Origin of the sequence: Brevibacillus sp., assembly GCF_003521185.1 — a bacterium.
GTDB classification, from domain to species: Bacteria; Bacillota; Bacilli; order Brevibacillales; family Brevibacillaceae; genus Brevibacillus; species Brevibacillus parabrevis.
The window spans coordinates 1-57,671 of sequence record NZ_DOTK01000065.1 but is presented as its reverse complement, the minus strand read 5'-3'; the positions used below and the strand labels follow the sequence as shown (position 1 = coordinate 57,671).

Here is a 57,671-nt window from a genome sequence, read left to right as displayed (position 1 = left end):
TGGCGCTCGATGTTCCGCTGCCGAAACAAATTTTCGGTCATGGCTGGCTGTTGATGCCGGATGGAAAAATGTCCAAGTCGAAAGGAAATGTTATCGATCCCAAGCTGCTGATTGACCGTTACGGCTCCGATGGCGTTCGCTACTTCCTGTTGCGTGAAATCAACTTCGGGCAGGACGGCATTTTCACACCGGAATCGTTCGTACAGCGCCTGAACTACGATCTGGCAAACGATATCGGCAACTTGCTCAGCCGCACCGCTACCATGATCGAGAAATACTTCGAAGGCGTAGTTCCAGCTCCGCAAGATGCTGGCGAACCGGATGACAGCCTGATCAGCCTCGCGATGAAAACGAAGGCGCTGGTCGAGGAGCATATGGAAGAAATGCGTTTCTCCAATGCGCTTGCCCACATCTGGGAACTGGTGGGCCGCACGAACAAATACATCGACGAAACCATGCCGTGGAACCTGGCAAAATCGGAAGAAACCAAAGGACGTCTGGCGACAGTCATGTACAACCTCGCGGAAAGCATTCGCATCAGTTCCGTGCTGATTCAACCGTTCATGACCAAGGCGCCTGCGAAAATTTGGGACCAACTCGGCATTTTGGGCAACGAACAGGCGACAAGCTGGGAATCGGCTGGCGTATGGGGCGGATTGCCTGCCGGCAGCATCGTGAGCCGCAAAGAGCTTTTGTTCCCGCGTCTGGACGTGCAGGCTGAGCTGGCTTTCATTGACGATTCGACAGCAGAAGCACGCCGCCAAGCAGAGGAAAACAAGAAAAAACAAGACGCTTTGAAAGGGGAAGCACCTGTGAACGAAACAACGGCAAACCAGGCGGAAGCGACAGAAAAACCAGCGGATGCCAAAGAAGAAATCGGTATCGACGATTTTGGCAAAGTAGAACTGCGTGTTGCGCAAGTAGTGGAATGTGCGAAGCACCCGAACGCCGACAAACTGCTGATTTTGCAACTGGATCTCGGCTATGAAAAGCGCCAAGTCGTTTCCGGTATCGCGAAATACTACACGCCGGAAGACATGGTCGGCAAAAAAGTAATCCTCGTAGCCAATCTGAAGCCTGTGAAACTGCGCGGAGAGCTGTCGCAGGGCATGATTTTGGCAGCGTCCGCAGGCGATCAGCTGACGCTTGCGACAGTAGATCCGAGCATGCCGAACGGAGCGATTGTGAAGTAACGAGGGGCAGGAAAGGAAGAACCTATTTTGCTATTTGAGACACATGCGCACCTGAATGCAAAAGAATTTGATGAGGATCGCGAGGAAGTCATCGCCCGCGCGCGGGAAAACGGCGTCAGCACGATCGTGAACATCGGATTCAACGCAGAAACCATCCCGACTTGCATGGATCTGGCGAAAAACCACGATTTCATATACGCAGTCATCGGCTGGCATCCCCAGGACGCCAAAGACATGACCGACGAGCATTTGGAGTGGATCGAGGAGTTGAGCCGCGATCCGAAGGTAGTGGGGCTGGGCGAAATGGGCCTGGACTATTACTGGGATACGTCGCCAAAAGACGTGCAGGCAGAAGTATTCCGCAAGCAAATTCGTTTGGCGCGGAAGCTCGACATGCCGATCATCATCCACAATCGCGACGCGCACCAGGATGTTTTGACGATCCTGAAAGAAGAAAAGGCAGCAGAGGTCGGAGGGATCATGCACTGCTTCTCCGGCAGCTGGGAGACGGCGAAGCTGGCGCTGGACATGAACTTTTACATTTCATTCGGCGGCCCGCTGACCTTTAAAAATGCGAAGCAGCCAAAAGAAGTAGCAGCCCAAGTACCGCTCGACAAGCTGTTGATAGAAACAGACTGCCCGTACCTGACCCCTCATCCGTTCCGCGGTAAGCGAAATGAGAGTGGATACGTGCGTTACGTCTGCGAGGAAATGGCGAACATTCGCGGCTTGTCTTACGAAGAAATGGCCCAAATCACCACAGAAAATGCAAGACGACTGTTTCGCCTCCAGCCGTAAAAAACAGCAAGCCAAAACGGGAGATCACGCCATATCACGTGATTTCCCGTTTTTTTGTGCTGCGATCTGTTGTTCTACTCGTTTTTTGCGGCGCATACCTTGAACAATGTGTCGAACGATTATTGTCCATCCGACAAAGCTTCTCGACAGAAATCTGCTACCATTCGCCATCTGATTTTGCTAGTCTGTTAGCATTATCGCTTCGGCCAGGGGAGGGTAAATTTGACAAAGGGAAAAAAGTAACTTACAATCAAAGCCGACCTTGTTAAGTACAGACCACTTCCAGAATATTGGTGCAATTACATCGACCCTTACCTGGCTAGACAGGAGAAGCCTCGTGCTTTTCTAGGAAAAGGAGTGTGGGAAATGGAGTTACGCGCGATATGGGAAAAGTATAAGCATTCGGGGCTTGTCGTTTTCGGCATCCTTGCTCTTGTGCTCGTTCCCATGGTTGGCTATTTCTCTGCCCAGGCTACCCAGCCAAAACAGGTCACTTTTTCGTTGGACGGAGAAAGCCAGACGGTAGCTACCAAAGCTAGTACCGTACAGCAGTTCTTGACCGAGCGAAACATTACGGTAACGGAAAAGGATTCCCTTCAACCAACACCTGAGACGAAGCTATCAGACGGAGCATTGATCACTTTACATACAGCCTGGTCCATTCCGGTCCAGGTTGACGGGCAGACTAAAACGATACAGACACTTAGTCGGGATGTTGCTGGCGTGTTGAAGGACAGCGGCATTGCGCTGGGTGAAAAGGACCGGGTAGAGCCGGCCCTGACCGCCTCGCTGACGAAGGACGCTTCGATTACAATCAAGCGCGTAGTCGAGCAGACAGTCAAAGTCGAGGAACGGGTTGCTTTTCAGGAAATACGCAAGAACGATCCGGCATTAACCAAGGGTAAGTCCCGTGTACTGCAAAACGGGCAAGAGGGTAAGGCAATTGCACACTACAAGCTGGTCATGGAAGACGGAAAGGAGGTCTCCCGTGAACTGGTGACAAGAGATGTGCTTGTGCCAAAGAAGGACCAAGTGGTGGCCGTCGGAACAGCAGCTCCTTCGCTGCAAAACAACGATCCATCGCAAAGGGTCTTGGTCGCTTCAGCGGGAATGATCTCGCGTGGTGGGAAAGTATTCAGGCCGAAAAAAGTGCTGAACGGGGTTACTTTGACTGCCTATTCTCCTTCAGGGGGAGGCAAGCATCCTAGCTCGCCAGGCTATGGACGTACGGCGACAGGCGTCAAAGCAAAGGCAGGCCACACGATCGCAGTAGACCCAAAAGTCATTCCATATGGCTGGTGGGTGTATATTGAGGGCGTAGGGTATCGCCGGGCAGAAGACACAGGCGGCGCCATGCGCGGCGGAAAAATTGACGTGTTTGTGAGCACAGAGCCAGAAGCCGTTCAATTTGGTCGCAAGCGCAACAAAACCGTCTATATAATCGGGCCGCAGAAACCATAGGACAGGAGCAGACCGCTCCTGTCTTTGTCTTTGGCGTTTTGCGAATAGACATGATAAGCTGTTTGATAGTTAGACGGTTTCAGGCGAGGATTCGTTTCGGCATTTCCAGGCTTTTTGCCTGATTTTTTTGGAACACTACTAGCAAAAGCGACATTGTACGAAAGTAGGAGTACGTCATGAAAATAAAAGAGGTCATCGTCGTGGAGGGGAGAGACGACACCGCTGCCATCAAGCGTGCAGTGAACGCTGACACGATTGAAACGGGTGGTTCCGCCATCCATGCCAGAACGATAGAAAAAATCCGGCTGGCGCAGCAGAAGCGCGGCGTCATTATTTTTACAGACCCCGATTACCAGGGGGAGCGCATTCGCAAGATCATCAGTCGTTCCGTACCGGGCTGCAAGCACGCCTTCATTACGCAGGAGGACGGTATGAAAAAAGGCGACATCGGGGTGGAGAACGCCACGCCGGAAGTGATTGTTCGCGCGCTGTCGGAAGTCCGGACAGAGATGGCGGAAACAGCCGGAGAGATTACCTCCGATGATTTGCTGGAAAATGGACTCACGTCGGGAAGCGATGCCAAGGAGCGGAGAATCAAGCTTGGGGAAGCTTTGGGGATCGGTTACGCCAACGCCAAGCAAATGCTGCAACGGCTGAATGCTTTTCAAATCACTCGCGCGGAATTTAAAGCGGCTGTAGAAGCCATCGATAAAGAGAGGGAGTAAGCAATGACGCAAGCAGCAGGCAAGGATATTGCCACACCTACGCGAACAAAAGAAATCCTGGAGAAGTACGGCTTCTCCTTCAAGAAGAGTTTGGGCCAAAATTTCCTCGTAGACACCAACATTTTGCACAATATCGTGGACGAAGCTGATCTGACGAAGGAAAAAGGCGCGATTGAAATCGGCCCGGGGATTGGCGCTTTGACCGAACAATTGGGACGAGCAGCAGGGAAGGTCATGGCGATTGAAATCGACCAGCGGCTTTTGCCCATTTTGCAGGACACGCTGTCGCCCTACGACAATATCGAGGTCGTGCATGGCGACGTGCTGGAGCTTGATTTGCGTTCCCTCATTACAGAGAAGCTGGCTGGGGTCGAGAAGCTGAGCGTCGTAGCCAATCTGCCTTACTATGTGACGACGCCGATTTTGATGAAGCTGCTGGAAGAGAGACTGCCTCTGGAGAACATCGTGGTCATGATTCAAAAAGAAGTGGCTGAGAGAATTGCTGCCAAGCCAGGCACGAAAGACTACGGCTCTCTTTCTGTCGCGGCGCAGTTTTATGCGGAAACAGAAGTCGCGATGATCGTTCCAGCCAGCGTGTTTATTCCTCGTCCTAACGTCGATTCTGCCGTCATCAGGCTCAAAGTCAGGGAGCGTCCGCCAGTTGAAGTGGACGACCAGGATGTGTTTTTCCGGGTGGTGCGCTGCTCGTTCGCCCAACGGCGCAAGACCTTGTTGAACAACCTGATGAACGGTCTGTTTCTAAAAACACAGAAGGATGAAGTAATACAGATGCTTTCTGACATCGGGATTGAACCGACCCGCCGCGGCGAAACCCTCAGTATCGAGGAGTTCGCCCGCCTAGCCAACGAAGGCTTGCGGCGCGGCCTTATTGGGCAATAAGACAAACTTTTACCCTCGTTTTTGGACGGAAAAAGCCAAAGACGGGGGTTTTTTGTCGATGAATGCAAGAAAAATGCGGGAAATAAAGGCCGGGCTATTATCGGCAAGCCTTGCTACAGCAAGGTTTTTGCGCATTGTGGACATACTGTTGGAGAGCAGGTGACAAATATCTGATAATTTGCTGAAAAAAACCCCGTTGACAAAATATCTACAGGGTTGCTATAATTTTTTATTTCTTTGACAAAATATAATTGAGCTGTTATAATAGATGTAAGCGAGGTGGATGGAACAATGGCAAGAAACGCGTTACTTGACATTAAACGCAGTTTAGACGGGCACATTGGTGAACGCATCCTTCTGAAGGCCAATGGAGGTCGCCGTAAAACCGTCGAACGAAGTGGCATCCTCGAAGAAACATACCCATCTGTGTTTGTGGTAAAGCTTGACGACGATCAACTCTTTGAGCGGGTCTCCTACAGCTATGCCGACATCTTGACGGAAACAGTAGAGTTGACGGTGTGCCGCGATAACGAGCACATCCGCATCACATTTGTACAACAGTAGAGCCCTTCTGGGTTCTACTGTTTTATTTTTGCTATCAAAAGGTTGTAAATATTTGGGCGCGAAGATGAAAAAGCTGGACTTGGAGCACACTATACCTGTCAACGGGAAGGGAGGATGCTATGGGTCGCAGACGAGGAATGATGTCAGAGCAGTTCAAGATGGAACTCGCCAAGGAGCTTGGCTTTTACGATACGGTAAAGGCGGAGGGCTGGGGAGGCATCACGACGCGTGACGCGGGAAACATGGTGAAGCGAGCTGTACAGCTTGCCGAGGAAGCACTGGCTGCCAGACGGTCATAAGCGCTGGCAGGACGCGAGCGGACACATCCCATCTCAGGAATACAATCATACAAACTCGTTGACAAGGCCGGGACCTCCCGGCTTTTCTCATGCCGAAAAACACTGCTGAATTTTCGAAATAACCGCAATGATCTCGATCCTATTCTTTTTGGGGTATCAACTGGCAGGGGAGAGATTGGCTATGCTACAATAAGAGACTAGGAAATTTAGTATAGTAGGCAGAGGTGAACAACGTGCGTATCTCGGTCAAAGCTCCGGCCAAAATCAATCTGACTCTCGATGTGCTTGCCAAACGGCCGGACGGTTATCACGAAGTGGAAATGGTGATGACTACCGTCGACTTGGCAGATCGTGTAGACTTGACTCTGCGCGAAGATGGTGAGATTACGCTGGACTGCTCTGCCAGCTTCGTACCGGATGATATCCGCAATCATGCTTATAAAGCGGCAGTGCTCTTAAAAGAACGCTATCAGGTGCGCCAGGGCGTACGGTTGTATATAGACAAACAAATCCCGGTTGCGGCCGGACTTGCTGGCGGCAGCAGTGATGCCGCGGCGACGTTGCGCGGTTTGAACCAGCTGTGGAATCTCGGATTGAGCTTGGATGAACTGGCGGAGATTGGCGCAGAAATCGGTTCTGACGTCCCTTTTTGCGTCTATGGCGGAACTGCGCTGGCAAAAGGGCGCGGGGAGCAAATCACGCATTTGGGAACGCCGGCCCCTTGCTGGGTGATTTTGGCCAAGCCGCCGATCGGTGTGTCCACTCCTGATGTGTACGGGAACTTGCGTGTCGACAAAATCGACAATCATCCTGACACCAGGCAGATGCTTCAAGCTATCTCAGAGCAAGACTTTTCATTAATGTGCCAGTCGCTCGGAAATGTGTTGGAAAACGTCACGCTCTCCCTTTATCCGCAAGTGCGGCAAATCAAGGAGCTGATGATCGCGTCCGGAGCGGACGGTGTCTTGATGTCCGGCAGCGGTCCTACGGTGTTTGCCCTCGTGCAAAAGGAAGCGAAAGTACATAGGATTTACAATGCACTCAGAGGTTTTGTCAAAGATGTGTTTGTTGTCCGAATGTTAGGCTCCCAAGATGGGGAAATACTTGCATGAACACGTATAAAAATGATACATTAGCAGCATAATATTCGGTTTTGGAGGAAGAGCCATGAAGAAATTGCGCAGAAGTGCGCGTCTGGTTGACATGACGCAGCACTTGCTTGCCCATCCCCATACGCTGACTCCTCTCACTCTGTTTGCGGAACAATACGGCGCAGCGAAATCATCCATCAGTGAAGACTTGTCGATCATCAAGGAAGCGTTTGAGGTCCAGGGTGTAGGGCAGCTCAAGACGGTGGCGGGTGCGGCAGGCGGAGTGAAGTATATTCCCCAGGTAAAAACGGAAGAGGCCCTTCACTTCATGCGCGAACTGATCGAGCAATTGGCCAATCCGGAAAGACTTTTGCCAGGTGGATACCTGTACATGTCCGACATTCTCGGCAACCCGGCGACTATGGCGAAGATCGGCAAGCTTTTTGCCACTGCTTACGCTGACAAAAACGTCGATGTGGTCATGACAGTGGAGACAAAAGGAATCCCTCTCGCATACGCGACGGCCATGTTTTTGAATGTGCCTGTCGTCATTGTGCGTCGCGACAACAAGGTGACGGAAGGTTCTGTGGTAAGCATCAATTACGTATCCGGTTCCAGTAAGCGGATTCAGACGATGTCTCTCGCTCGCCGCGGCTTGGCCGAGCAGTCCCGCGTCCTGATCGTGGACGACTTCATGAAGGCTGGCGGCACGCTGCGCGGCATGATCGATCTGCTTCAAGAGTTCCGCGCGACTGTTGTTGGTTGCGGCGTGCTGGTCGAAACGACAGCAGATGTGTCCGAGCGATTGGTTGATGAGTATGTGTCTCTTGCCAAACTGCAAGATGTCGACTTCAAGGGCAAGCAGATTGAAATTGAGCTAGGCAGTTTTTTTGAAAATAGAGGGGAGTAGATCAAAATGGCAATCTCTTTTGTTTCAACTGACAAGGCTCCAGCAGCTATCGGCCCGTACAGCCAGGCTGCAAAAGTAGGTCCGTTTCTGTTTGCATCCGGCCAAATCGCGCTGCGTGCGGACGGCACACTGGTAGAAGGCGACGTTGTGGAGCAAACCCATCAGGTGTTCTCCAACATCAAAGCTGTTCTGGCAGAAGCAGGAGGAAACCTCTCGCATGTAGTGAAGGCGACCGTATTCATCAAGGACATGAATGACTTTGCGCAATTGAATGAAGTGTATGGCCAATATTTTGGCGATCACAAGCCTGCTCGCTCTACCGTTGAAGTGGCACGCCTGCCGCGCGATGTAAAAGTAGAGATCGAGATCGTTGCCTATATCGAAGCGTAAGAATAGAATAATTGGAAATTCGACACAGCCTGATGCTCGTTGCGTTAGGCTGTTTTTGCGTTGTTTATAACATGGATAGTAAAAATGTGCCGTGTAAAGAGTTGATGTTATGAACATATTTATATATTTTTTTAAAAATTGCATAACATCAGCAGGAATATTTACCCAGAGGGTGGAAATACTCCTAAACGCGTTTCATAGATAAAGGGAGTGAACTAGATGGAAGTTACAGACGTAAGACTGCGCCGAGTGAATACGGATGGTAGGATGAAAGCGATTGCATCCATTACAATTGACCATGAATTTGTGGTTCATGATATCCGTGTCATTGACGGAAACAACGGCATGTTCGTTGCAATGCCGAGCAAGCGCACACCAGACGGAGAATTTCGCGATATCGCCCATCCGATTTCTTCGACTACCCGTGAAAAGATCCAAGCTGCTGTTTTGACCGAGTATGAACGCGTAGGTCAAGAAGAAGAAAGCACGATCGAAGCGGGTGCGTAAAATAGCACCCAATACAAAAGCACCCTGTCATTTCTGGCAGGGTGCTTCGGCGTCTGATTACCCGTAACATTTGGATAATTTTCTTGTAATTTCCTGTTGATCCATTCCTTCCCCGATAAAAACAGCGACCAGTTTCGGTCCGAAGTTCTCGAATGGAAAGAACAGCACTTGATTGTCCGTGTGCTGGAACGAAATCAGTTCTTTTTTTCCATGAAAGAGCACATACCCCTTTGCCCGATACACGTTTTTGGGCAGATCATACAAAAAATCCTCGAATTTTTTCTCGTCTACCGGCCCAGTAAAAGTGTAGGAAAACGTATCGATGCTGTTGTAAAGCGAAGGTGTGCTCGTTTTCAGGCCGAGCGATTGTTTCAGCCTGTCCATTGTGGACATGCGGCCGATCGTTGTTTGGACGGGAGCAGGGGAGGCAGAATCGGGTTCTCTTACATGCTCGACTCGTTTCACAGCCTGAAGCCAGGAGAGGTCGATGTTCGCCTGCACCGCTTGGTGAATCGGCGCTTTCGGGTTTAGCTCCGCGAGCTTCTGCTTGACGCGCTCCACCAGTTCTGCGCTCGCCATATCTGTTTTGTTGAGCAGGATGAGATCGGCGTATTTGACCTGATTGCGGACGGTCTTCACGAGAGCCGCTGTGGAGGCGAAGCGCGAATTGAGATCCAAAAAGCGGGAAGCATCCACGACGCTGATCGTCCCTTTCAGCTCGATGCGATCGTAAAGCTCGGGATGGGTAAGCGTATCGATGACATCGATCGGGTCGGCGACTCCTGTTGTTTCTATCAAAATGCGATCGGGTTGCAGGGAGTTCAAAATATCCCGCAAGCCTTCTGTCAGTTCCCCTTTGATCGAGCAGCAAATGCAACCGTCCAGCAGCTTTTTTACGGGGAAGCCAAAGCCTTGCAGCTGTTCGCCGTCAATATCTTCCTCGCCCATTTCATTCATCAGGACGACTACGTTTTCGTTCTGGACGCGTAGATGAGTCAGCCATTTTTGCAATAAGGTCGTTTTTCCGCTGCCCAAGTATCCGGTCAGCAAGTAGACATTCGCTGGCATTCCTTCCTGCCTCCTTTATATAACCTCTTTCGCCCATCAATATATCACTTTTTGTCAGATTATTAAATGTTGTCTGTTAGATGAACAACTTTCAGGCAATGTCAGGGAAACGGCGATAATCCTGCATCGATTGTCTTGAAATCCACATATGATTAAGATATAGTCATTGTGGAACTTCTACGATGGAGGGTTGACATGTCTAAGATCCATGCCGTGGTTCTGGCCGCTGGTCAGGGTACGCGGATGAAATCGAAGCTGTACAAGGTTCTGCATCCTGTATGTGGGAAACCAATGGTTCAGCATGTTGTGGATACGATGGTTTCTATGCAGGTTGAGGACATCGTTGTCGTCGTAGGTCATGGTGCTGACGTGGTCCGCGCCAAACTAGGCGAGGGCGTTACTTACGCACTGCAAGAAGAACAATTGGGAACGGCGCATGCCGTTTCGCAGGCAGCGCCGTTTTTACAGGATAAAGAAGGCACTACGTTTCTTTTGTACGGAGACGTTCCCCTCTTGTCTGAACAGACGTTGTCCGCCTTGCTGACCTATCACGAAGAGCAGCAAGCGGCTGCAACTGTATTGACCGCCGTGCTCCCCGATCCGACAGGCTACGGGCGCATCGTGCGCAACGAGGCGGGCGAAGTATTGCGAATCGTGGAACATAAGGACGCCACAGAAGCGGAACGGGCGGTCCAGGAAATTAACACGGGCATATACTGTTATGACAATCGCAAATTATGGAAAGCCTTGGCGGAAGTGAAAAATGACAACGCGCAAGGCGAATACTATGTAACAGACGTTGTCGGCATTTTGCGGGAAGCGGGCGAAAAGGTAGTGGCGTACGAAGCGGTTGACCCTGAGGAAACGATGGGCGTCAATGATCGTGTGCAGCTGTCTGAAGCGGAAGCGTATATGCGGAAGCGGATTGCCAACGGCCATATGCGCAATGGTGTTACCATCATTGATCCGGCTTCTACGTATATCGAGGCAGATGTCGTCATCGGGGCCGATACGGTTATCCAACCGGGTACATTTTTGCGCGGACGGACAACCATTGGCACGGATTGCGTCATTGGGCCACAGGCTGACTTGACCGATGTGCAGGTTGGTTCCGGCGTCACCATTTCCTATTCGGTCATGGTAGAGTCAAGTGTGGAAGCAGAGTCGGCAGTCGGGCCATTCGCCTACATTCGTCCAGGCTCGCAAATTGGCCGCAAAGCGAAGATCGGTGATTTCGTCGAATTGAAAAATACAAAGATCGGCGACGGAAGCAAAGTACCTCACCTCAGCTATGTAGGTGACGCGGAAATTGGCGATGGCGTGAACATCGGCTGTGGTACGATAACCGTCAATTACGACGGGGCAGTCAAGCATAAGACAATCGTCCAGGACGGAGCGTTCATTGGTTGCAACAGCAATCTGGTGGCTCCCGTTACCGTTGGACAAAATGCGTATGTAGCAGCAGGATCGACCATCACTCAGGATGTGCCTGACAATGCGCTTGCGATCGCACGTGAGCGTCAAGTGAATAAACCAGATTACGCTAACAAAATGCCTCGCAAGGGCAAAAAGCAATCATAACGGGAGGTTCTAAGAGAAGATCATGGCTAATTACCGCGACCCCAAACTGAAGGTATTTACGTGCAACGCAAACCCTGAATTGGCAAAAGAAATCGCTGAACACATTGGTGTACCGCTCGGAAATGCACAAGCTGTGCGCTTTAGTGACGGCGAATGCCAAATTAAATTGAATGAAAGCGTTCGCGGTTGTGACGTATTTGTTATTCAGCCAACGTCTGCTCCCGTTAATGAGCATTTGATGGAGCTTTTGGTAATGGTCGATGCACTGAAACGCGCATCTGCAAAAAGCATCAACGTTGTTATTCCTTACTACGGATATGCCAGACAAGATCGCAAGGCGCGCGCACGTGATCCGATCACAGCAAAACTGGTTGCCAACCTGATTGAAACCGCAGGAGCGCAACGTGTAATTACCATGGATCTGCACGCAACACAAATCCAGGGATTCTTCGACATTCCTGTGGACCATCTGCTCGGTGTGCCGATTTTGGGCAAACACTTCTCCGAAAAAGGCTTGAAGGACATCGTAGTCGTATCGCCTGACCATGGCGGCGTAACTCGTGCCCGCAAGCTGGCTGAGCGTCTGGAAGCGCCAATCGCCATTATCGACAAGCGCCGCCCAGAGCCAAACGTAGCGGAAGTCATGAACATCGTCGGTAATATCGAAGGCAAGACTGCCATCATTATTGACGATATCATTGATACAGCGGGAACAATCACCCTGGCTGCCAATGCATTGGTAGAAGCTGGTGCCCGCGAAGTTTACGCATGTTGCACACACCCTGTTCTGTCCGGTCCAGCAATCGAGCGTATCGCCAACTCGAAGATCAAAGAGTTGATCGTAACCAATTCGATCCCGCTGACCCAAGAGCAAATTATCGACAAAATCACCGTTCTGTCCGTAGCGCCGATCATTGGCGAAGCGATCATTCGCGTACACGAAGAACTGTCTGTCAGCAAGCTGTTCGATTAAGGCAAGCATCCCCTTTTAGGGGATTGAAATAAACCTCCTTTGGACAAGCTAGTGAGGAAACTTTTACTAGCTAGGGTCCGAGGAGGTTTTTTTGTGGAAGCGATAAAGGCTCAAGTGCGCAACCAAACAACAGGCAATTCCGTAAAGGTGCTGCGGCGTGAAGGCTGGGTGCCTGGTGTCGTGTACGGAAGCGATGTAAGCAGTCAGTCGATTCAAATCAATGGACGGGAGCTGGATGCAGCCTTGCGTCACCAGACGACAAACAAGCCGTTCCGGTTGGATGTGGATGGAACTACCCATGATGTGATGGTAAACGAATTGCAACGCCATCCTTTGCAGGGCAACATTTTGCATGCCGATTTCAAGAAAATCAATATGAACGAAAAAATGCAGACGTCGGTACCTGTCCTCATGACGGGAGATCCTGAATTGGGAGTAGCGACGCTTGTGCGCCATAACGTAGAGGTCAACTGCTTGCCAAGCAATATTCCGGGATCGTTCCTGGTGAACGTGGACGGCTTCCAGATTGGAGACGTTGTTTTGGCAGCCGACCTGGAAGTTCCGGCGGGAGTAGAGCTGCTGGTTGACCCTACAGAAGTGCTGATCAGTGTCCTGCCAGTGAAGGCCAAGTCGGAAGAGTCGATCGAAGCGGAGCAAGAGGCGGAAGCCGTAGCAGAGAAGGCTGCGGCTGAATAAGAAAAAAGTCGAATGATGGAAAGAAGGGGCCGAGTTGATGACTGCGGGCCCTTTTTCTTTTGTTACCGATGTCATTCTAGTACAATGGGGAGAGAGTAGGAGGGAATGAACGTGAAAGTAATCATTGGATTGGGCAATCCAGGTAAAAAATATGAAGACACCAGACATAATGCCGGATTCATGGCCATAGATAAGATTAGCGACAAATGGGGCATTCCCGTTACGCAAAACAAGTTTCGCGCTCTTGTCGGCGAAGGCCGGGTGGAAGGCGAAAAGGTGCTGCTTGTCAAACCGCAGACGTACATGAATCTGTCCGGTGAGTCAGTCGCAGAAATCTTGAAATTTTACAAGCTGATTCCGGATGATCTGGTTGTCATTTTTGACGATCTCGACTTGCCGACCGGACAGCTTCGCCTGCGTGAAAAAGGCAGTGCTGGTGGTCACAACGGCATCAAGTCGATGATTCAACATTTGGGAACCCAGGAATTTAAACGCATCAAGGTCGGGATCAGCCGTCCAGAGCCAGGGCGCAGTGTGAGCGACTACGTGCTGCAATCGTTCCCTGCTGCGGAGAGAACGCTGATTCAGGAAGCTGTGGAGCATGCTGCTGATGCAGCGGCGATGTGGACGAGAGAGCCTTTTATTAAAGTGATGAACCAGTTTAACAGCCTGCAAAAATAAGCGGCGGCACACAGGAGTCAGGCTTGCCGCTAGTATGATTTTCCACCCAACCGACCATACTAAGCGATATGAAAGGTATGGGGGTGGCATATGCATGAGCATTCGCTATACGTGTCGTTGCTGCGGCATGAAAATCGCGGAATTTGACGAATCGCAAGTGACAGAAGCGCAGCTCGGGTTTGATTCCTTGACCCCGGAGGAGCGTGCTCTTATAATATCGAGAGAACAAAGTGGAGATACGGTCGTCAGCATCACGTGCGACTACTGCCGTGAAGCGCTGATTCAGCATCCAGAGCTTTCGCTAGTTGGAAACCCACTTCAATAAATAAGTGGATACTCGTTAGGAAGGCTTGCACTGACAAGGCCTTAGCTTGGGGAGCTAAGGCTTCTTTTCGCATGGTCGACCCGCGGGCAAATCGCTTGACCAGTCATGCTCTGGCTGTAGATGACAGAAGAATTAGAGAGGGGATTAGTGAATGCAAGTCATCATTAACCCGATGAAACAAGACTCGAACGTCGGGACAATTGTGGCTGGTTTGGAGAAAGGTCTGCATGAGCAGCTTGTCTCCGGTCTAGCAGGCTCAGCCCGACAGACACTGATGGCGGCACTGAAACAGATGACCGGGCGTCCGGTTTGTGTCGTCACGCATAACATGTACCAAGCACAAAAAGTATACGAGGATCTTATTGAGCTGGTTCCTTCTGATCAAGTGCTGCTTTATCCGGGAAACGAGCTGATTGGCTCTGAGCTTGCCATCGCCAGTCCCGAGATGCTGGCGCAGCGCATTCATGTATTCAACCGTCTGGCCCAAGGCTTTACGGGTTTTTTGGTTGCGCCATTCGCCGGATTGCGCCGCCTGGTTGTGCCTCCCGAAGTGTGGAAAGAGGCGCAGATTACGCTGTCTGTCGGTGACGAGCTGGATATCGAATCGTTTTTGTCCCGCTGTATCGAGCTTGGTTACGAGCGCGTCGATATGGTCGAGCGAAAAGGCGAACTGAGCGTTCGCGGCGGAATTATCGACCTGTACCCGATTGATTCCGAGTGGCCTGTGCGCATCGAGCTGTTCGATGTGGAGATTGACTCGATCCGTACGTTCGACATGCTTTCCCAGCGCTCGCTTGAATCGGTGCAAACCTACATTTTGGGCCCGGCAAAAGAAATGATCGCCTCTACGCCTTTGCTGATGGAAGCGGCTGTTCGCTTAGAGCAGAAGCTCGGTGAAACCGTTGCCAAGCTGAAAGATGGCGCCGCCAAGGAAAAAGTGGTCGAGCGGATTGGTTCGGATGTCGAGCGTATGAAACAAGGGCAGCGTTTTGCTCAGCTGTACTCGTACGTTTCCGTCATTTATCCGTCACAGGACACGCTGATCTCCTACATGCCGTCTGAAACCCTCTTGATCATGGATGAGCCTTCCCGCGTTTTGGATACGGCAGCACAGCTGCAAAAAGAAGAAGCAGAGTGGCTGACCGGACGAATCATTCAGGGCGAGTACATGGCTAACCTGAGCCTGTCCCGCACTTATGAAGACATCGTTTCCCACAAGAAGCGGCAGATTGTCCACCTGTCTTTGTTCCTCCGACAATCTCCCAAGACCCAGCCGCAAAACATCGTCAACCTGACCTGTCGCACTATGCAGAACTTCCACGGACAGATGAATGTGCTGAAAACAGAGCTGGCCCGCTGGAAAAAGTCTCAGGACCAGATCGTTTTTGTCGCGGCCGATCTGGAGCGTGCCAAACGTCTGGAGCGCGTCCTGCACGATTATGAGATGGAAGCAGATGTGTTGACCGAAGCGGTTGAGGTGGTGCCGCCAGGGCGTCCTACGATTATCTTGGGGAACCTCCAGACAGGCTTCGAGCTGCCCCTGAACAAGCTGGTCGTTATTACGGAGGGCGAAGTATTTACCGCCAAGCAGCGTAAAGCGCGCAAAGTTCAGCAGACGATGAACAATGCGGAGCGGATCAAAAATTACTTGGAGCTAAAGCCCGGCGATTTTGTGGTGCACATCAATCACGGGATTGGGAAATACCTTGGAATTGAAACCAAGGAAATACTCGGAATTCATAAAGATTACCTTCACATTCAATACGCAGCAGGCGACAGCCTGTTTGTGCCGATCGATCAAATCGACCATGTGCAAAAGTACGTGGCGAGCGAAGAAGCCCAGCCGAAAATCTACAGCTTGGGCGGAAGCGAATGGAAGCGGGTCAAAAACAAAGTTCAGTCTTCCGTCAAAGACATTGCCGAGGATTTGATCAAGCTGTACGCTGCGCGCGAAGCAGCGGTCGGTCACGCCTTTTCCTCAGATACAACCGAGCAGCGCGATTTTGAGTCGATGTTCCCGTATCAGGAGACTCCCGACCAGTTGCGGGCAATCGCTGAGGTCAAAAGCGATATGGAGCGCAGACGCCCGATGGATCGCCTCGTTTGCGGAGACGTGGGTTACGGAAAAACAGAAGTGGCGATTCGCGCAGCGTTCAAGGCTGTCATGGACGGCAAACAGGTGGCTGTTCTCGTTCCGACGACGATTTTGGCGCAGCAGCATTACGAGACGTTTCGTGAGCGTTTTGCCGACTACCCGATCAGGGTTGAGGTGTTGAGCCGTTTTCGCTCGCGCAAGGAACAAAACGCTACGTTAAAAGGACTGAAGGAAGGCACTGTCGATGTCGTCATCGGAACGCATCGTCTGCTGTCCAAAGACTTGACGTTCCGCGAACTCGGACTGCTCATCGTCGACGAGGAGCAGCGTTTCGGTGTGAGTCACAAAGAAAAGCTGAAGCAAATCAAGACAAATGTCGATGTTATCACGTTGACCGCGACGCCAATCCCGCGGACGCTGCACATGTCGATGCTGGGTGTGCGCGACTTGTCTGTCATCGAGACACCGCCAGAAAACCGTTTCCCTGTGCAGACGTACGTAATGGAATACAGTCCTGCGCTGGTGAGAGAAGCGATTGAGCGCGAGATGGCGCGCGACGGCCAAGTATTTTTCCTCTACAATCAGGTGCAAGGCATTGAGCAGATGGCTGAACAAATATCCATGCTCGTGCCTGATGCACGGATCGCGGTAGCGCACGGCCAGATGAATGAGAGCGAGCTGGAAGGCGTCATCCTCGACTTTTTGGAAGGGAATTTTGACGTGTTGGTCAGCACGACGATCATTGAGACCGGGGTGGACATCCCGAACGTGAACACGCTGATCATCCACAATGCCGACAAAATGGGCCTGTCCCAGCTGTATCAGCTTCGCGGACGGGTTGGACGTTCGAACCGGATTGCTTATGCTTACTTCACATACCAACGGGACAAGGTGCTGACAGAAGTCGCAGAAAAACGGCTTCAGGCGATCAAGGAATTTACGGAACTCGGCTCCGGCTTCAAGATCGCGATGCGCGACTTGTCGATCCGGGGGGCTGGTAATTTGCTCGGTGCCGAGCAGCACGGGTTTATCAATACAGTCGGTTTCGACCTGTACAGCCAGATGCTCAAGGAAGCGATTGACGAGTTGAAGGGAGAGGTCAAACAGGAAGCGGTTACGCCTGTGGAAATCAATCTCCAGCTCGATGCTTACATCCCGTCTATGTACATTACCGACAGCCGGCAAAAGATCGAGATGTACAAAAAGTTTGTGGCGGTATCCACGCTGGAGGATGTCGACGATCTGGCAGAGGAATTGTTGGACCGTTTCGGCCCTGTTCCGCAGCCGGTTGACAATCTCCTGACCATTTCCCGTTTGCGTGTCTATGCGCTGCAACACCACATCACCGAGATCAGCCAAAAAAATCCGGATGAAATCAAGCTCGTTCTCCATCCTAGCCAAAACAACAACATTGATGGCGGTGCTCTGTTTGCGCTTGCCAGCAACTGGAGCCGGAGGTTGGGGCTCTCAGGTGGACAACAGATCACGATTACTGTTAAAGTAAAGGGGTTAAGGGAAGACGAAGGTGTACAGCTGATCGAGAAGCTGCTTCGTCAATTTCACCAGGTGCGTAAAGACACCGGTACGGAGAGTCCTGTGTCCTAATGGGCAGAGGACTTGCCAGGAAGGGAGATTTCTATGAAACGTTCTGTAGCGATCTTGTCTTCTGCTGTTTTGGTCGTGGCGCTCATGACGGGCTGCGGCAAGGCAGAAGAAAATGCTCAGCAAAACCAAAATCCATCCAGTCAGACAGACGGTAATAAACAAGGAAACCAAGCGACTGATGCCAACGATCCTTTGACACAATTTCCTAAGCTGACTCTGCCATATACAGCAGATGCGAAGGCTGTGGTTGTTGAGTATCAGGGTGGAACGATTACAGGTCAGGAGTTCGAAGAGTTCCTGCGCGTAATCAACTTCATGAACCCGCAACAAGGCACGATGATCGAGGCTGCCGACAATCAAGCGCTGAAAGCTTTTGCACGCGAGTACACGGCAACGAAAATTTTGGCCAGTCGCTCAGACGATGCCATGAAAAAAGAAGCCAAGGACTTGGCGGATAAAACCTTTGAAAAAATCAAAGGTCAGTACATGGGCTTCCTGGGCAAGGATGAAGCCAAGTTCACAAAGCTGATGGAAGGCCAAGGGGTCACCAAAGAAATGGTAACCAACCAAATGGCGCTCATCAACGAATCGATTACCGTTCTGAAAAAGAACATCAGCGACAATACGCTGAAGCAAGAATTTGACAAAATGGATAAGGCATCGCGCACCGTTGCATCCGTACGCCACATCCTGATTTCGACAGAACAGCGCAAGCCTGAGGAAGCATTGAAAATCGCCAACGACCTCGAAGCGCGTCTGAAAAAGGGTGAGGACTTCGCCAAGCTGGCGAAGGAGTTTACCGATGACCCTGGAAGCAAGGAAAACGGCGGTCTGTACGCAGATGCCGACGTAAGCCAATGGGTGCCTGAGTTCAAGGACGCAGCGATTACACAAAAAGTGGGCGAAGTAGGCCCGCCAGTGAAAACAAGCTTTGGCTACCACATCATTAAAGTGGAAAACCGCAAAGAAAAAACCTTCGACGAAATGAAGGAGCAGCTTCGCGCAGGTGCGCTGGAGTCTGGCTATGACGCTTTTGGCAAAAACGAGCTGGACAAGCTGATCACGAAATACAACGTGCCTGCATCCAAAAACGAGGCCGCTCCAAAATAATAAGTCGTCTGATCAAAAACAGGGAATCCGTTTCCCTGTTTTTTCGTTTTCTCGCATATTCTTGAAGCGTGGGCAAATACTATTATCACTCGCTACCACCCGGGGGAGAGTAACAAAGCAATTGGTAAAAATTGATGCAAGCACCCATAGTTAAAATTAGAATTTGAGGAAAAAATACAAGTAACCAACCACCATTTATTCACTACCCACTTCTCAGGGAAAGCGAGGCAACATGACATGAAAGCAACTGGTATCGTTCGTCGAATTGACGACCTCGGTCGGGTCGTGATTCCTAAGGAGATTCGTCGTACACTGCGCATTCGTGAAGGCGACCCGCTTGAGATTTTTGTGGATCGTGACGGAGAAGTCATTCTCAAAAAGTATTCACCGATTGGAGAACTGGGTGATTTTGCAAAAGAATACGCTGACTCCCTGTACGAAAGCATGAATCATACGGTATTAATCTCAGACCGTGACAGTGTGATCGCTGTCGCTGGCGCATCGAAAAAAGAATATCTGGAAAAAGCGATTGGCAGCATTGTGGAGAAGTGTTTGGAGGAACGCAAGACGCGACTGGAGAAAAACGCCGGTTCTTATGAAATTTGCCGCGACATGAGTGAAACGTACGGTTCCTTTGTCGTCGCTCCGATTGTAGCGGGAGGGGACCCGATCGGTTCTGTCATCCTGCTCAACAAAAATGAATCGACGAAGATGAGTGATTTGGAGATGAAAATGTCGGAAACAGCGGCCGGTTTCCTGGCAAAGCAAATGGAACAATAGCAAGAACAAAAACAGCCTCGGACAAAAGAGGCTGTTTTTTTGTCGTAAAAAAATCAGCTGATCCTGTTGCGTTCAGGGCTTGGCAAATTTTTTCTCGCCGATTTGCTTGTGGTATAATGGACGAAGTTTCTGGTTGGAGAGGAGAAATTTCACGCACATGGCTCAAGAAAAGGCATCTGTTCAATTTGTGAAAGGCGCCGCAATATTAGGGGTTGCCGGTCTTGTCTCCAAGCTGCTTGGCGCAGTATACCGCATTCCATACCAAAACATTGCCGGAGATATCGGCTTGTACGTATATATGCAAGTATACCCGCTGTATACCACGTTGTTGATCCTGGCGACGGCAGGCTTTCCTATCGCCATCTCCAAGATCGTCTCGGAGCGCGTCGCAATCGGCGATACGCTGGGAGCGCGAAGAGCGTTCCGTGTTGCCAGTATTGCGCTGGTCGTGCTCGGCTTGTTTTTCTTTATGCTGTTGTACACAGGAGCACCAGTCATTGCCCGGTTCATGGGGGATGAGCATTTGACGACTCCGCTGCGTGCTGTTGCCTGGTCCCTGCCGCTCGTGCCGATGGCAGCGATCTTGCGCGGGTATTTTCAAGGACATCAAAACATGATGCCAACAGGAGTATCACAAGTTATTGAGCAGTTGATTCGCGTTATTTTCATTTTGGTCGCCGCTTTCTGGGCGATGAACGTTTACCAGGATGCTTATCTCGCTGGTACGGGAGCGGTGTTTGCCGCATTTCCCGGCGGTATTGCCGCCATCCTCGTCTTGCTTTGGTACTGGAGAAGAGACAAGCAGGGCGCCCAACTGATTCCGGAAAGGACTCAGCAAGCAGGAGTGAGCGCCTGGACCAACCGTCAGGTGCTGCGCAGCCTGTTGATGTATGCGGTTCCGATTTGCATGGGGGCGCTTGTTTTGCCGCTCGTCCCGCTTGTCGATTCTGTTACCGTCGTGAACATGCTGCAAATCAGCGGGACCCCGGAAGGTTTGGCCAAACTGGCAAAAGGGGCATTTGACCGCGGGCAACCGCTCATTCAGTTCGGTACATTTTTTGCCACCTCGCTGTCTTTGGCGCTTGTGCCTGCGATCAGCGAAGCAGTCGCCCAGCGTCAGCATCAAATGATTGCGAACCGTTCCGAAATCGCCATTCGCCTGACATTCTTGCTGGGACTCCCGGCATCGTTTGGGTTGGCCCTGCTTGCCGAGCCGATCAACGTCATGCTGTACGGCGATAAAAACGGAACCGAAGCGCTTGCGGTTCAATCCTTCACGATTATTTTTGCCACATTGAGCATTGCCAGCGCGGGAATTTTGCAAGGGTTGGGGCGCGTCATGCGGCCTGCGCGCAACTTGTTTATCGGTGTGCTCGTCAAACTCATATTAAACCTTGCGCTCGTCCCTCTTTGGGGGATTTCCGGCGCGGCACTGTCTACGGTCATTGCCTATCTCGTAGCGATGGGGTTGAACGTGCTCGCTGTGAAAAAATATACAGGGGCGCAGATTGGATTGCGCCAAACAGTCAAAAAGCCGTTTTTGTCTGTCATCGTCATGTCAGTGGTTGTCCTGATTGTGGAATGGGGAGCAACGGCCTTGCTCGGGAAGGCAGGCATGTCTGAACGACTGTTCCAGACGCTGGTTGGACTGCTTGCCGTTGGTGCAGGGGCAGTAGTGTATGTGCTGGCGCTTTTGAAAACAGGCGGGCTTACGAGAAACGACATTCATTTCCTGCCAAAAGGAAAACGAATTGCTGCGCTGTTGACACGGTTCCAGCTTCTCCCCAAATAAAAGGCATGAGGTAGTCGAGTGGAGGCGAAACGATTGGATAAGAACAAAAATACGATTACGGTAGTGGGGCTGGGCGCAGGTGACCTCGATCAGCTTCCGTATGGGATTTATCGGACACTCAAACAGGCTGACCAGCTGTACTTGAGAACGAAAGAGCATCCTGTTGTCGCGCAGTTGGCAAGCGAAGGCGTCGCCCTGACCTCTTTTGACGAAGTGTACGAGCAGCACGACGGCTTCGCCGAGGTGTACGCAGACATCGTCGAACGGCTGTTGGGCAAAGTGCAGGAAGCAGGTCATATCGTGTACGCCGTTCCTGGCCATCCTTTGGTGGCGGAACGCACGGTTCAGTTGTTGCTTGAAGAAGGCCCGAATCGCGGCGTGCAGATTGAGATCGGCGGCGGGCAAAGCTTTATCGACCCCCTTTTCGCAAGACTGCACATCGACCCGATCGAGGGCTTTTCCTTGCTCGACGGGACGGCTCTCTCGGCGCATCAAGTGTCGCCAGGGCTGCACACGATTATCGCGCAAGTATACGATGCTTTCGTCGCATCGGATGTGAAGCTGACTTTGATGGAAGTGTTGCCGGATGATTACGTGGTAACGGTGGCTACAGCTGTCGGCGTAGCGGGCCAAGAGCGGATCGAGAGCGTTCCGCTGTACGAGCTGGACCGGGTCGAGCATTTCGGCAATTTGTCTTTGGTGTACGTGCCGCCAACTACAGACGACACCGTATCATACCGTCAGTTTTCTTATTTAAAAGAGATCGTCGCCATTTTGCGCAGTCCGGATGGCTGCCCGTGGGATCGCGAGCAGACGCATCAAAGCATTCGCAAAAATTTGATCGAAGAAACGTACGAGGTACTGGAAACGATTGATGACGAAGACCCGGATGCGATGTGCGAGGAGTTGGGTGATTTGTTGATGCAGATCATGCTGCATTCGCAAATCGCAGCGGAAGATGGATATTTTACCGTCGACGATGTGGTTGCGACTTTGAATGAGAAGCTGGTGCGCCGTCATCCGCACGTATTCGGAGAAAAGAGTGCCAATGATTCAGAGGAAGCGCTCGCGAACTGGCAAGAAATCAAGGCACAGGAAAAAGCGGCAAAAGGAATCGACGTGGCCGCCGCGTCCAAACTTTCCGGTATTCCGCGCGATCTGCCAGCACTGATGTACGCTTACAAGCTTCAGAAAAAAGCAGCGGAAGTCGGCTTCGACTGGGACGATATTGCAGATGTGTACAAAAAGGTAGAAGAGGAATACAACGAGCTGCGGGAAGCGTCCGCAGAAGAGCGCGCTGGCGAATTGGGCGATTTGCTCTTTGCCGTGGTCAATCTGGCTCGTTTCCTCAAAATTGATCCGGAAGAAGCGCTGGCACTGACAAACAACAAGTTCAAAAAGCGTTTTTCCTATATCGAAGGGAAGCTGCACGAAGCTGGCCGCACCTTTGAACAAACCGATTTGCAGGAAATGGACAAATGGTGGGAGGAAGCCAAACACCAGACAAAAGGGAGAGAGTAAGGATGAGACTGGATAAGTATTTGAAAGTATCCCGCCTGATCAAGCGCCGTACGCTGGCAAAAGAAGTGTGCGACAAAGCTCGGGTAGAAATCAACGATCGTCCGGCCAAAGCATCCAGCAACGTGAAAATTGGCGACAAGCTGGCGATCCGTTTCGGACAAAAGATCGTTTCCGTAAAAGTAGAAGACATCAAGGAAAATCCGCGCAAAGAAGAAGCAGCGTCGCTCTATACGGTCATTGGTGAAGTTCCCGTGCCACGTGACGAAAAAGAAGAGGACGCTTACTTGAAAGGGTAACGTGCCCAGGATTGCAACTTGGACTGCCATTACGGCAGTCTTTTTTTTGACAAGGCTGCTGGTGGCACAAAACCGCAGGACGTTTTTTCTGCAAAAGAAGGATATAATGGAAATACATGAAAGCAAATCAGAAGGGATGGTGGTGCAGATGGAACAAAGGGGAGTTCAGACGGGGTACTTCTTGGCCATTTCACTTTTGCTTTCAGCCCTGTTTTACTTTTTCGCCTCCAACTGGCCGATGCTGGACAGATGGGAGAAAATAGGTGTCAGTGTCACTGTATTGGTTCTTTTTTATCTCTCATCCTATGTCACGTCCGTGTTGTTGAAACGTCATGCTTTCCTCAGCAATTGGCTGCTGGTTGCCGGAGGTCTGGCATTTGGACTTTGTGTCGCTCTTTTAGGGCAGATTTACAACTCTCACGCCGATAGCTACATGCTGTTTGTCGTCTGGCTGATTCCTAACCTGCTCTTCGCGATTTTTACGCGCTACCAGCCTTTTTACGTGATCAGCTATGTTTTGGCGCATCTGGCCCTGATCTTTTTCCTCGAACCGACAGTCGTTCACGTATCGCGCGAGAGCGAATGGTGGTACATGATTTTCTGGCTGGTCGCACTTGGCAATATGGTGCTTTTTTGGCTGACGTCGACGCGAAAGCTGCCGTCTCAACCGATCTATTATTTGTCCTTTCTCGTCTTTTCCGTCAGCTTGTTCATCTCATCGTTTGTCGAAGTGTACGATGCATTGCCTGAAATTCTGTATCTTTTGGTCGGAGCCGTCCTGTTCGTAACCTTTTTGAAATGGCTGCCCAACCGCGGACTGCTGATTGCGACAGCTTCCATGCTGTCTTTGTTCCTGCTCGCGAAGTTTTTCTGGTATATGCTTGAGTATTACTCTGAGGGCTTTTTCCTCGTGGCGCTGTTGGCGGCTGCGGGTCTTGTCTGGGGGGCGGTCGTGGGCATCAACTGGCTGCGCAAGGAATCGGCGCATCAAAAAAGCAAGTGGGTGCAATTTTTCCAGGAAGCATTTACGGTGCTGGTAACGACGATTGCCGCATTCATTGGAGCCATCTCGCTGACCGGGCTGCTCGTTCTTGTATTCGATGACGAATCGGTGTTGTATTTTATCTTTTTCCTGTCGCTGCTCGGGTTTCTTGCCCCGGCTTTGTTGCTTCCGAAAATGAATGCAACGGTTCGTTATACATTGCTTACGATAGGCTATTTGCTCGGAATCGGCTCCTCGCTGTTTCTGGAAGGCTATTATTGGGTGGTCTTCCTCGCCGTTTTGCTCTACGTGTGGAAGGCGGCAGCTGGCATTCCCGCGCGGCTCTTGACCCAACTCGCCTTTCTGCTCGTGCTCTATTTCAAGCTTACGAACAACATGTTCATGCAGGATACGACGGTGCTTTTGATCCTGTTTGTGTTCCAAATGGGGATGTATTACGTCCGAAGCCTGCCCACCGTCTTGCGAAACAGCTCCCTCGTCTACGGCTTGCTGTCCTTGCTTGCGTTGACCGAGCTTCATTTTGAATCATTTGCCGTGAATTTGCTGATTCAAGCCGGGTTCTTTGTCTTCACGACTTATTTGCTTTATCAGACCTTGCACAGGAAGAGCAAAAGCGCTTTCGGCATCGTTCTCGCCTTCTGGTTTGCCTTTTTGCTGATGAAGTATTACGACCTGTTGTGGAGCTTGCTGCATAAATCGTTGAGTCTGCTGCTTTTGAGCATCGTCTTTTTCCTCGTCAGCTATTGGCTGGAGCGGCGCGTACAGTCAGACACGCCGATAATGTCGCCAGTCTTTGCGAAGCGGCCGCTAATTTTGCTGATGATTATGCTGCTTCAACTTGTTTTGGCAGGCTACCAGGTGTACAGCAGCGAGACGATTTTGTCCCAAGGAACCTCCGTCAAGCTGAAGCTGGCGCCAGTCGACCCACGCTCGCTGTTGCAAGGCGATTATGTGAGATTGAACTACGACATATCGACACTTGCAGACGAGGAGCTTCCTTCCGGGGAAAAAGTCCGTGTCGTATTACGGAAGCAAGAACAGAATGTGTACGGCTACAGTGGCTACTATGAAAAAGCAGGCGTCTGGAACAAGCCTTATACGGCTGATCCGTCCGATGTCGTCATCAATGGGAAAACAGTCGGATGGGGCCAGGTTGAGTACGGAATCGAGAGCTATTTTGTCCCTGAAGGAACAGGATTGGAAGTACAGGAAAATGCAAAGTTTGCGACGATCAGAGTCGGAGCCAAGGGCGATGCCTTGCTGGAGAGCCTGTCGTCGGAATAAAGATGAAGCATCTTGAAAAGAAACAGCAAGAAGCTGTCCGAGCATTATCGGGCAGCTTCTTTTGCATGGGTCATCGGGACATGAGTCTGTTCCAGTTGCGATACGACATGGCGGACGATCAACATGCCCGTAACCCCGAGCAGGAAAAACAGCAGCGCCATCAGATAGGAAGGGAAAATAGCCCCCAGCGTAATTCCAGCCGTTCCGATGATTCTGGCGCCCTGAAACACAAGGCCGTTCACTGCCATGTAGGAACTGCGGGCGTCATCGCGGACAATCCGGGCGAGAAAGGTTTGCCTGGTCGGAATGTGAATCAGCTCCCCCCAAGTGGCGATTAGCATAGCCGCCATCAGCAGGAAAAGGGAATTGCTGTACAGGATTACCGTATAGCCGACGATGTACAACAGCCCGCCAACGTACATGGCAGAAGCTTCTCGCGCATGGCGGATCAGCCTCGTGATAAAGAGGGAGAGCAAGACCACCAGGAGCGTATTTTCCAACTGAATGAGACTGAACATTTTCAGACCAGTCAGTTCAACGGCAAACCAATCGAAAAGCGAGATGCTTTGGGACGGGAACTCGTGGGATAGCCTTACAGCGACGTAGTTCGCAGTCTGGAACTCCAGGGAAAAGATAAACAGACCTCCCAGCGAGTACAGCAAAAAGCGACGATCCGTTATTACCTGCCTGTAGCTTTTTATGACATCTACGAGAACGTTTGCGCCTGCAAAAGGAGTTCGTTGCGCCCTGTCCTTTTGCGGAAAATACGATTCCTGCATGCGCGCAGACATCATGTAGAGCGTGAACAAACTGACCAAGGTTAGGGCAATAAACAGCTCGAAACGGTGCGTGGCAAACAGCAGTCCGCCGAGAACGGAGCCGATCGCAATCGACAAGTTGGAAGCCCAGTAATTGATGCTGTACATGAAGGTGCGGTTTTCCGCGGTGCTCACATCAATCAGCATCGCATCGGCTGCTGGACTAATCAGCCCATTGCTCGCGCTTTGCAAGAGCATCATGGCAAAAGTGAGCCAAGCGGAATCGAGCCACGGTGAATTGGCAAGCGTCATGATCAGGAAAGCGGCACATTGGACCGATTGACCGTATACCATTACTTTTTTTCTGCCCCAGCGATCAGCCAGATAGCCCCCGTAAAAACCGAGCAAAATCTGAGTGAGCAACGTCAGACTTAACAAAAACCCTGTCAAAGCCAACCCCATTTTGGCAGAAAAGTAGATGGCCATGAACGGGAAAATCATATTTCCAACCAGTTTCGTCAGAAAGGAAGTCACGATGCGAATGCGGATATTCGGGTGTAGTTCAAACAAACTCATGTGCAGACCACCTCTCCTTTTTCTTGACTAAATTGTAGCTGTTAAAAGGAGAAGAAAAAGAGTAAGATCGCAGTAATGATTTCACCTTTTAGGATGGATGAACATGAAAAGTCATGAACACTTTACGCAAATGTTGCTCGGTTTTTCCGCTTGGGAGCCGGGGGCAGAGCTGACGGTCGGAATTACGGAATTAGCGGAGCTGCTTTGTTGCACACCGCGCAATGTGAAGCTGATCTTACGCAAATGGGAGAGGGAAGGGCTGCTGAGATGGCAGCCGGGCGTGGGCAGAGGCAACCATTCTACGCTGACGATTCTTTGTGATGTCAGCCAGTTTTTGACCGATTCCTTTCACGAGCTGCTTTCACAAGGAAACGTTCGGGAGGCGGTGGAGCTTTTACAGCATAAAAGCTTGCCTGTAAACGTCCGGCGCTGCTTGCAGGAAGTGTGGGACGCTCAATTTGGCTTTGTCGCAGAGGAAGGCGAGAGCAGACGCCAGGATGTTCTGCGCATTCCGCGGGAGCGCGTGCTTTCGACTCTTGATCCGGCATTTGTTGCTGTATCGGCGGAGAGTCACTTTATTCAACAAATTTGCCATACACTCATTATTTTCAATCCTGCTTCCCAGTCCTTTCAGCCTCAACTAGCCTACGCCTGGGAAAGCGATCAGGAGAAGCGGACTTGGACGTTTTATTTGCGCAAAGGCGTGCGGTTTCACCATGGGCGCGTGTTTACGGGAAAAGATGTCGCCTATACGATTCAGCGCCTCGTCGACCTCGACTCGCCTTATCGCTGGCAGGTCGAGGACATCGTGAGCATCGAGCACCCTGACGATTGCACGGTCATCTTTCATTTGCGGGAGCCGAACGGATTTTTCCTGCATTATGCCGCGTCTATCGCACTGTCGGTTTTGCCGCATGATGTGCCGTTTTCCGAGCGTGCGATAGTAGGAACGGGGCCGTTTCGCATGCTGGAATTTACCGAGGACAAGCTGGTGCTTGGCGCTTTCGAAGACTATTACCGGGAGAGAGCGATATTGGATCGGGTAGAAATTTGGCGGGTATCGGGCGCGGAACAGACGAAGATGCGGTACCAGTTGCCGGAGCAGACAGAGCAGACAGTGTCGTCCTCAACAGTTTTGCAAGGCGATGGCGATGGCGGCAACAACATCGAGTTTCAAGAGATCGGTTGTTATTACTTGAGCTTCAACTTTAACAAACCAGGCATTCAGCATGACTTCTATTTTCGGCAGGCAATCAAGCATCTGCTCGATCCCGTTCAGATGATCGAAAAGCTGAGAACACAAAACCGATCTCCCGCAGGCAGCTTCCTCCCGTCCCGAAGCCAGCAAATGACTTTTCAATCATCAACGATAGAAGAGGCGGCAGCTTGTTTGCAAAAAAGCGCCTACCAGGGAGAGACGGTTGTTCTTTTGTACGGGGAAGGAAAACAATATGGCGAGGAGGCGGAATGGCTGCGGCAAAGATGTGAGCAAATCGGTATCCGGCTTGAAGCGAGGAGCGCGACGAAAGCCGAGACGTTGTCCGACTTTGCTGAAAAACATGCGGATATGTGCATGATGGGAGAAGTGCTGCAACGCGATATTGAGCTGGGCTTGATTGAAATCTACAAAAATAAATGCACGATGGTGTACCGTTTCCTCGATGACAAAAAGCGGGAGATTGTGAACAGGCAATTGGCTGGGGTGTTCGGTTTGGAACAGCAGGAGGAGCGCCTGGAAGCTTTGGCACGCATCGAGGACATGCTGAGAGATGAGTTGTGGATTTTATTTATTCACCATGCAAGGCGCATTGACCGCTATCATCCGGCTCTGCAAGGGATCACGCTGGATTCTTTTGGCTGGATTGATTTTTCAAAACTGTGGGTTAAGTCATTCGTTACCAGTCTGTAACCCTTTCTTGCCTTACTTTTCCTATCATAGAAGGAATTGCAGCGCAGGGTTTGATTTTGTGCTGCAGGCCGCTTGCGGTCACATCCATATTGGAAAAACGGCGAGCGAATCGCCACCCCGTTCGGGGAAGTTTTTCAGAGGAGAAGGAGGCGTTACCGTTGAACAAAAGCGCGAAGAAAGGGATCTCTGTCCTGCTGGCGACTACGGTGCTAACAAGTCCGTTTGTGATGGAGCCAAAAGCTGCTCAAGCTCTTTCCATCGAAGAGGTTTCAGCAGATGATACAGGTGCGGAAGAAGAAACGGAATATACGATTGAGTTTGAAATCGACAAGGAACTGAAATCAGGCGACACGATCTACGTTCGGTTCCCTTCTGACTATTCCGTAGACAAAAAGCTGAAAAAATCCGACGTTTCGGTTAAGGATGACGGCGACAAGGTTACGATTGACAGCGTATCTGTAAGTAAAAACGTGGTGGAAATCGAAATCGGGGATCGCATTAAAAAAGGCTCCGTAGTGACTGTGGAAATCGATAACATCACCAACCCCGATGATAAGGGCAGCTATTCCATAGAGGTCAAAACAAGCAGCGAAAGTACCTATAAAAGCAAAAAAATCTCGATTGGCAAGTCCTCTTCCAGCAGCAGTAGCAGCAAGGGGGATTTCGAAGCTTCTCACAGCAACAAAAATGCAGAAGAAAGCATTTCGCTGACGCTCGGCAAATTCACTCTGGCTTCCAAAAGCAAGCTCAAAGAGGGCAAATACATTTATGTAGACTTCCCAACGAGAGACATGCTGCCGAAAAGCATCAGCAAGTCCGATGTAAAGGTCAACGGTTACAAGGCTGATTACGTGACGATAATCGACAGCGATACCGTGCGAATCGAAGTGCCGAGCGGTGCTGACGGAGACAACTATATCAAACTGGAGTTCAGCTCATCGGCAGGCATTGTGAATCCGTCCGATCCTGGCAAGTCCTACTATTACACATTGGAGTACGACAGTAAAAAGTACAAATCCAAGGACGTGGAAATCTCAGGCGCCAGCAGCACGCCTTTCTCAGTTTCCTTGTCTGATAGCTCCGTGGGAGCGAGAAGCAGCTATACGCTTGATTTCGATTTGTCCAGCAAGCTGTACAGCAATTCGGATATTCAGGTCGAGTTCCCTGAGTGGGGAATGGTGCCGCCTGTTCTCTCCAGCTCCAATGTGACCGTCAACGGCGATCAGGTGACGGGACTTAGCGTGAACGGGAACAAGGTGTCATTTCGCACGCCCAGCGGCTTTTCCAGCTCGAATCGCCTGAGTGTCAAATTCGCGTACGACGGCTATCTGGTCAACCCGAAATCCGCAGGGAGCTACACGATTACGGCAAAAGTCGATAACAAAACATACAAGTCCAAAGATTTTCAAATTAGCGGCGTAGTTGCCCCTGTTCCTGTAGACAACACGCAGGCTACGATCGGGCTTACCAGAGCTACCGCATCGACTCCGGCCGGATTGCAGATTGGCATCAAAGCACTGGGCGCTCCGATTGTCCGCAGCCAGGGCTTTATTGAAGTGGTTCTTCCTGTCGGCTTCAAGGTGCCAGCTTATGTGCCAACAAATACAGTAACCGTGAACGGCGTGGCAGCCAATTACGTAGGCGCGCGCGGACAAAATCTGATCATCGTGCCTTCCACAGACATCCCGGCGCGTGCTGCGGTGCAAGTCAACGTGGCTGAATCGGCGGGGATTGTAAATCCGGGTACGCCGGGCGTCTACAGCATCGGCGTCTATACCTCTGAAGAGAAGGGCTTGCTGTTCGCCCGTCCTGCCAATGTAGTGGCTCTGAACGGTGTGAGCTTCAAGGCGAACGTCGCGACCTTCACGAAAGCAGGCAAAACGACAAAACTGGCCGTTGCTCCGTATACAGTAAACGGCAACACGCTCATGCCGACTACATTTTTCCGCGATGCTCTCGGCTTCTCGGTCAGCTACACGAAAACGACAGCAAAAGTCGTCAGCGGCAACACGGTGATGCAGTTCAAGGTCGGCTCCAACATCGTGAACGTCAACGGACAAAACGTTACCTTGCCGGCAGCGGTTCAGTTGAAAAACAACATTCCTACCTTGCCGCTCAAGACGATTGCCGATCGTACCGGCTACAAAATCATTTATGTGAACGGCAACTATACCGTGTACAAATAAGAGTGGCAAAAGCAACCCCGCAGGTCAGCGGGGTTTTTTTGTTCTAAAAGGACATCCCCCTCCATACGATGGTACAAGAAGGGTACGTTAGGGGGGAGTAATCATGAACGACCACACGAAGCGGCCGCGCCACGAAATCGTGATGATCAATCGACGCAGTTTAGCGATTTCGGGAGTAAAAAACGTCGAAAGCTTTGACAGTGAAGAATTCCTCTTGGAAACGGACGGCGGCTTTTTAACCATACGAGGCCAAAACCTGCATATGAAAAATTTGAGTCTGGAAACCGGAGAAGTGGCGATCGAGGGCCTGGTTCACGAAATGGCGTATCTGGAACAAGGTCAGGCCGGAGATCGGTCGAGAGGATTCTTCGGCAAGTTGTTCAAGTGAACATCATCCTTCAGTTGCAGACGGTTTTGGCCATGTCGACGTGCGGGGCTCTTATGGGAATGGGATTTGATACGTATCATGTGTTCAAAGGGAAGAGCAGGATGCCGCTCTGGCTGGTCTTCTTCTTTGATGTCCTGTTTTGGGTTGGCAGTATGGGAGCCGTTTTCTGGATTTTAGTAAAAGTAAACGACGGGATAATTCGTTTTCCCATCTTTTTTGGAATGATTTTCGGTGCGTGGCTGTATTTTTTATTAGGAAGTAAGAAGTATATCCTTTTTTTAAACCGCATGATAAAATTTTGTCAGTGGTTATACCGAACGGTCATACAAATTATTGATACCCTGGTTGTACGTCCCGTGCTCTTTATTTACCGAGTGATCCTGATGGTGCTGGCATTTTTTTATTCCATGTTGCTCATGATCCTCGGCTTTTTGTGGAAAGTGACACGTTTTGTCATCTCTCCTTTTGCCAAATGGGGTCAACATTTGGGGAAAAAAATGTTCGGAAAAACAACAGGAATCTGGACCAATTGGAAGAATTGGTTTCACTCAAAGAGAAAGCGGGAGTAATCCGAGGTGGCGAAATGATGAAACAGGCAACGACCTCTCCAACCAATCGAAAAGGACAAAGACGAAGAATGCGGCTCTTTTTCTTTTTTATCCTGTGCTTTTTCGTCTGGACTGGCTATACACTCTACTTGCAGAGCGGAGTGTTGGCTGAAAAGAGCAGCGAACTGGAAGCACTCAAGCAGGAATCGGTTGTCTTGAAGCAAAAGGAAGAGGAACTGACGTATGAGGCAAGCCGCTTGAACGACCAGGAATATTTGGCCGAGCTGGCGCGCAAACGAATTTACTACACCAAGCAGGGCGAGAGCATTTACGTGATTCCGGAATAAGCTCACAGTGTGATCTTCTAGGAGAGGGAGGCTTTCCACGTACATGGGAGTCGAGATCGGGAGCAAACTGGAAGGAAAAGTCACTGGCATCACGAAATTTGGCGCGTTTGTAGAGTTGCCTGGAAATGTGACCGGACTGGTGCATATCAGTGAAGTTGCCGACGTATATGTGAAAGATATTCACCAATTTTTGAAAATCGGCGATATCGTAACGGTAAAAGTCCTCAGTGTGAAGGAAGGCAAGATCGGGCTGTCTATCAAAAAGGCGCAGGAAAAAGAGCGCCAGCCCCGCCAACAGCGGGAACGCACAGAAGGCTTTGAAGATAAGCTCAATCGCTTCCTCAAAGAAAGCGAAGACCGCCAGTCCTCTCTGAAAAAGAGCGGAGATAAAAAGGGACGTGGCCGGTGAATATTGATCGGAAAATTATGACTTTTCTTTCTTTGTTAAAAGCACAGTTTGACAGAAAAAAGAGGAAGGTCATTTTGAAGTAGTGACGAATAAGGTATCGTAAGCCCGTTTCGCAAAGCGCGAATCACCTGTCAGCCGACGTTATCCGCCATAACGTCGGTTTTTTTTGTCCAAATTCGCAGGTTTATTTGTCGCACGATTCTGTGAATATTCGCTGGTTTTTTGACAAATTTTACAATACCACCTCCGTATAATGGAGAAACACATTGAACAAGAACGGGGTGGAGCTAAAATGATCGCAAACAAAAATGTGACCCAAGCTGGGCAAGCATGGGCGCGCCAAGTGTCAGAACGAATGGATACGACCGCACGAACATGGGGAGACAAAGTCGCTGATGCCGTACGCAGATGGAATGTGCTTCCACTTTTGATGGGGTTTTTGCTCGGGCGGGCCTTGATCTTGGAAGAGCTGACGCCTTTTGCTATACCGTATTTTATCGTCATGTTCTATATTCGCAGAGACTGCCTGCTCGTTACCGGATTGGCGCTGATTCTCGGGGCTTTTACCCAATCGGTGCCGATCGGGCTACAGACGATCCTCAGCATCGTCCTCGCTCTGTTTACATGCAAAATGATGGAGCGGCTGCGGCGCAAAGATTTTTCGCGCACTCCGCTGCTCGTGGTCGTCACGATCTTTGTCAGTCGGCTCTTGTACGCGGTGCTTACCAATCAGGTAAATACGTACGAGCTGATCATGGTGGCTGTAGAAGCTGTACTCGGCTTCGTGCTAACGCTCATCTTCATCCAGTCGCTTTCGATCATTCATTTGGCCAAGCCCTATGAGCCGCTGAAAAACGAGGAAATCGTGTCGCTCGTCATCCTGCTCGCCTCTGTGATGACAGGTACAGTGGACTGGATGGTCGAAGGCATCTCGATGGAACACGTACTCTCTCGCTATTTGCTGCTCGTCTTCGCCTTCGTCGGCGGTGGAACCGTTGGTGCAGCGGTTGGCGTCGTAACTGGTCTTATCCTCAGTTTGGCAAATGTAAGTGCCCTTCTGCAAATCAATTTGCTGGCCTTTTCAGGTCTTTTGGCAGGACTGCTGAAAGAAGGCGGAAAAGTAGGCGTTTCCGCAGGTCTGCTGATCGGAACAGCGATCCTGGCTATTTACGGCGGGGCGGAAGAGACGCTTTACTACTCCTTGATTGAAACTTCCCTGGCGATTGTCTGCTTCATTCTCACCCCTGCTGTACTTTGGAAAAAAGTAGCCAGATTTATTCCGGGTACCCCCGAAAATTTGCAATCTCATCAGGAATATATGCGCAGAGTCCGCGATGTGACGGCGGGCAAAATTCAACAGTTCTCCGATTTGTTTACCCAATTGTCCCGCAGCTTTGCCCAAACCGCAGATCAGGAGGAGATCGAGGAACAAGCCGATGCCTTTCTCAGCCGGGTGTCCGAATTTACGTGCCAAAAGTGCTGGAAAAAAGAACAATGCTGGGAAAAGGACACGCAAGCTACGTATCAAGGCATGCGCTACCTGATGGAAAAAGTGTACGAAAATGGCACGCTCGCGGGTGTCACTCCGCCACGCGACTGGGAGCGAAAGTGCGTCAAGACAGAAAAGGTGATGACGGTCATGGAACAAGAGTACGACCGTCAGCAAGCTTTTGACCAGTTGAAAAAACAGGTGAAGGAGAGCCGCAAGTTGGTAGCTGACCAACTGTCGGGAGTTTCCCGGGTCATGAGCGATTTTGCCCGCGAAATTCAGCGGGAAGGCATGGAGCTGTCTTTTCAGGAAAAGCAAGTTTCCAAAGCGCTGGAAGGATTGGGGCTATCGGTTCGCCGGGTCGAAATTCACAGCCTGGAAGAAGGCAAGGTCGATATCGAAATCAGTCAGCCGACTTGCTTTGGACATGATGAATGCGGGAAAATCGTCGCTCCGATGCTGACGGAAATTTTGGGCGAGAACATCGTGGTTCGCGAGCGTCAATGCGAAGCGCAAAAAGACGGCTCTTGCACGATGTGCCTTGCCTCCGCCAAAACGTTTGAAATCGAAATCGGCGTCGCTGGCGCAGCGAAAGATGGCAAGCTCTTGTCTGGAGACAGCTTCCGCACGATGGATTTGGGCAATGGCAAAATGGCGCTGGCGATCAGCGACGGCATGGGCAATGGGGAACGGGCTTTTCTGGAAAGCCAGTCTGCCCTCGACATGCTCCAGCAACTGCTTCGCTCCGGCATGGACGAAAAAATTTCGATCAAGACCGTCAATTCTATCCTGGCCTTGCGCTCTACAGATGAAATGTTCGCCACCGTTGATCTGGCGTTGATTGACTTGCAGACGGCGCATACCCGGTTTATCAAAATCGGTTCGACACCGAGCTTCGTCAAACGAAAAAACGACGTCATCACGATTACAGCCAACAACTTGCCCGTGGGCATTTTGGAAGAAATCGAGGTCGATGTCGTGTCGAGAATGCTCAAGCCAGGCGATCTTTTGGTCATGATGTCCGATGGCATCTACGAGGCTCCCCGCCATATCGAAAACAGGCAGGCGTGGATGAAGCGGATCATCAGCGAGCTGGAAACAGATGATCCGCAAGAAGTAGCCGACCTGCTCCTGGAAAAAGTCATTCGTCAGCATTCCGGGAAAATCGTGGATGACATGACGGTACTCGTGGCGCGGATTGATCGGTTCGTTCCGCAATGGTCAGCGATCCAGGTACACGGGATGGAGAAGCTGGAACGGCCACGGATTGTAAGCTAGGGAGTATGTTTTCCCATCAGCGCGGCGATACTGTTGCTAAAACAGGCTGAATGGGGAGATTATTTGTGAAAGAAGCGACACTTCGTCAAATTCTCGTAGTAACAGACGGCTGCTCCAATTCGGGAATAAGCCCGGTTGCCGCAGCAGCACTGGCGCGTGAGCAAGGAATCACGGTCAACGTGATCGGAGTCATTGACAAAAGCGAGCTTGGCGAAAAAGGGGAGCGGGAAATCCGCGATATCGCCGAGGCGGGAGGAGGGCTTTGCGATATCGTCTATCCGCAGCAATTGGCGCAAACAGTCCAAATGTTGACGCGCAAGGCGATGACAAGAACCATCCATCAAGTGGTCAATAAAGAATTGAAAGAGATTTTGGGCGATTCCGGAATAGATGAACTGGCCCCGGACAAACGCGTTCAAGTAGCAGGCATGGTCGACGATCTGGGCGAAAAAAGCAGTCTGAATGTCGTGATGCTTGTCGATACATCCGGCAGTATGAAGCCAAAACTGTCTGCCGTTCAGCAAGCGATCCACGATTTTAGCATTAGCTTGCACTCCCGAAGTGGACAAAGCAGAATGGCTGTCGGCTCATTTCCTGGGAAACAAAAGCATTTGGATATACGCATTCCTTGGACAGAAAAAGTACAGCAGGCTCATCAGTTGACCAGTGATCTGGCAATGAGCGGCATTACGCCGACCGGGCCTGCGATCGTTGAAGCGATTGCTTTGTTTGAGCAGGATAAACTCCCAAGCACGCTGAAAGATCGCTATACAGACGAAGAAGAAAACGACGACATGAACGGAAGTCTGCGCGACCATGTCTTCTAAGGCAGCTACTCCAGATCTGCCCAAGTATTTTCAGGGCAAGTGGAATCGGAAGTCGTACCACGTTCTGCGGGAGTTGGGGCGTGGTGCGAACGGAACCGTTTACCTCGTCTCCCAGGACGGTGTGCGCCGTGCTGTCAAGGTAGGCGTGGAAGGTATGGACATTTTAATGGAAGTGAACGTGTTGAAAAGCGTACAACAGGGGCGGGATTCCAAAGTGGGACCGCTCCTCTGTGATGTGGACGACCTGGTCGTCAACGGAAAAGCGTGTACGTTTTATGCCATGGAGTACCTGGAGGGCGAACAGCTGGATCGCTATATCCAGCAGGCAGGGACGGAATGGGTGCCTGTCCTGATCGTGCAGCTGTTAGCCCGGCTCGATGTGCTGCACAAGCACGGCTACACGTTCGGTGATTTGAAACCGGAGAACATCATGGTGAGCCAGACGGACAAAACCGTCCGGCTGATTGATTTTGGCGGTGTTACCAAGCAAGGAAGTGCCGTTCGCCAATTCACGGAAGAGTACGATCGCGCCTTTTGGCATGCCGGCGATCGAAAGGCCGACACAGGCTACGACTTGTTCTGTGCAGCTGTGATCATGGTGCGTTTGACCGTTGGAAAAGAGTTGTGGAAAAGCAGCCTTAGTGAACCGCGTCATACGGGTTTGCTCTGTGATATAATACGGAAAAGTGACAGCCTGTACCCTTACCGAGTGCCTTTGTTAAAGGCTTTTCACGGGAAGTTTGCCTCGGCGGGCGAGATGAGAGCGGAGCTTTTGACAGTCCTGCGGGAGCGCACTGTCGCGCAGCCGCGAAAAAAGGCGCCGAAGCCAGGCAAAGTCGGGGGAGGCATAAGCGGCTTGTTTGTCGCCTCTTTGCTGCTATTGGCTGGAACTTTGTATTATGCATGGTTCATGTGAAGGATGTGACGGTTTGTGTCCTCGGATTTGGTGATGGATACTTGCTTGTTGGCAGGCTCAATCATATTGAAAAATGGTGGTGAAACATACAGGACGGAAGAGACGATGGCTTTGATTGCCGTGGCTGCGGGGATGGATGACGTCAACAGCTCGGCTACACCTACGAGCATCATTTTGTCTTTTCGGTGTAGCGGGCTGGATCATACCCGCATGGTCCGAACGCCAAAGCGAACCACCAATTTGAATAAAATCACACTTGTAAACGACGTATCCCGGCGCTTTGTCAGCGGGAAGATCACCTTGGAGCAAGCGTATCGAAGGCTGCGTGAAATCGACCAGGAAAAGCCGATTTATCCGAAGTGGATGCAGCATATGGCAGCAGCCATCGCCAGCGGCTCCTTTGCCATGCTTGCCGGAGGTACATGGTTTGATCTCGTCCCGTCGGCGCTGGCTGGACTGATCGTCAATCTGAGCCTCGAATATTTGGAACAGTTTGTTCGAATGAAGTTTTTTACCGAATTTACGGCTGCTTTGCTGGGCGGGCTGTTTGCCTTGCTGGCTGTAGCCCTTTTCCCACAGCTGCACATTAGCATCATCATTATCGGTGCCATGCTTCCATTGTTCCCAGGGATTGCGATCACCAACTCGCTGCGGGATTTGTTGGCAGGTGATCTGGTTGCGGGTGTTTCCCGGGGAGTCGAGGCCATGTTGACGGCCGTCTCCGTAGCGGTAGCCACAGCGATTATTCTCTGGTTGAGGTGAGTAAGTATGTTTGTTCAAGGTTTGGCGCTGAGCTTCTTCTCATCAATGGCGTGGTGCGTGCTGTTTAACGTCCCGGTTCGCACGATTTTGGCCGGTGGCTTGGCCGGGATGGTCGGATTTTGCGTGTTTTCGCTTTTGCCGATCTGGGGGGCGGAAGTGCTGCTGTCGACATTTGTTTCCGCAGCGATCGTCTCGTTGCTCAGCCAGTTTTTATCGATTTTGCTCCGTGTTCCCTCGACCAACTTTAGCGTCGCGGGCATTATTCCGCTCGTTCCCGGTTCGCTGGCCTACAAATCCATGCTGGCTTTCGTGAACAACAACTACGTGGAGGGAATCACGCTGGCTACCAAGACGTTGATGGTGGCTGGGGCGATTGCATCCGGACTTATTTTTGGTATTTCCGTCGTGACGATTTGGAAAGGAGCCCGTTATGCTGGAAAGCGTACGCAACGAGATTGAGGCTCTAAGGCTCCTTCTCCCCGGAGAAACGGTTGTCGTCGGAATTTCCGGCGGCAATGATTCTACAGCTCTTTTGCATATATTGGCTTCTCTAAATCAACACTATCAATACGGCTGGAAGCTGCATGCCGTTCATTTGAATCACGGCTTCCGCGGAGAGGAGGCCAGGCTGGATGCACAGTACGCAGAAGCGTTGTGCAGCGAGCTTGGCGTGTCTTTTCACCTGTTTGAGTACGATGTCCCTTCCTATATGAAAAAGACGGGGAAGGGAGGCCAGGAGGCAAGCCGCGAGCTTCGCTACCGCTTTTATCGCGAAGTAGGCATTGCTCATCAGGCAACCAAGCTGGCGTTGGCGCATCATGCCGATGACCAGGTGGAGACGATTTTGTTCCGTCTCGTGCGCGGCAGCAGGTTGCAAGGACTGGCTGGCATGCCGCAGCGTCGCATGCTGGAAGATACTGGGATTGAACTGGTGCGTCCGCTGTTGCATAAAACGCGTCAGGAACTGGAAGCCTATTGCCAGGAAAATGGTCTTGCTCCACGAGAGGACAGCAGCAATCGTTCGCGCAAGTACAAGCGCAATTTGCTGCGTCTGGATGTGATGCCGCTCTTGGCTCAGGTAAACGAGAAGTACCGCGAGCATATTCTTGATTTGGCAGGCGCGGTTTCGCAGGATGAGGCGTTTTTGACCAGGCTGGCTCGCGAGCGTCTGGACGAGGCTGTGATCGAAAAGAAACAGGAAGCATTTGTCATTGACAAAGACAAGTTTCAAACTTGTGACGTTGCTTTACAAAGGAGAATGATTACTCTAATATTAAGTTATCTCTCAAAACATACCGAATGGTCTTCGCAGCATGTGGAGACCGTTTTGCACATGCTAGGGGGAAGTCGCCCTTCTGCGGAAGTTCATTTGCCCGACAAACTGGTCGTAAGCCGGATGTACGGACGAATCCTTTTTAGTCGTAGAAAGCGGCAAGACAGCATACATACCTATAGTTACGAACTCGCAGTTCCAGGGGTGACCCGGATCGACGAGAGCAATGCCACGGTACATATTTCATACCTTGAAAGTCCCATGGATTGGGGACGACTCCCTGAAAATGAAGCGGTTTTCGACGCCGATCAGCTCCCGGGAGCGCTTTATTTGCGCAACCGGAGATCAGGAGATCGTCTCACCCTGTTTGGCTCTGCAACTGGAAAGAAGCTGAAGGATCTACTAATTGATGCCAAATTTCCGCGAGCATGGCGGGACAAACTTCCGCTTTTGACGGCGGGCGATGAGGTGATTTTGGTACCAGGTGTGCGCCGTTCCGCCGTAGCGCCTGTAAATGGACAGACCAGGCGTTTTCTACACGTGCGGGTTGAGTTTGGAGAAGATTGGCGGGAGGTTTTTTCATGAATCAAGACATCGAGAAGATTTTGCTATCAGAAGAAGATATTGCAGGAAAGGTAAAGGAGCTGGGCGAAACACTGGCTGCCGAATATCAGGGCAAAAATCCGTTGGTGATTTGCGTACTGAAAGGCGCGGTTGTTTTCATGGCTGACCTGATCCGTCACATGAACATTCCATGCGAAATGGACTTCATGGCGGTTTCCAGCTATGGCAGCGGAACAGAGTCATCCGGCATGGTGAAAATCCTCAAGGACCTCGATACTTCCGTGCAAAACAGACACGTGCTGGTAGTAGAAGACATCATGGATAGCGGACTGACATTGAGCCGGCTGGTAGAGCTGCTTCGCCATCGCGAAGCTGCCTCTGTGAAAGTGGTCACACTTCTCAACAAGCCAGAGCGTCGCAAGGTGGATATTTCACCGGATTACAGCGGTTACGATATTCCTGACGAATTTGTTGTTGGATACGGCTTGGACTATGCCGAGCACTATCGTAATTTGCCGTATATCGGGGTGTTGAAACCTGAAGTCTACACGAAGTAGCTTTGTTGTGGAGACCCTGCAAAATATGATAAAATGTGAAAAGTGTCTGTTCGTGAGAGGAGGTAAGGAATGAATCGCTTTTTTCGTAATACCGGGTTCTACCTACTGATTTTTCTTGTCACGGTCGGGATCGTGAATTTCATCCTCTCCGGTACTGATAAGGTTGGGAAACTTACATATCAGGATTTCCGGGTACAGCTGAAGGCTGACAATGTTACAGAGCTATCCATGCGCCCTGAAAATGGCACATACAGGGTAGAGGGTACACTGGCTAAAGCTATTCCGGGACAGGAAAGCAACAAATTTTTTACCAACGTTCCTTTGTACGACTCCGATGTTGTAAAACTTGTGGAGACGAAAATTGATGATCAAAAACTGAAAAAGGTAGAGTTCAATCCAGCGGAGGGCAACAGCATTTGGCTCACGTTCCTGACCTCGATCATTCCTTTTGTCATCATTTTCATCCTGTTTTTCTTCCTTCTGAACAACGCTCAGGGTGGCGGAAGCCGAGTCATGAACTTCGGAAAAAGCCGCGCGAAGCTGTACAACGAAGAGAAGAAGCGCGTTACGTTTGACGATGTAGCGGGTGCAGATGAAGAAAAAGCGGAGCTGGAGGAAGTTGTTGAGTTCCTGAAAGACCCGCGCAAATTTAACGCTGTTGGCGCTCGTATTCCGAAAGGGGTTCTGCTTGTAGGCCCTCCAGGTACGGGTAAAACATTGCTCGCCCGCGCTGTCGCTGGTGAAGCAGGCGTTCCGTTCTTCAGCATTTCCGGTTCTGACTTCGTGGAAATGTTCGTCGGGGTCGGTGCATCCCGCGTGCGTGACCTGTTTGAAAACGCGAAGAAAAATGCTCCGTGCATTATCTTTATCGATGAGATTGACGCCGTAGGTCGCCAGCGTGGTGCTGGACTCGGCGGTGGTCATGACGAGCGCGAGCAAACTCTCAACCAGTTGCTCGTAGAGATGGACGGGTTCGGCGGCAACGAAGGTATCATCATGGTAGCTGCGACCAACCGACCTGACATTCTCGACCCGGCGCTTTTGCGTCCAGGACGTTTTGACCGTCAAATCACAGTGGATCGTCCTGACATCAAGGGCCGTGAAGCGGTGCTCAAGGTTCATGCCCGCAACAAGCCGCTTGGCGAAGACGTGAAGCTCGATGTGATTGCCCGTGGTACTTCGGGCTTCACTGGTGCAGATTTGGAGAACTTGCTGAACGAAGCAGCTCTTCTCACTGCCCGCAAAAACAAAAAGCAAATCAGCATGAAGGAAGTAGACGAAGCCATCGACCGCGTTATTGCTGGTCCGGCGAAAAAGTCTCGCGTAGTCAGCGAAGACGAAAGACGCCTGGTTGCGTTCCACGAAGCTGGTCACACGATTATCGGCTATCATTTGAGAAATGCAGAAATGGTACATAAGGTAACAATCATTCCGCGCGGCCAGGCTGGCGGATACACAGTGATGCTGCCAAAAGAAGACCGTTTCTTTGCAACCAAAAGCGATTTGCTCGACAAAATCGTCGGCCTGCTGGGTGGACGAGTGGCTGAGGAATTGGTGCTCGGGGATATCAGTACCGGGGCGCACAATGACTTCCAGCGTGCGACAGCAATTGCTCGCAGCATGATTACCGAATACGGAATGAGCAAGCTCGGTCCGATGCAATTCGGTAAAAGCCAAGGACAGGTGTTCCTGGGCCGCGATTATGGCAACGAGCGCAACTACTCGGACAAAATCGCGTACGAGATCGATCTTGAAATGCAAAACATCATCAACGAATGCTACGCCAAGTGTACAGAACTGCTGACCAAGCACCGCGATCAGCTGGATCTGATTGCTAACACATTGCTGCGCGTAGAGACACTTGATGCTGAGCAGATCAAGCAATTGATCGAAACGGGAAAAATGGACAACGATCCGGCTAATCAGGAAAACAATGATGTGGTCGTGAACATTCAACCAAAACAAGAAGAAACAAACGAAGAACCGAAACAATAAGAGGCGCCTCAGGTGCCTCTTTTCTTCATAAAGGGACAAGGGGCATTTGTCTAGCCCAACATATAGCATAGTCAACCGAATCAGTGGAGGAGGAGAAATGATGCTACTTACACCGGGGATGGCAGCATTTGATATGGATGGTACATTGTTGAATGAGGCATCACAAATGAGCGAGGGAAACAGGGAAGCACTGTTCAAGCTGCAGGAAAAAGGCTGCAAGCTGGTGCTGTCGACAGGAAGGATGTTTGGTTCCGCACAAATCCCGATTGATTCGTTTCCGTTCGATGGTTACGTGTGTAGCAACGGGGCGGCCCTTTACGAAAAAGACGGCACACTGGTCCGCCGCTACTCCTTGGCAAAAGAACTGGTGATCGGTGCGATTCATGGGCTGAGACAAGAGCCGGTTTACTACGAAATGCACGATACAAACAGCAATCGCTGGATGGTGCAGGAGGATCGGGATCGTCTGGAGGCGATCATTGAGCAGGATGCATCGCTCGAAGGAGTTTCCATGCGGCAGTTCGCCTTTTACAGGCTTGCGCGCGTGGCGCCGCTTGAGGAAATGTTGGCAAAAATCGAGACTGGCGAAGTGGAGATTGTGAAGTTTTTTGTTTGGGACAACAATCAGGAGCGCCTGAAGTGGAGTGCCGATCAGTTTGCCCCATGGCAAGAGCAGATTTCGATTACTTCATCCGGGCAGCACAACATTGAAATCAATTCGCACGGTGTTTCCAAATGGGCAGGGCTGCTGTATTTTTGCGAAGCATGGGGGATAGCACCGGAGAAAGTGATGGCTTTTGGCGATGCGGAAAATGATCGGGAGGCACTGACCGAGGCTGGCTATTCGGTGGCGATGGAAAATGCCTCGTCCAAGATCAAGGAGATCGCCAAATACACCGCACCACATCACAATGAAGATGGTGTCGCCCAATTTATTTGGCAGCACGTCCTCGGTGAGACGCCTTCACGATAATGGACAAATCGAGCCAAAGGCTTTTACACGAAGAAACCGTTCGTCAGTGGACGGTTTTTTTGTTGTTATTGAGAATTGTTATCAATTATAATGAGCGTAGTGATCTGGCAGGGAGAGGTGATTCGCATGAGGCGAAACGAGTTAGTGAATCTATGGAATCATGCTTCCGTAAAAGTCATGGATGTGCGTCATCAAATTGTGCAGCCCACGGATATATTCAGCTATTCCTCTCTTCCTTCCAGTGTGTTTGTCTATGCTGTTCGTGGCCAGGCGGAAGTGCTGCTGGATGAACTCGTGTATTCGGTTAACGGATGCCACGTGATTCACGGCGGAAAGGGACAGGCCCTCGAAATCGTTCCCCAGAAAACGGAATTTGAGTTCTACATTCTTTTCTATAAAGCGGTGATTCCTCTGCCGTGCCGTCAGGAAATCAAGAGCCTTTTGGAGACGCGCAACTGGTTTTTGCTGTCGTATGACTTTGTGCCACAGCAGTCGATTGTGTTGCTCGACAAGCTCGAAAAACTCCAGGACATATGGCAACAAGTCACCGATACTGCTGTACAGCCGCTCTACGCCAAAGCTTTGTTCCAGTTGTTTGTAGCCGAATTGCTGGAGCAGATGCATGGGACGGAGGAGGGGGGAGAGAGTGGCGATCTGGTTTGGCAGGCCAAGCAATTCATTCACTCCCATTACAGCGAGCCGATTACGCTGGAAGCCATCGCGCAAAAGCTGCGCTACAGCGTCCCGTATTTGTCCAAGCAATTCAAGCAACAGACAGGCTACAGCCCGATTGATTACTTGATCCGCGTGCGCTTGGACAAGGCAAAAGCTTTGCTGATGCGCACCGAAGCTTCCTTGCAAGCTATTGCCGAAGGAGTCGGGTACAGCGATCTTTCGTACTTTATCCGGGCGTTCAAAAAGCACACGGGAGTAACACCCGGGCAATTCAAGGAGCAAGCGGAAGCGGCACTCTGGGAAGCAGGCTCAGAATATCCTGTGAAAAGGCTAAGATCATCTCTTGTTCAAACCTCGCCCCGCTACTACAATCTGTTTAATAATGAAAATCATTATCGAAAAGGTGAGGGAGAGAGTGTGCAGCTATTCAGAAACGGAACAAAAGGCAAAATGCATAAACTTATGCTGGGGCTTGCCCTGCTTTTGAGCGCATGCTCCGGTACCGGCAATGGAGGGGCAGTCAACAGCAGTCCTCCACAGTCGACCCAGCAGTCAACAGAAGTAGCTACCTCCGCGTCCACTACAGCTAGTACGCAATCGGCCAAGCAGCAATGGCCGAGAACATATGTCGATGCGACAGGGAAAGAAGTGGTGATTGCCAAACAGCCGCAGCGCGTTGTCGTTACTCATTTTGGCATGATGGAATATTTCTTTGCCCTGGAGACTCCACCGATCGCTTCTACTTTGGCTGAGCGCATGCTGGGTTCGTTTGAGACGTTGAAGCCTTACGCCAAAACGGCTTCTGTCAAAGACATCGGGGAAGTGACCACGCCGAATCTGGAATTGATGACGGAGCTTGAGCCAGATTTGATCGTCGCCTTTTCCGGTACGCATAACGACGTTTACGAAGATTTGAGCCATATTTCGACCGTTGCCATGATTAACAATACCGAGGAACGGACTTGGGCACAGACGCTTCGTGAATACGCCAAGCTGATTGGCAAAGAGCAATTGGCCGAGGAATACATTACAAAGCTGGAAGCGCTGATGGCTGAAGCGAGAGGCAAGATGGCTGCGAAAAAAGATAAGACCGTGACGTTCCTGCGCGCTTCGGGAGACGGCAACACTTTTTACGTGCTGGACGACAATGACGTGTCCTACGCTTTTGATGACAAATCAGGACTGGGACTCAAACCTCCCGGCCAGTACAAGCTGGAGGGCGATGTTGTGTCGCTGGAAGGCGTGACTGTACTCGATCCCGATTACATTTTCCTCGTCGATTACTTGGACAACGTCGATACTACGCTCGCCGAGTTGAACAAAAGCAAAGTCTGGAACTCGCTGAAAGCAGTCAAAGCCAAGCACGTATATCCGCTGGATGTCTCGATCAGCACAAAAGGTCCGTTGGCGGTTGAGTATACGACGAAGGAGCTGCTCCGGGTTCTTTCGGAATAGCACCGAGAAATCAATCGCACTGACGGAGAGGAGAGACTCAGATGAGTCAGCCTAGCGTGATCCACGATACGTTTAACGATAGACAGTTGCTGGTTTACTTGCCTGACGGCTATGCGGACAGCGATCAGCACTATCCCGTGATTTATTTGCAAGACAGCGGCGATTTGATTGAGCCAAAAGATAGCGACACGCTGCTGAGAGTGCGAGAGCTGACGGCGCAGGGCGAGCTGCCAGGCTTCATTTTCGTCGGAGTGGCTTCTTTTGATCGCAACGACGAATACACGCCGTTTGTTTCGCCAAACGTGTTTGAGCCAGGCAAAATGTTTGGAGGCAGCGCCTCTGTCTACGCTCAGTTTCTCGCGCACAAGCTGAAGCCGTATATCGACGGTCGATATCGTACGTTGCCGGAAAAAGAACATACGGGAATCATGGGCTTTTCTCTGGGAGGACTGATTTCGGTCTACACCGCCTTATCCTACCCCGATATTTTCGGGCGGATCGGGAGCTTTTCCGGATCGTTCTGGTTCCCGGGCATTATCGAGTGGCTGGAGCAACTGACGATTGAGGGAACTGGCCAGCGCCTGTACATGAACCTGGGCCACGCCGAAGGGGCCACCCGTACGAATGGACAGCAATGGATGGTGCCAAACAGCAAAAAGGTGTACGAACATTTATTGCAAAACGGCTTTACAGAGAGCACCGTGCGACAGGTGATTTACGAGAGCGAGTTTCACTCGTTTGACCTGGGAGTGCAATATGTTCCAGACGCCCTGCAATGGTTGTTTCGGGCAAAATAAACAAGAGCGACAAGAACGAGGCTCATATCCTTTTCGGGTATGAGCCTTTTGTTTCCGTGTCTTTCGCGAAAAGGCAAGGATCGGCAAATCATGTAACAACGCTTACATTGACAAGACCAAGTAATCAGCTTACAATGACCGTAAATTATGACACCACCGTAGGGGGATTTTTTCCATGGACGCTTTAGCGTTAGAAAAAAAAGCCCAGCGCAACGCTGAGTTACGTGAACGACTGATGCAGTTGAAGAAAGAACGGAACGCCATCATTCTTGCTCATTTTTACCAACGCCCCGAGATTCAGGAAGTAGCGGACTTCATTGGCGACTCTTTTGGTCTGGCGCAAAAAGCGAAAGAAACCGATGCAGATGTGATTTTGTTCTGCGGAGTTCACTTCATGGGAGAAAGTGCAAAAATTCTCAATCCCCAAAAGACGGTAATCATCCCTGATGAACGTGCAGGCTGTCCGATGGCGGACATGGTGAACGTGGAAGGGCTGCGCAAGTTGAAAGCACAGCATCCGAACGCAAAAGTAGTGGCGTATATCAACACATCTGCCGACGTCAAGGCAGAGACTTACATCTGCTGTACGTCGTCCAACGCCAAGCGGGTGATCGAATCTGTGGACAGCGAGGAGATCATTTGGGTGCCGGACAAAAATCTGGGCCACTACGTATCCCAGTTCACAGACAAAAAAATGATCATTTGGGAAGGCTACTGCAACACGCATGACCAGTTGTCTGTAGAAGACATCATGACGTTGAAGCAGCAGCATCCAGAGGCAGTGGTTGTCGTCCATCCAGAATGCCGTCCAGAAGTAGTTTCTTTGGCTGACTACGTAGGTTCGACTACGGGAATCCTCAAATACTGCCGCGAATCGTCCCACAAGGAGTTCATCATCGGGACCGAGGACGGCACGCGCTACATGCTGGAAAAGGACAGCCCGGACAAAACGTTTATTTTCGCCTCCAAATACCTCGTTTGCCCGAATATGAAGGTAAACAACCTGAAAAAATGCGTCGAAGCGCTGGAAACGATGAAACCGGAAATTTATGTGCCAAAAGATGTTGCCGACGCAGCGCGCGCGTCTTTGGAGCGCATGCTGGAAGTAGCTCCGGCTTAATGGCGAACAATAAAAGGGAACAGAGCTTGTCATGAGCTTTGTTCCCTTTGTTTTTTCCAAGTGTAATTAAGACGGTGCCAGGCTTAGGACTGGACGAGGGGCTGGATGTCTTTTCGACGGTAAACGTTCAGGGCCATCCCCAGCAAAACCATGTTCAAAATGAGGTGAGCATTCCCGTGACTGATCAGCGGCAAACTGATCGGTGCTGGTGGCAGCAGGCCCGTTGTCATAAACATGCTCCAGAAGTAGGGGAGGAAGATGAGTACGGCAATCCCGGTCAACAACAGAGAACCGTATGTATCTTTTACCCGATTGATGGCACGTATCCAGCGGCTGACCAATAAAAGGCCGATGGCGAACAGCGCTGCACCTGTCATTAGACCAAAGCTGTAGATCATGTAGGCAAAAACAAAATCAGTTTCAGGAAGCGGCACAGTTTCAAGTTGCGAACCAAAGCCTTGTCCCCATAACCCGGCTGAACGAACGGCATCCATGAGCTGAATGGCGAGATAACCGCTTCCGTTCGGGTCGCTATAAGGGTTAAGATACGCACTCCACCGTTCCAGCATATAACGGCTGCCGAACAGGTAGAAGCAGCTGCCGATGCATGCTCCTGCCAAGCCGATTACGGTCAAGAACGTAGCCCGTCTGACTGGTGAAACCAACAAAAGAAAGAGCAGAGAAACCACAAACAAGATGGCAGCAAAGGTCTGGTGCGAAGATGCCAGAAGCAAGCAGGGGGGAAGGAAATAAGCAAGTACCCGCAAAGTGACGAAGCGTTCCTTCCAGCTCCATTGGGCGAAGATGCCCGCCAGTGCGATCGTGAACAAAAAGACGCTCAGCTCGATGGAATTGACGATAGTTGATCCAATTTCGAGAAAAGGCGTGCCGTTTATCGGTTTGCCAGTGCGCAGCGTGAACAGCAAGAGAATGAACGTAGCAAAATAAAGGTAGCGGCTGTACTTTTTCAGCTTGCTGTAATCGGAAAAAAGCACAAGCAAAAAGAGGGCGCTGCCAATCAGCATGCCGATCCATTTTTGCTCGACCAGTTTTTCGTTGCCCATGGCTGTTTGCAGCGAGAACATGGTGAGCAGCCCGACGCCGAGCAGAACGGCAACCATCGCCACAATGCTCCATTCCATACGCGGTTTGTGGGTTTCGTGCAGCTGGCGTCCGATTGAGACGGGATCACCCATCTCGGCAATAGCTTGGGCGGTGGCAGCTTCTTTGGTGTGTCCAGCGTCGCGGTAATCCGCTATCTTTTCGGCAAAATGACCCTCCAGCTCCAACCGGATTGCGGGATGAACCTCTTTGCTGGCTATTTGCTTGCAGACTTCATCTATGTAACGGGCGATTTTGTCTGGTTGACTCACGTCGGCTCACCGCCCAACACTCCGTCTACTGCGGTGCGAAAAGAGATCCACTCCTGTTTCTTGTCTTTGAGATGCCGCTTGCCTTCGGGCGTGATTTGATAATATTTGCGTTTCCGCTCGCCCTCACCTTCGCTCCAAAACGCCTCGACCTTCCCCTCCGACTCCAGGGTGTGCAGGATCGGATAAAGCGTGCCTTCCTTCAACGTCAGCACCCCATTCGAGCTTTTTTCCATCGCCTTGATCATTTCGTAGCCATACATCGGCTTTTGTTCGAGCAAGGTGAGAACCAGGATGACCGTGCTGCCTTTCATCAATTCCTTGCTGATCGCCATAGGAATCTCCTTTTGTATCGAATATAGATGCATCGAATATCTAGGTATAATTGTAATCACATTTCCTGTCTTTTACAACAAAAAAAGCTTCCAGTTTTAAGGAAGCTTTGTCAGGAATAGAAAAAGGCTGGATTTCAGGAGGGCATAGGGGTGGGCGTCGGTTTTCCGTAGCCTTCTTTGTAGTTGTTGTCGATGTACTCGCGGATTTCTTTTGTCGATTTGCCAGCCTGTTTCAGCTTGGACGAAATCACGGCAATCTCCATGCAGACACCGCAGCGCGTGCCATGGTCATCCCAGACGATCGAGCCGTCCGACTTTTCCTCTTTGATAAAGCAGTTGCCGTTGTGCATGTGTCCAGCGCTTTCGCCGCAACCGCAATAACAAGGGATCGATTTGAGCAGCTCGCGGTTTGCCCCTGCGATTTTGTACGATTCGATGATGACGGGGTCCTGATTATCGAGAAACTTCGGCAGCTGATCAACAGAAGCTGTCAGTTCTTGCAGGTCGCCGTTAGGAGCGTGATTTGCGTGATTCGCGTGATCCTGACCAGCTTGATCAGTCGCGCCACAACCAGTGAGCAGGGCTGCGGCAAAAATGCTTATGGCCAACCATGATTGACGTTTCATTTTGGACATACCTCCCGCCTTATATCTTATCATAACGACATGGAGAAATTGTGTAGCTGCGATCGGCGATGCAAACATATGACAATTAAATCGTAATAAATCCTATTTACTTTTTGGGTCACTGTCCGTATAATGAAAAACGATCAAGCAACTAAATCGGAATCATTTTGAATTGGGTAGGAGGAACATAGAGATGAAAAAGAGCCTGTTGGCGATCCTGAGCCTCGTTACGGCTGTCAGTATTGCCGGATGCGGTGCAGCTGAGCAGACGACAAGCACCCCTCAATCCGGGGGCGATGCCAAGCCGAAAGTATATACAACCATATATCCATTGGAATACGTAGCCAAACGCATCGGGGGAGAGCATGTAGAAGTGACCAACATGATCCCCTTGGGCGTAGAACCACACGACTACGAGCCGACTGCCAAAGACATGGTAGCATTGGCGAACGCAGACGTTTTCGCCTACAACGGCAGCGGTTTGGAGCTGTGGGTGGATAAAGCCGTCAGCAACCTCGACAAAAACAAGACAGTGATCGTCAACGCCTCGGAAGGACTCGATTTGCTGAAAGCCTCCGAGGATGAACACGAGCATGAGGGAGAAGCTGCGACCGAAGAGCATGCAAAAGAGGAGCACGACCATGACCACGGGGAATTTGACCCGCACGTATGGCTGGACCCGATGAAGCTGAAGGCGCAGGCGGAAAAAGTGAAAAATACGCTGGCGCAAAAAGATCAGGCGCATGCTGCCGATTTTGAAAAGAACTTTGCGCAACTGGCTGCTGATTTGGATAAGCTGGATCAAGATTTTAACACAATGGTTTCAGCGGCTCCCAAAAAGGAATTTATGACTTCGCATAGCGCCTTTTCCTATTTGGCGAAACGATATGGTCTGGAACAGGTGGCGATTTCCGGATTGAACCCGGCCGACGAACCATCTCCGGGCGAGCTGAAAAGCTTGGTCGAGCATGTGAAGGAGCACAACATTTCCTACGTCATGTTTGAAACGCTTGTCTCTCCAAAAGTGGCGGAAGTGATTGCGAAGGAAGCGGGCGTGAAGACAGCTACGCTCAATCCGCTCGAAGGTCTGACAGAGGACGATGTGAAGGCAGGCCGTGATTATTTGTCCATCATGCGTGACAATATGGAAACATTGAAAGTAGCATTGAACTAACGATCAAGAAAATGTCGCTGAATCTGGCGGCATTTTTCTTTGTATCGGGCCAGCCCAAGATTTCTGCTCCATAGGAGGCTTGTAGTTCGGGCAAAATCGTAGTAGGATGAAAGGTAACAAATCAGAACAAATCCGATTTAAAGGATGATCATATCATGGAACCAACAACACAAGGAGTGCCTGTGGTAAAGCTGTCAGGTGTCTCCTTTCAATATGACGACAAAGTGGTTCTGGATGGAGTGGAGTTCTCGCTTGAGCGCGGCGAATTTGTCGGGATTGTCGGGCCGAATGGATCGGGGAAATCAACGCTGATGAAGCTGATCCTCGGTCTTTTGCCCCCGAGCAAAGGGAAGGTCGAGCTGTTCGGACAGCCTTTGTCCAAGTTCCGCGAATGGAACCGGATCGGCTACGTGGCGCAGCAAGTGGCTCACGGTGCGGGCGGGTTTCCCGCGACAGTCCAGGAAGTCGTTGCTTCTGGTCTCGTGGGAAAAGTTGGCCTTTTCCGCAGACTGAATGCCAAGCATCATGAAAGCGTACGGGCTGCTGTTGAGCGGGTAGGTTTGACGGATAAGCTGAACCAGCGGATCGGAAGTTTGTCTGGCGGCCAATTGCAGCGTGTGTTTATTGCGAGGGCGCTTGTCGCTGAGCCGGAGCTGTTGATTCTCGACGAGCCGACTGTCGGCGTCGATCAGGAATCGATCGAGCAGTTTTACAGCTTGTTGCGTTCTCTAAAGGAAGAGAATGGCCTGACGATGATGATCGTGAGCCACGACGTCGGAGTGATGTCGCAATGGGTAACGAAAGTAGCTTGCGTGCAAAAGAAAATCCATTTTCACGGAACCGCTCACGAGTTTGAGCACAATCAGGAAAAAATTATGCAAAGCATGTATGGTGATTCCGTCCGGCTCTTGTCCCATCACCATTAAGCCGTTGCAAACGAGATAATGACGAAGGAGTATGAACATGCTGGCTGATTGGTGGCAGTATGATTTTTTGCGGTATACCCTGTTTTCAGGGATTTTGATTGGCCTGATTTGTCCCTTGCTCGGGACGTTTCTCATCGTTCGCCGCTTGTCGATGATGGCCGATGGTCTGTCTCACGTCACACTGTCCGGTGTGGCTGCCGGGATGCTGGTGTCCAAAAAGATTGCGTTTTTCTCCGCTGTGAACCCGTTGTTTTTCGGGATGCTTTTCGCGGTGATCGGTTCTTTGTTCATTGAGCGCTTGCGCAAGGTGTACAAAGCGTATCAAGATTTGGCGATTCCGATCATTTTGTCGACAGGACTTGGGCTGTTTACCGTTTTGATCAGTGTCGCTGACGGATTTAACGCCGACTTGTACTCGTATTTGTTCGGGAAAATCGTCACGGTATCGATTGAAGATTTGTACGCGCTCGTTGGCGTGGCGGTAGTCGTGCTTGGCACGGTTTTTCTGATCTACAAGGAACTGTTCGCCGTGTCTTTCGATGAAGAATTTGCCCGGGTGTCCGGTGTCGCGCGCAGATCGATCAATCTGTGGTTCATGGTTCTCGTCGCGCTTACGATTGCCGCTTCCATGCGCATTGTCGGCGTGCTCTTGATTTCCGCGCTGATTACGCTGCCTGTTGCGGCGAGCTTGCAAATTGCCCGGAGCTTTCGCCAGACGATCTTTTTCTCGATTCTGTTCGCGGAAATATCCGTGCTGAGCGGATTGTATTTTGCCTATCTCTTTGACTGGGCATCTGGTGGTACAATTGTGTTGATGGCTGTTTTGATTATGCTCATTGTTTTGGGTGTGAAAAAGCTGCGTGCGATCATGCGATAAAGTCATCTGGTTAAGACAAAAGGAAGGAGTGTTTGTCGATGAAGGTGGAAGAAGCCCTGCAAATTTTAAAGGAGCACGGGTACAAATATACCGGCAAGCGGGAGGAGATGATCCGCATCTGCGCTGCCGAGAAGCGCTACTTGTCTGCCAAAGATATTATGGAGCGAATTAAGGAGCAGTATCCGACTCTCAGCTTCGATACTGTTTATCGCAATATCTCCACTTTTGTTGAACTGGGGATTTTGGAAGAGACGGAGCTGGAGGGAGAAGGGCGTTTTCGCCTGGCTTGCTCGGCAGACGGTCACCACCATCACCATGTAATCTGTACGGAGTGTGGGAAAACTTCTTCCTTGCCAGGCTGTCCGATGAACGTCATGGCTTCTGTGCCAGAGGATTTTCAGGTAACCGGACACAAGTTTGAGGTGTACGGAACCTGCAAGGAATGCGTCGCCCAATCGAACTAAACGAGTGACTTGCCAAGAGTGTTCGCAAAAAGCGGATGCTCTTTTTTCTTGCAATCGGAACTTTTCCAATGTGGTTTTCTTCTGGTAGGTATTTGCTATAATGGGTGGGAAATCATCAGTTACGGAGAGAAGGGACACAGCCATGATTCCCCGTTATATCGCGGATTTTGATTTGCAGGCATTGCCTCGAATGAAAACAGATGTAGCTGTTGTTGGAGCAGGGATAGCCGGGTTGTACACGGCGTTGCAAACGAGTGAGTATGCGGATGTAGTTCTGATCAGCAAAAAAGGGCTGGATGACAGCAATACCCGCTGGGCGCAAGGAGGGATTGCCGCCGTTACGGCCAAATCGGATTCTCCTGCCTTGCATCGTCAAGACACGTTGATCGCCGGAGCGGGACTTTGCTCGTACGATGCGGTGGAAGTGCTTGTGCATGAAGGCCCTGATCGCTTGAAGGAACTGATTGCTTACGGAACGGAATTTGACCGCGATGCAGAAGGGCAGTATGAGCTGACGCAGGAAGGCGCGCATAGCAAGCGACGCATTTTGCATGCGAATGGCGATGCAACAGGGGCCGAGATTGTGCGTGCCTTGTCCAAACGGGTCATGGAGCAAGAGAACATTCATGTGCTGGAGCATCATTTTGCGATTGATGCGCTTACGCAGGATGGCGAGTGCGTCGGGATGATCGTGCAAAAGCCGGACGGGGAGTTGTTTTTCCTCGAGGCAAAAGCGACCGTGCTGGCGACTGGCGGAGCGGGACAACTATATCGCTACACCACCAATCCGGAGATTGCCACTGCGGATGGGATCGGCATCGCGTATCGGGCTGGCGCGCGGATCAAAGACGTGGAGTTTATCCAGTTCCACCCGACCGCGTTGTACTATCCAGGAGCACCCCGTTTCCTCATATCGGAGGCGGTAAGGGGAGAAGGGGCCATTTTGCGCAACACCAATGGCGACCGCTTCATGGACAAGTACCACCCGCAAAAAGAACTCGCGCCGCGTGACATTGTAGCGCGGGCGATTGTGGCCGAGATGGAGCAGACCAAGTCTTCGTTTGTCTATCTCGATATCACCCACGAGTCTGAGGAACTGATCAAGCATCGCTTCCCGACCATCTACAACTTTTGCCTGCAATACGGCTTGAACATGGTAACGGACTGGATTCCGGTCGCCCCTGCGTGCCACTACATCATGGGCGGAGTCCAGACGGATTTGAACGGCGAGACGACCACCAGCCGCCTGTTTGCCTGCGGCGAAGCTTCTTGCACAGGCGTACATGGGGCGAACAGACTGGCGAGCAATTCCTTGTCGGAAGCGGTCGTCTTCGGACATCGGATCGCGCAGCGAATCAAGGAGTTGACTGAACTGCCAGCAATTCAGCCGATTCGCGTCGTCTCCAAATATCGGCAAACGCGCACGTTCAATACACGTGAACAAAGACTGAAGCTGCAAAAGCTGATGCTGAGACACGTCAGCGTCAAGCGCGACGAGAAAGGTTTGAAAAAGGCGCTGGCCGAACTGGAACGGATGGAACAGTTTTACCAGTATATCGCGCAAGACCGGGAAGCCTTTGAATTTTTAAACTTGCTGAATGCAGCGGTATTGACGACAAGAGCTTCGCTGCTTAGGGAAGAGAGCCGTGGCGGGCACTATCGCACAGATTTTCCGAATAAAGATGACTTGCTGTGGCGCAAGCATCTCATCCAGACGTTCGAGAACGCCATTCAAGAGGAGTGTGGACAAAACGATGTGGAATAAACGGGAGCTTCAACGCAAAATCGAAGAATGGCTGCACGAAGATGTGGGCTTTGGCGACGTGACAACCATGAGCACGATTCCGGATTCCGAGCAAGGGATCGGGATTTTGTACGCGAAGGAAGCAGGTGTGGTAGCAGGCTTGCCGATTGCCGAGCAAGTTTTCGCGACGGTCGATCCTGAGCTTGTTTTCACGGCAAAAGTAGCGGAAGGGCAGCGGGTCGAAGTCGGTCAGGAGCTGGCAGCAGTCAGTGGTTCTGTGCGTTCGATTTTGAGCGGTGAACGGCTTGCGCTCAACTTGATGCAGCGTCTGTCCGGCATCGCGACGAAAACAAGCGAGTATGTAGCGGCAGTAGCGGGCACAAAAGCACGGGTAGTAGATACGCGCAAGACGACTCCGGGGCTGCGTTTCCTGGAAAAGTACGCCGTTCGTGTCGGGGGCGGCCATAACCATCGCTTTGCCCTGTACGATGCCGTGATGATCAAAGACAATCACATCAAAGGAGCGGGCGGAATTGCCCAGGCAGTTGCCTCGGCTCGCGCCGCTATTCCTCATACCATGACCGTCGAGGTGGAGGCCGAATCGCTTGAGCAGGTGCGCGAGGCGCTCGAAGCAGGCGCAGATATTATCATGCTGGACAATATGTCTCTGGAAGCAATGGCTGAAGCGGTAGCTCTGATTGATGGACGAGCGGTGGTAGAGGCTTCTGGCGGGGTAAACCTGGACACGATCGGAAATATTGCCAAAACGGGCGTGGATGTCATTTCTGTTGGAGCGTTGACCCACTCCGTTGCGGCGTTTGATATCAGCCTGGATTTGAATACGCGCAAACGGTAAGGAGCGACCTGTATGCTACTGGTGATCGACATAGGCAACTCCAATATCGTCCTTGGTCTGTATGAGGGCGAGGTGCTGCGCCATCATTGGCGGATCGCGACCGACCGCAACAAGACGGAAGACGAATACGGAATGCTTGTGAAAAGTTTGTTTGGCAGCGCAGGGCTTGTGCTTGAGCAGGTCAGCGGAGTGATTCTCTCCTCGGTTGTCCCGCCTTTGAATACGGCGACTGAACGCATGTGCGGCAAATACTTGCGTCAAAAAGCGCTCATCGTCGGCCCGGGAGTCAAAACCGGGCTGAATATCAAGTACGAGTATCCGCGAGAAGTAGGCTCGGACCGGATTGTCAATGCAGTGGCGGCGATTCATGAATACGGGGCGCCTTTGATCATTGTTGATTTTGGAACGGCTACGACTTTTTGTTACGTGGATGAGCGGGGCCAATATTGGGGCGGAGCGATTGCGCCGGGCATCGGAATTTCCACGGAGGCGTTGTTTAGTCGGGCTGCAAAATTGCCGCGCATAGAGATCGCCAAACCGGGGAGCGTAGTCGGCAGAAATACGATCGCAGCCATGCAAGCAGGCATATATTACGGCTTTGTGGGGCAGGTCGAGGGAATCGTTCGTCGAATCAAAGCGGAGTACCAGACCGAGCCGACTGTCGTCGCAACAGGTGGGATGGCTTCTTTGGTAGCAGATGAGACATCGTGCATTCAGGTCGTCGATCCTTATTTGACGTTAAAAGGGTTGCGATTGGTTTACGAGCGGAATCAGTAAAAAACAGCCGTGGCAGTTGATGCTGCGGCTGTTTTTGCTATATTTTTTTGCAGTAAAACACTTCCGGATCAGCGGGATCAAGGTTCTGGATAGTTCCGCTGTAGGCATACCCAAGCTTTTGGCAAAGGCGTTGCATTTTCTTATTGGAAAGGTTAGTGGAAGTGAACAGCTTATCGGTGGGACATAGCTTTTCCAGGTACAGCATTAGCTCTTTTCCGATTCCTTGATGCTGATGCCGAGGATGTACGATGACAAGGTGAATAAAGCTTTGCTGAAAAAAAGATTGATTCATGACGGCAAAGCCTGCGATGTCCATGTCGAGGGAAGCAACATGGCAATGACCGGCTGCAATAGCCGTTTGCAACTCATGTGCTCGGCTGGTTGAGCCTAGAACGAGGGCGTCTATTCTACAGACAGCAGGAAGATCGTGCAGCGTGGCTTGTCGAAGCAATACCACAGGGGTTCACTCCTTTTCTCATTTGGTTATCGCTTGCCTGGCTTGTTCTTCGCGCCTTTTCGCGCTTTCAAAGTCAAGCGAGATCATCAGAGGCTTTCTATTTGTAGGTATGTAGCGCCGAGGTAATTCATCGCCAATTTTGATTTAGGGAAAGTATATCATTTTATGAATGGAGGTATCTTTTTATGTTGAAGCTAGGGGTGCAAATCGCAGTGTAGAGCCGCGACTAAAATCTGTGCTGACGGGTAATGATATATGCGTGGTAGGCGAATGCAAACAAAAGCGGGAAAACGAAAAGCGATTTTTATAATTTTATCGTTGACAGGGCATGGCTCACGCGCTACAATGGCTATTGTGCCTAGCAGAAAAGTTATATGAAAGTGAACTTTTTAAGCAGTATTGAAAAAAGTTCTTGCCAAGTTGAGAAGCTTGTGATAACATATGAAGTCTGGAAGGCAAACAAGGTGATCAACTCGATCCCTTCATATATACATGGATGGATGTCCGAGCGGCCGAAGGAGCACGATTGGAAATCGTGTAGGCGGGGTTAACTCGTCTCGTGGGTTCAAATCCCACTCCATCCGCCATTACGCATGGCCCGTTGGTGAAGCGGTT

Annotated in this window: 54 protein-coding genes and 1 tRNA gene (1 of these 55 running past the window's edge); 49 read left to right on the top strand and 6 right to left on the bottom strand. The window is 50.9% G+C overall.

The window, feature by feature from the left end:
* From metG to spoVG, 11 genes are all read left to right on the top strand, one after another.
* Positions 1-1,193, top strand: partial view of a methionine--tRNA ligase gene (gene metG, locus DEP07_RS19625; RefSeq protein ID WP_287102917.1) — the 3' portion only. 832 nt of this gene lie to the left of the window's left edge; the window shows 1,193 of its 2,025 coding nt (coding positions 833-2,025); its start codon lies off the left edge, out of view; it ends in the stop codon at positions 1,191-1,193.
* Between the two features lie 27 nt (positions 1,194-1,220).
* Positions 1,221-1,991 carry a TatD family hydrolase gene (locus DEP07_RS19620; RefSeq protein ID WP_063230315.1) on the top strand — a complete coding sequence of 257 codons (771 nt, stop codon included), beginning with the start codon at positions 1,221-1,223 and terminating at the stop codon, positions 1,989-1,991.
* A gap of 366 nt (positions 1,992-2,357) precedes the next feature.
* On the top strand, positions 2,358-3,452 hold the full coding sequence (locus DEP07_RS19615) for a 3D domain-containing protein (RefSeq protein ID WP_173599732.1): 1,095 nt from the start codon (positions 2,358-2,360) through the stop codon (positions 3,450-3,452).
* A gap of 176 nt (positions 3,453-3,628) precedes the next feature.
* Complete coding sequence (gene rnmV, locus DEP07_RS19610) at positions 3,629-4,177, top strand: ribonuclease M5 (protein ID WP_063230317.1); 549 nt, start codon at positions 3,629-3,631, stop codon at positions 4,175-4,177.
* A gap of 3 nt (positions 4,178-4,180) precedes the next feature.
* Positions 4,181-5,077 carry a 16S rRNA (adenine(1518)-N(6)/adenine(1519)-N(6))-dimethyltransferase RsmA gene (rsmA, locus tag DEP07_RS19605; protein WP_242773324.1) on the top strand — a complete coding sequence of 299 codons (897 nt, stop codon included), beginning with the start codon at positions 4,181-4,183 and terminating at the stop codon, positions 5,075-5,077.
* Positions 5,078-5,368: 291 nt separating this feature from the next.
* Complete coding sequence (gene veg / locus DEP07_RS19600) at positions 5,369-5,641, top strand: biofilm formation stimulator Veg (protein WP_122966031.1); 273 nt, start codon at positions 5,369-5,371, stop codon at positions 5,639-5,641.
* Between the two features lie 119 nt (positions 5,642-5,760).
* Entirely contained in the window at positions 5,761-5,940 is a 180-nt protein-coding gene (locus DEP07_RS19595) for a small, acid-soluble spore protein, alpha/beta type (RefSeq protein WP_063230319.1), read from the top strand.
* A gap of 233 nt (positions 5,941-6,173) precedes the next feature.
* Positions 6,174-7,052 (top strand): 4-(cytidine 5'-diphospho)-2-C-methyl-D-erythritol kinase, encoded by an 879-nt coding sequence (gene ispE, locus DEP07_RS19590; protein ID WP_063230320.1) that lies wholly within the window; start codon positions 6,174-6,176, stop codon positions 7,050-7,052.
* Positions 7,053-7,107: 55 nt separating this feature from the next.
* Positions 7,108-7,941, top strand: a complete 834-nt coding sequence (purR, locus tag DEP07_RS19585; protein WP_063230321.1) for a pur operon repressor — start codon at positions 7,108-7,110, stop codon at positions 7,939-7,941.
* A 6-nt stretch (positions 7,942-7,947) separates the two neighbouring features.
* Positions 7,948-8,331: a RidA family protein gene (locus DEP07_RS19580; protein WP_122966030.1), complete on the top strand. Its 384-nt coding sequence runs from the start codon at positions 7,948-7,950 to the stop codon at positions 8,329-8,331.
* A gap of 219 nt (positions 8,332-8,550) precedes the next feature.
* Entirely contained in the window at positions 8,551-8,838 is a 288-nt protein-coding gene (spoVG, locus tag DEP07_RS19575; RefSeq protein WP_005828662.1) for a septation regulator SpoVG, read from the top strand.
* A gap of 57 nt (positions 8,839-8,895) precedes the next feature.
* Here spoVG and DEP07_RS19570 read toward each other — a convergent pair whose 3' ends face one another.
* Entirely contained in the window at positions 8,896-9,906 is a 1,011-nt protein-coding gene (locus tag DEP07_RS19570; protein ID WP_287102916.1) for a CobW family GTP-binding protein, read from the bottom strand.
* 195 nt (positions 9,907-10,101) lie between these two features.
* On the opposite strand from DEP07_RS19570, the gene glmU reads away from it, so the two are divergent.
* From glmU to DEP07_RS19510, 12 genes are all read left to right on the top strand, one after another.
* Complete coding sequence (gene glmU / locus DEP07_RS19565) at positions 10,102-11,487, top strand: bifunctional UDP-N-acetylglucosamine diphosphorylase/glucosamine-1-phosphate N-acetyltransferase GlmU (RefSeq protein ID WP_122966028.1); 1,386 nt, start codon at positions 10,102-10,104, stop codon at positions 11,485-11,487.
* 22 nt (positions 11,488-11,509) lie between these two features.
* Complete coding sequence (locus tag DEP07_RS19560) at positions 11,510-12,460, top strand: ribose-phosphate diphosphokinase (protein ID WP_063230325.1); 951 nt, start codon at positions 11,510-11,512, stop codon at positions 12,458-12,460.
* A 93-nt stretch (positions 12,461-12,553) separates the two neighbouring features.
* A complete protein-coding gene (locus tag DEP07_RS19555) occupies positions 12,554-13,156 on the top strand; it encodes a 50S ribosomal protein L25 (protein ID WP_063230326.1) in 603 nt (200 codons plus the stop codon).
* 111 nt (positions 13,157-13,267) lie between these two features.
* Positions 13,268-13,837 carry an aminoacyl-tRNA hydrolase gene (gene pth / locus DEP07_RS19550; RefSeq protein ID WP_063230327.1) on the top strand — a complete coding sequence of 190 codons (570 nt, stop codon included), beginning with the start codon at positions 13,268-13,270 and terminating at the stop codon, positions 13,835-13,837.
* A gap of 94 nt (positions 13,838-13,931) precedes the next feature.
* A complete protein-coding gene (locus DEP07_RS19545) occupies positions 13,932-14,162 on the top strand; it encodes an anti-sigma-F factor Fin (protein WP_007726431.1) in 231 nt (76 codons plus the stop codon).
* A 151-nt stretch (positions 14,163-14,313) separates the two neighbouring features.
* Entirely contained in the window at positions 14,314-17,862 is a 3,549-nt protein-coding gene (mfd, locus tag DEP07_RS19540) for a transcription-repair coupling factor (RefSeq protein WP_122966027.1), read from the top strand.
* A gap of 33 nt (positions 17,863-17,895) precedes the next feature.
* Entirely contained in the window at positions 17,896-18,972 is a 1,077-nt protein-coding gene (locus tag DEP07_RS19535) for a peptidylprolyl isomerase (protein ID WP_122966026.1), read from the top strand.
* Between the two features lie 237 nt (positions 18,973-19,209).
* Complete coding sequence (gene spoVT / locus DEP07_RS19530; protein WP_092274966.1) at positions 19,210-19,752, top strand: stage V sporulation protein T; 543 nt, start codon at positions 19,210-19,212, stop codon at positions 19,750-19,752.
* Between the two features lie 157 nt (positions 19,753-19,909).
* The gene (locus tag DEP07_RS19525) at positions 19,910-21,544 is read left to right on the top strand and encodes a putative polysaccharide biosynthesis protein (protein WP_274874659.1); all 1,635 of its coding nucleotides are present in this window, start codon (positions 19,910-19,912) and stop codon (positions 21,542-21,544) included.
* Between the two features lie 33 nt (positions 21,545-21,577).
* Positions 21,578-23,065, top strand: a complete 1,488-nt coding sequence (mazG, locus tag DEP07_RS19520; protein ID WP_122966024.1) for a nucleoside triphosphate pyrophosphohydrolase — start codon at positions 21,578-21,580, stop codon at positions 23,063-23,065.
* Between the two features lie 2 nt (positions 23,066-23,067).
* Positions 23,068-23,361 (top strand): RNA-binding S4 domain-containing protein, encoded by a 294-nt coding sequence (locus DEP07_RS19515; RefSeq protein ID WP_063230333.1) that lies wholly within the window; start codon positions 23,068-23,070, stop codon positions 23,359-23,361.
* A gap of 106 nt (positions 23,362-23,467) precedes the next feature.
* Entirely contained in the window at positions 23,468-25,648 is a 2,181-nt protein-coding gene (locus DEP07_RS19510; protein ID WP_229049786.1) for a GDYXXLXY domain-containing protein, read from the top strand.
* A 44-nt stretch (positions 25,649-25,692) separates the two neighbouring features.
* On the opposite strand, the gene DEP07_RS19505 is transcribed toward DEP07_RS19510, so the two are convergent.
* Positions 25,693-26,982, bottom strand: coding sequence for an MDR family MFS transporter (locus tag DEP07_RS19505; protein ID WP_173599735.1), 1,290 nt, complete (start codon positions 26,980-26,982; stop codon positions 25,693-25,695).
* A 103-nt stretch (positions 26,983-27,085) separates the two neighbouring features.
* Here DEP07_RS19505 and DEP07_RS19500 point away from each other — a divergent pair, with 103 nt between their 5' ends.
* The 18 genes from DEP07_RS19500 to nadA all read left to right on the top strand — a co-directional run bounded on the left by DEP07_RS19500 (position 27,086) and on the right by nadA (position 47,450).
* The gene (locus tag DEP07_RS19500) at positions 27,086-28,891 is read left to right on the top strand and encodes an SgrR family transcriptional regulator (RefSeq protein ID WP_173599736.1); all 1,806 of its coding nucleotides are present in this window, start codon (positions 27,086-27,088) and stop codon (positions 28,889-28,891) included.
* A gap of 158 nt (positions 28,892-29,049) precedes the next feature.
* On the top strand, positions 29,050-31,077 hold the full coding sequence (locus DEP07_RS19495) for a copper amine oxidase N-terminal domain-containing protein (RefSeq protein ID WP_173599737.1): 2,028 nt from the start codon (positions 29,050-29,052) through the stop codon (positions 31,075-31,077).
* Positions 31,078-31,180: 103 nt separating this feature from the next.
* Complete coding sequence (gene yabP, locus DEP07_RS19490) at positions 31,181-31,465, top strand: sporulation protein YabP (RefSeq protein WP_063230335.1); 285 nt, start codon at positions 31,181-31,183, stop codon at positions 31,463-31,465.
* Positions 31,462-32,034, top strand: coding sequence for a spore cortex biosynthesis protein YabQ (yabQ, locus tag DEP07_RS19485; RefSeq protein WP_173598016.1), 573 nt, complete (start codon positions 31,462-31,464; stop codon positions 32,032-32,034). The genes yabP and yabQ overlap by 4 nt, the downstream gene beginning before the upstream one ends.
* A gap of 17 nt (positions 32,035-32,051) precedes the next feature.
* Positions 32,052-32,360, top strand: coding sequence for an FtsB family cell division protein (locus tag DEP07_RS19480; protein WP_122966020.1), 309 nt, complete (start codon positions 32,052-32,054; stop codon positions 32,358-32,360).
* 43 nt (positions 32,361-32,403) lie between these two features.
* On the top strand, positions 32,404-32,769 hold the full coding sequence (locus DEP07_RS19475) for a S1 RNA-binding domain-containing protein (RefSeq protein ID WP_063230338.1): 366 nt from the start codon (positions 32,404-32,406) through the stop codon (positions 32,767-32,769).
* A gap of 292 nt (positions 32,770-33,061) precedes the next feature.
* Positions 33,062-35,536: a stage II sporulation protein E gene (spoIIE, locus tag DEP07_RS19470; protein WP_122966019.1), complete on the top strand. Its 2,475-nt coding sequence runs from the start codon at positions 33,062-33,064 to the stop codon at positions 35,534-35,536.
* Between the two features lie 65 nt (positions 35,537-35,601).
* Positions 35,602-36,363 (top strand): vWA domain-containing protein, encoded by a 762-nt coding sequence (locus DEP07_RS19465; protein WP_122966018.1) that lies wholly within the window; start codon positions 35,602-35,604, stop codon positions 36,361-36,363.
* Positions 36,353-37,279: a serine/threonine protein kinase gene (locus DEP07_RS19460; RefSeq protein ID WP_122966017.1), complete on the top strand. Its 927-nt coding sequence runs from the start codon at positions 36,353-36,355 to the stop codon at positions 37,277-37,279. The genes DEP07_RS19465 and DEP07_RS19460 overlap by 11 nt, the downstream gene beginning before the upstream one ends.
* A gap of 15 nt (positions 37,280-37,294) precedes the next feature.
* Positions 37,295-38,041, top strand: coding sequence for a threonine/serine exporter family protein (locus tag DEP07_RS19455; protein WP_122966016.1), 747 nt, complete (start codon positions 37,295-37,297; stop codon positions 38,039-38,041).
* A gap of 6 nt (positions 38,042-38,047) precedes the next feature.
* Positions 38,048-38,500: a threonine/serine exporter family protein gene (locus tag DEP07_RS19450; RefSeq protein WP_063230343.1), complete on the top strand. Its 453-nt coding sequence runs from the start codon at positions 38,048-38,050 to the stop codon at positions 38,498-38,500.
* A complete protein-coding gene (tilS, locus tag DEP07_RS19445; RefSeq protein ID WP_122966015.1) occupies positions 38,472-39,899 on the top strand; it encodes a tRNA lysidine(34) synthetase TilS in 1,428 nt (475 codons plus the stop codon). The genes DEP07_RS19450 and tilS overlap by 29 nt, the downstream gene beginning before the upstream one ends.
* Positions 39,896-40,435, top strand: a complete 540-nt coding sequence (hpt, locus tag DEP07_RS19440) for a hypoxanthine phosphoribosyltransferase (RefSeq protein ID WP_063230345.1) — start codon at positions 39,896-39,898, stop codon at positions 40,433-40,435. Before tilS ends, hpt begins: the two co-directional genes overlap by 4 nt.
* Before the next feature lie 69 nt (positions 40,436-40,504).
* Positions 40,505-42,430 carry an ATP-dependent zinc metalloprotease FtsH gene (gene ftsH / locus DEP07_RS19435; protein ID WP_122966014.1) on the top strand — a complete coding sequence of 642 codons (1,926 nt, stop codon included), beginning with the start codon at positions 40,505-40,507 and terminating at the stop codon, positions 42,428-42,430.
* 100 nt (positions 42,431-42,530) lie between these two features.
* Entirely contained in the window at positions 42,531-43,403 is an 873-nt protein-coding gene (locus tag DEP07_RS19430) for an HAD family hydrolase (protein ID WP_173599738.1), read from the top strand.
* Between the two features lie 144 nt (positions 43,404-43,547).
* A complete protein-coding gene (locus DEP07_RS19425; RefSeq protein WP_287102915.1) occupies positions 43,548-45,533 on the top strand; it encodes an AraC family transcriptional regulator in 1,986 nt (661 codons plus the stop codon).
* Positions 45,534-45,574: 41 nt separating this feature from the next.
* Positions 45,575-46,330, top strand: a complete 756-nt coding sequence (locus DEP07_RS19420) for an alpha/beta hydrolase (protein ID WP_287102914.1) — start codon at positions 45,575-45,577, stop codon at positions 46,328-46,330.
* A gap of 175 nt (positions 46,331-46,505) precedes the next feature.
* On the top strand, positions 46,506-47,450 hold the full coding sequence (gene nadA, locus DEP07_RS19415; protein ID WP_063230349.1) for a quinolinate synthase NadA: 945 nt from the start codon (positions 46,506-46,508) through the stop codon (positions 47,448-47,450).
* Positions 47,451-47,533: 83 nt separating this feature from the next.
* Here the strand turns inward: nadA and DEP07_RS19410 are convergent, their stop codons facing one another.
* The 3 genes from DEP07_RS19410 to DEP07_RS19400 all read right to left on the bottom strand — a co-directional run bounded on the left by DEP07_RS19410 (position 47,534) and on the right by DEP07_RS19400 (position 49,781).
* Positions 47,534-48,823: an FtsW/RodA/SpoVE family cell cycle protein gene (locus tag DEP07_RS19410; RefSeq protein ID WP_287102913.1), complete on the bottom strand. Its 1,290-nt coding sequence runs from the start codon at positions 48,821-48,823 to the stop codon at positions 47,534-47,536.
* Positions 48,820-49,155, bottom strand: a complete 336-nt coding sequence (locus DEP07_RS19405) for a PadR family transcriptional regulator (protein ID WP_173599742.1) — start codon at positions 49,153-49,155, stop codon at positions 48,820-48,822. Before DEP07_RS19405 ends, DEP07_RS19410 begins: the two co-directional genes overlap by 4 nt.
* A gap of 134 nt (positions 49,156-49,289) precedes the next feature.
* Positions 49,290-49,781: a PCYCGC domain-containing protein gene (locus DEP07_RS19400; protein ID WP_063230353.1), complete on the bottom strand. Its 492-nt coding sequence runs from the start codon at positions 49,779-49,781 to the stop codon at positions 49,290-49,292.
* 193 nt (positions 49,782-49,974) lie between these two features.
* Here DEP07_RS19400 and DEP07_RS19395 point away from each other — a divergent pair, with 193 nt between their 5' ends.
* The 7 genes from DEP07_RS19395 to DEP07_RS19365 all read left to right on the top strand — a co-directional run bounded on the left by DEP07_RS19395 (position 49,975) and on the right by DEP07_RS19365 (position 56,599).
* Entirely contained in the window at positions 49,975-50,955 is a 981-nt protein-coding gene (locus tag DEP07_RS19395; RefSeq protein WP_122966007.1) for a metal ABC transporter substrate-binding protein, read from the top strand.
* Between the two features lie 155 nt (positions 50,956-51,110).
* Complete coding sequence (locus DEP07_RS19390; protein WP_122966006.1) at positions 51,111-51,881, top strand: metal ABC transporter ATP-binding protein; 771 nt, start codon at positions 51,111-51,113, stop codon at positions 51,879-51,881.
* Positions 51,882-51,918: 37 nt separating this feature from the next.
* On the top strand, positions 51,919-52,758 hold the full coding sequence (locus tag DEP07_RS19385) for a metal ABC transporter permease (RefSeq protein WP_122966005.1): 840 nt from the start codon (positions 51,919-51,921) through the stop codon (positions 52,756-52,758).
* Between the two features lie 38 nt (positions 52,759-52,796).
* Entirely contained in the window at positions 52,797-53,222 is a 426-nt protein-coding gene (locus DEP07_RS19380; protein WP_063230357.1) for a Fur family transcriptional regulator, read from the top strand.
* A gap of 142 nt (positions 53,223-53,364) precedes the next feature.
* A complete protein-coding gene (gene nadB / locus DEP07_RS19375) occupies positions 53,365-54,987 on the top strand; it encodes an L-aspartate oxidase (protein WP_122966004.1) in 1,623 nt (540 codons plus the stop codon).
* Entirely contained in the window at positions 54,977-55,822 is an 846-nt protein-coding gene (gene nadC / locus DEP07_RS19370) for a carboxylating nicotinate-nucleotide diphosphorylase (RefSeq protein WP_287102912.1), read from the top strand. The genes nadB and nadC overlap by 11 nt, the downstream gene beginning before the upstream one ends.
* 12 nt (positions 55,823-55,834) lie before the next feature.
* Positions 55,835-56,599: a type III pantothenate kinase gene (locus DEP07_RS19365; RefSeq protein WP_287102911.1), complete on the top strand. Its 765-nt coding sequence runs from the start codon at positions 55,835-55,837 to the stop codon at positions 56,597-56,599.
* Positions 56,600-56,636: 37 nt separating this feature from the next.
* On the opposite strand, the gene DEP07_RS19360 is transcribed toward DEP07_RS19365, so the two are convergent.
* On the bottom strand, positions 56,637-57,056 hold the full coding sequence (locus DEP07_RS19360) for a GNAT family N-acetyltransferase (RefSeq protein ID WP_217023331.1): 420 nt from the start codon (positions 57,054-57,056) through the stop codon (positions 56,637-56,639).
* 494 nt (positions 57,057-57,550) lie between these two features.
* On the opposite strand from DEP07_RS19360, the gene DEP07_RS19355 reads away from it, so the two are divergent.
* Positions 57,551-57,643 (top strand) — tRNA-Ser (locus tag DEP07_RS19355).
* Positions 57,644-57,671: the final 28 nt, after the last annotated feature.

What these genes read in the sequence shown, in the direction of transcription:
- DEP07_RS19570 (WP_287102916.1), bottom strand. Translation starts at nt 9,906, where the DNA reads ATGCCAGCGAATGTCTACTTGCTGACCGGATACTTGGGCAGCGGAAAA.
- DEP07_RS19475 (WP_063230338.1), top strand. Translation starts at nt 32,404, where the DNA reads ATGGGAGTCGAGATCGGGAGCAAACTGGAAGGAAAAGTCACTGGCATC.
- DEP07_RS19595 (WP_063230319.1), top strand. Translation starts at nt 5,761, where the DNA reads ATGGGTCGCAGACGAGGAATGATGTCAGAGCAGTTCAAGATGGAACTC.
- DEP07_RS19515 (WP_063230333.1), top strand. Translation starts at nt 23,068, where the DNA reads ATGAGACTGGATAAGTATTTGAAAGTATCCCGCCTGATCAAGCGCCGT.
- nadB (WP_122966004.1), top strand. Translation starts at nt 53,365, where the DNA reads ATGATTCCCCGTTATATCGCGGATTTTGATTTGCAGGCATTGCCTCGA.
- yabP (WP_063230335.1), top strand. Translation starts at nt 31,181, where the DNA reads ATGAACGACCACACGAAGCGGCCGCGCCACGAAATCGTGATGATCAAT.
- DEP07_RS19535 (WP_122966026.1), top strand. Translation starts at nt 17,896, where the DNA reads ATGAAACGTTCTGTAGCGATCTTGTCTTCTGCTGTTTTGGTCGTGGCG.
- spoVG (WP_005828662.1), top strand. Translation starts at nt 8,551, where the DNA reads ATGGAAGTTACAGACGTAAGACTGCGCCGAGTGAATACGGATGGTAGG.
- DEP07_RS19510 (WP_229049786.1), top strand. Translation starts at nt 23,468, where the DNA reads ATGGAAATACATGAAAGCAAATCAGAAGGGATGGTGGTGCAGATGGAA.
- DEP07_RS19545 (WP_007726431.1), top strand. Translation starts at nt 13,932, where the DNA reads ATGAGCATTCGCTATACGTGTCGTTGCTGCGGCATGAAAATCGCGGAA.
- DEP07_RS19385 (WP_122966005.1), top strand. Translation starts at nt 51,919, where the DNA reads ATGCTGGCTGATTGGTGGCAGTATGATTTTTTGCGGTATACCCTGTTT.
- DEP07_RS19500 (WP_173599736.1), top strand. Translation starts at nt 27,086, where the DNA reads ATGAAAAGTCATGAACACTTTACGCAAATGTTGCTCGGTTTTTCCGCT.
- rnmV (WP_063230317.1), top strand. Translation starts at nt 3,629, where the DNA reads ATGAAAATAAAAGAGGTCATCGTCGTGGAGGGGAGAGACGACACCGCT.
- glmU (WP_122966028.1), top strand. Translation starts at nt 10,102, where the DNA reads ATGTCTAAGATCCATGCCGTGGTTCTGGCCGCTGGTCAGGGTACGCGG.
- tilS (WP_122966015.1), top strand. Translation starts at nt 38,472, where the DNA reads ATGCTGGAAAGCGTACGCAACGAGATTGAGGCTCTAAGGCTCCTTCTC.
- ftsH (WP_122966014.1), top strand. Translation starts at nt 40,505, where the DNA reads ATGAATCGCTTTTTTCGTAATACCGGGTTCTACCTACTGATTTTTCTT.
- DEP07_RS19365 (WP_287102911.1), top strand. Translation starts at nt 55,835, where the DNA reads ATGCTACTGGTGATCGACATAGGCAACTCCAATATCGTCCTTGGTCTG.
- mfd (WP_122966027.1), top strand. Translation starts at nt 14,314, where the DNA reads ATGCAAGTCATCATTAACCCGATGAAACAAGACTCGAACGTCGGGACA.
- DEP07_RS19480 (WP_122966020.1), top strand. Translation starts at nt 32,052, where the DNA reads ATGAAACAGGCAACGACCTCTCCAACCAATCGAAAAGGACAAAGACGA.
- DEP07_RS19615 (WP_173599732.1), top strand. Translation starts at nt 2,358, where the DNA reads ATGGAGTTACGCGCGATATGGGAAAAGTATAAGCATTCGGGGCTTGTC.
- spoIIE (WP_122966019.1), top strand. Translation starts at nt 33,062, where the DNA reads ATGATCGCAAACAAAAATGTGACCCAAGCTGGGCAAGCATGGGCGCGC.
- DEP07_RS19400 (WP_063230353.1), bottom strand. Translation starts at nt 49,781, where the DNA reads ATGAAACGTCAATCATGGTTGGCCATAAGCATTTTTGCCGCAGCCCTG.
- spoVT (WP_092274966.1), top strand. Translation starts at nt 19,210, where the DNA reads ATGAAAGCAACTGGTATCGTTCGTCGAATTGACGACCTCGGTCGGGTC.
- DEP07_RS19420 (WP_287102914.1), top strand. Translation starts at nt 45,575, where the DNA reads ATGAGTCAGCCTAGCGTGATCCACGATACGTTTAACGATAGACAGTTG.
- DEP07_RS19405 (WP_173599742.1), bottom strand. Translation starts at nt 49,155, where the DNA reads ATGGCGATCAGCAAGGAATTGATGAAAGGCAGCACGGTCATCCTGGTT.
- DEP07_RS19525 (WP_274874659.1), top strand. Translation starts at nt 19,910, where the DNA reads ATGGCTCAAGAAAAGGCATCTGTTCAATTTGTGAAAGGCGCCGCAATA.
- DEP07_RS19395 (WP_122966007.1), top strand. Translation starts at nt 49,975, where the DNA reads ATGAAAAAGAGCCTGTTGGCGATCCTGAGCCTCGTTACGGCTGTCAGT.
- rsmA (WP_242773324.1), top strand. Translation starts at nt 4,181, where the DNA reads ATGACGCAAGCAGCAGGCAAGGATATTGCCACACCTACGCGAACAAAA.
- DEP07_RS19505 (WP_173599735.1), bottom strand. Translation starts at nt 26,982, where the DNA reads ATGAGTTTGTTTGAACTACACCCGAATATCCGCATTCGCATCGTGACT.
- DEP07_RS19380 (WP_063230357.1), top strand. Translation starts at nt 52,797, where the DNA reads ATGAAGGTGGAAGAAGCCCTGCAAATTTTAAAGGAGCACGGGTACAAA.
- hpt (WP_063230345.1), top strand. Translation starts at nt 39,896, where the DNA reads ATGAATCAAGACATCGAGAAGATTTTGCTATCAGAAGAAGATATTGCA.
- DEP07_RS19580 (WP_122966030.1), top strand. Translation starts at nt 7,948, where the DNA reads ATGGCAATCTCTTTTGTTTCAACTGACAAGGCTCCAGCAGCTATCGGC.
- nadC (WP_287102912.1), top strand. Translation starts at nt 54,977, where the DNA reads ATGTGGAATAAACGGGAGCTTCAACGCAAAATCGAAGAATGGCTGCAC.
- DEP07_RS19430 (WP_173599738.1), top strand. Translation starts at nt 42,531, where the DNA reads ATGCTACTTACACCGGGGATGGCAGCATTTGATATGGATGGTACATTG.
- purR (WP_063230321.1), top strand. Translation starts at nt 7,108, where the DNA reads ATGAAGAAATTGCGCAGAAGTGCGCGTCTGGTTGACATGACGCAGCAC.
- nadA (WP_063230349.1), top strand. Translation starts at nt 46,506, where the DNA reads ATGGACGCTTTAGCGTTAGAAAAAAAAGCCCAGCGCAACGCTGAGTTA.
- DEP07_RS19390 (WP_122966006.1), top strand. Translation starts at nt 51,111, where the DNA reads ATGGAACCAACAACACAAGGAGTGCCTGTGGTAAAGCTGTCAGGTGTC.
- veg (WP_122966031.1), top strand. Translation starts at nt 5,369, where the DNA reads ATGGCAAGAAACGCGTTACTTGACATTAAACGCAGTTTAGACGGGCAC.
- DEP07_RS19460 (WP_122966017.1), top strand. Translation starts at nt 36,353, where the DNA reads ATGTCTTCTAAGGCAGCTACTCCAGATCTGCCCAAGTATTTTCAGGGC.
- DEP07_RS19450 (WP_063230343.1), top strand. Translation starts at nt 38,048, where the DNA reads ATGTTTGTTCAAGGTTTGGCGCTGAGCTTCTTCTCATCAATGGCGTGG.
- DEP07_RS19560 (WP_063230325.1), top strand. Translation starts at nt 11,510, where the DNA reads ATGGCTAATTACCGCGACCCCAAACTGAAGGTATTTACGTGCAACGCA.